Raw genomic sequence first — 55904 nt, 5'->3', positions numbered from 1 at the left:
GAACTTCGTGATCTGCTCCTTCGTCCCCCGCAAGGTCGACTACCACCCGCTGGCCATCCCGGTGCCGTACAACCACCACAACACCGACTCCGACGAGGTGCTCTTCTACACCGGCGGCAACTACGAGGCGCGGCGCGGCTCCGGCATCGAGCAGGGCTCGATATCGCTGCACCCGGCCGGCTTCACCCACGGCCCCCAACCCGGGGCGGCGGAACGGGCCATCGGCGCGGAACGCTTCGACGAACTGGCCGTCATGGTCGACACCTTCCGCCCCCTGGACCTCGCCGAGCCGGCGCTGACCTGTGAGGACAGTGGGTACGCCTGGACCTGGGCCGGTCGTACCGCCACCGCCGCCGACTGACCGCCTCTCCCACCGACTGACCACTCAGCCACCGCCCGGCGACCGACCGGCGCCGGGATCGACTGTTGTCACAGCTGCCGGTTAGGGTCGACCGGTGGACGAGCAGGAGTTCTACCGACGGCACAGCCCACTGACCGACCCCGGCGAGCACCGGGCACGGTTGCGCGGGCTGCCGACCGACGTCGCGGCACTGGGCGCCATCGTGCGGGGCGCGGTCCTGCACCGTGACGAGACGTCCTGGCTGCACGGCTTCGAGCTGCCGGCGCAGCGTCGCGACGAGGCGAACACCCGGTGGACCCGGGCGATCCTCGACCACCTCGGCGACCTGCGGGAACGCCCGGCGCCGCAACGCTTCGCCGGCACCTGCCGGGACTTCTCGATCCTGCTCTGCGCCCTGCTGCGCGAGTCCGGCACGCCGGCCCGGTTGCGGGCCGGCTTTGCCGGCTACTTCACCACCGACTTCTTCGACGACCACTGGGTGGTGGAGTACTGGTCCGACCGGCACGGCTGGCGGCTGGCCGACGCCCAGCTCGCCGGCGGGGCCGCCGAGGCGTACCGGGCCGACGTGGACCCGCTCGACGTGCCGCGCGACGCGTTCCTGGTCGGTGGGGCGGCCTGGCGGGACTGCCGCCGTGGCGACCGGGACCCGGCGCGGTTCGGTGTCTTCTCGGCCGGGCTGACCGGCATGTGGGAGGTGCAGGGCAACGTCCTCCGCGACCTGGCCGCGTTGGCGAAGGTCGAGACGCTGCCCTGGGACAACTGGGGCCTGATCGAGCCGCACTTCGACACACTCGGCGACGGCGACCGCGAACTGCTCGACGGGGCGGCGGCGGTCAGCGCGGCCGGCGGACCGGCCGACGCCGCCGCCGCGCTGCTCGACTCCGACGACCGGCTCCGCCCACCCACGGCTCTCGTCGCGCCACACTGACGCGGTCGCGAACACCGCAAGAAACACCCGGTGTCACTCGTTCTCCGGTCTGGTGCCGAAGATCAGCACCAACTCGGCGGCGGCCGCGCTGACGATCGCCAACACCAGCAGCCAAGGGCTGCCGACCAGCGCGTAGAGCAGGATGAGGACCGGACCGGCGACGGCGGTGTAGACGGTGAGGGCCAGCGACCGGTCGCCCCGGATCAGCTCCGGCAGCCGGCCGCGGCTCAGGTTCGGCACCCGGCGGGCCAGCCGCCACAGCAGGACGGCGCCGACCACCGAGGCGATGCCGGCCCAGACCCGGGCCGGGGTCGGGTTCAGCCCGGCCATGCAGGTGACCAGGATGGTCACCACGAAGGTGTAGCCGAGGGCGTACATCAGGACCCGGCGCAGGCCGAAGCCGATGGTACTGCCACCGTCGACCCGACCCGGAGCCAGCGCGGTCGCGTCGACCAGGTGTTCCAGCGCCTCCGAGTAGCGCCGCTGCTCCAGCCGGATCACCCCGATGTTGTGCTGCGCCTCGGCCATCTCCGGGTCGAGCCGCAGCGCCTCCCGGTAGGCCCGCTCGGCCAGGTCGTACAACTGCATCCGGACCGCCACCAGGCCGAGCACCAGGTGTGCCTCCGCCTCCTCCGGGGCCAGTTCGACCGCCCGCCAGGCCGCGTTCAGCGCCTGCTGGCCGTTGCGGGCCTCGCCGAGGATCGCGGCGGCGCTGCGCTGGGCGTACGCGTCGTCGGGGCCGAGCGCGAGGATCTCGTCGGCGGTCTCCGCCGCCGCCTTGAACCGGCGCAGGTCGACCAGGGCGTGTCCGCGGAACACCAGCGGATGGAACGTCTGCGGGGCGGCGGCGACCGCCATGTCGGCGGCTTCGAGGGCCTTCTCCGGTTCCTTCGACGCGAGCCGGATCATGGCCAGGGTCAGCAGTGCCGGTACGTGGTCGGGTTCCAGTGCGATCGCGAACCCGACCTCGGCGGCGGCCTCGTCGTACCGGCCGAGTTCGGCGAGGAGTTCGGCGCGCTGGACGTAGCCGTCGGCGGTGGCGGACTGGTCGGAGTCGGCGTCACTGGACACGTGCGGAAGCGTAGCCGGGCCGGTCTCCTCCGAGCTTCCCCGCGGGGCGGGGCGGCGAGCCGAACCTCCGGACGCGACACGCCGAATCTCTTCGCGCGACCCGCCGAAACGCCCTCTCCCCATCGGCGGCAATCAGCGGTACCGTAGACGGGACCAAGCCTGGCGCTCCCCCCGTGGCGTCAGGCTTGGTCCTTTTCCGGCCACATCCGCGTCCGGCCACATCCGCGTCCGGCCACGACCGGCGACCGATGGAGGTCAGCGCAGGATGCCGACCCCGTGGACCGGTGCCATCACCAACGGACCGGTCCCGGTCGGGGTGGTGGTCCACCAGCCGCCGGTGACCGCCCGGCCCCGCGCCCGGTGCCACCTGATCCCGAGCACCAGCAGCCCGACGGCCGCGTCCACCGCCAGCAGCAGCCAGCTCAGCGCGGTGTAGAGGTGCACCTGGAGCTGGGTCACGTTCGGCGCCTGGCCGATCCCGATCAGGTACCACTGGGTCGGGGTGCCGGTGAGCAGCAGGGTCAGCCACACCGCGATCCCGCTCGACGCGTCCCACAGCCCGTGCAGCAGGGTGACCAGCAGGAACCAGCCGAGCAGCGAACCGGTCAGCCGGGGCCGGCCGTGCGGCGCCCGGGCCGCGGTCGCGAAGAGCGCACCGCCGAGCACCGCCGTCCAGAGCCCGTGTCCGACCGGCGCCAGGATGCCGCGCAGCGCCTCGGTCTCGACCACGTTCAGCAGCGACAGACCGTTGGCGGTGAACAACGCGTTGAAGGCGTACCCGGCGCTCTCGAAGGCGGCGAAACCGAAACCGACCGCCGCGCCCAGCACCATCCCGTTCCGGGCGGTGAAGTACGGCAGACGCCGGGCGAGCAGCCAGAGCGCGGCGAGCTTGACCGCCTCCTCGACCAGCCCGACCCCGAGGTAGCCCAGGGTGGACGGCTGCCGGACGAAGGCGGCTTCGAGGACACTGGCCCCGAGCACCCCGAGCACCCCGCCGTAGACGAACGCGCTGAACACCCGCTGCGCGGTCAGTACGGCGTCGGCCCGGCTGAAGGCGTACACCACGAAGGTGACCGGCACCAGGAAGCTGCCGACCAGGATGATCGTCGGCACCAGGTTGGCGTTCCCGGTCAGGAACGTCACCAGCACCGTGGCCAGCCACAGGGCCAGGCCGGTGACGAAGACCCGGAGCCAGCCCGGTCCCGACCGGGTACGACGGGTCCTGGCGGTGGTCTTCCCCGGTGGCACCGCGTCGACAGTCAGTTGCGCCATCTCGCCCTCCTCGAAGCCGTCGGTGCCGTCGACCACGACAGCGCCGTACCGTCCTCGAGAAGCGTGCGCCTCCGGCGGCCCCCGGGTCTTCGCCGCCAGCGGCCATCCGGCATACCTGCCAGCCGGAATTCCGGCCTGCCCGCTACCCTGCCCGGGTCTGGGCGGGCAGGTCGACCAGCAGTGTCGTGCCCTGCCCGGGCGGGCTGCTCACCGACACCGTCCCGCCGGCCGCCGCCACCCGGTCGGCGATGCCGACCAGGCCCGACCCCCGGCCCGGGTCGACGCCGCCGACACCGTCGTCGCGCACCGACAGCCGCAGGCCGCCGTCGCGCAGCTCCGCACCGACCTCGACGACGCTGGCCCGGGCGTGCTTGGCGACGTTGGCCAGCGCCTCGGAGACCACGTAGTACGCGGTCACCTCCACCAGCTCGGGCAGCCGCCCCGGCACGGCCAGGTCCAGTTCCACCGGTACGGCGGACCGCCGGGCCAGCGCCTTCACCGCGGGCGTGATGCCGCCCTCGGAGAGGATCGCCGGGTGGATGCCCCGGGAGATCTCCCGCAGTTCGTCGACCGCACCGGTCAGCCCGTCCGCGATCTGCGCCAGCCGGCTCCTCGGCTCCGGCGGCTCGTCCGGCAGTTCCGCCTCGACGGCACGCAACTCCAGCACGAGGGAGACCAGCCGCTGCTGCGTACCGTCGTGCAGGTTCCGTTCGATGCGGCGCCGGGCCTGGTCGGCCGCGGCGACGATCCGGGCCCGGGACGCGGCGAGCTCGTCCCGGCTCGTCTCCAGCGCACCCGCCATGCCGTTGAAGGCCCGCTCCAGGACCCCGACCTCGCCCACCCCGCGTTCCGGCAGGCGTACCCCGAGGTCGCCGCCGGCGAGCCGGCCGGCCATCTCCGCCACCCGCCGCACCGGCCGGGCCACCACCCGGTTCAGGTGTCCGGCGTACCCGGCCACCAGCAGCAGGGAGGCGACCAGACCGGCGACGGTGGCACCGATCGCCCGGTTGAGCGCGTTGTCGGAGTCGTGCTGCCGGGCCACCACCTGGTGCTGTTCCGCTCGCACCAGCTGGTCGAAGTCGCCGCGCAGCCGGCCGATCCACCAGTCGCCGTCCACCTCGGCCTCCCGGACGGTGGCCGGATCGCGTGGCGGCGCCTCGACCAGCGGTACGGAGTGCTCGTTGACGTACGCGTCGATGCCGCTGCCGAGAGCACGCGCCCAGGCCAGTTGGCCGGGGTCGTCGGCGACCAGTCGCTCCAGCTCCGCCGCCTGCGCCGGATAGCCGGACCGGGCGGCGTGCCACGGCGCCAGCGACTCCTGCCGGCCGGTCAGGGCGTAGCCCCGCTGTCCGGTCTCCAGGTCCACCAGCAGCCGCTCCAGGCGGTTGGCCGCCACCAGCACCTCTTCCGCCCGTCGCGCCTGCCGCTCCGCCGCCCGTACGTCGACGACCGAGCTGAGCAGGACACCGAAGGTGGCACCGAGGACCACGGCGAGCAGGCCACTGGCGGTCAGCAGCCGACGGGTCAGCCCGTAACGCAACTCAGCCTCCAGCCGGGGTCGACCTCGGACCGGGTTCGATCCGGGACCGAACGATAATGGTTTCATGACCAGGCAGCGGGACGGGTCCGCGCACCCGGAGGCCGAGCCGGCTGGCGCCCGACCGCGGGTGGTGCTGGCCGACGACGACGTGCTGCTCCGGGAGGGCGTGGCCAGCCTGCTCGACCGTTCCGGTCTGGCCGTGGTGGGCCAGGCCGGTGACGCCGACGGGTTGATCGCGCTGGTCCGGACCGAACTCCCCGACCTGGTGCTGGTCGACATCCGGATGCCTCCGGCGCACTCCACCGAGGGGCTGGAGGCGGCGAAGCGGATCCGCCGCGAGTTCCCGGAGATCGCCATCCTGGTGCTGTCCGCGCACGTCGAGGTCGAGCACGCGATGGATCTGCTGGCCAGCGGCCGGGGTATCGGCTACCTGCTGAAGAGCCGGGTCACCGACGTGGCGGACTTCGTCGACACCCTGGGCCGGATCGCCCGGGGCGGATCGGTGGTCGACCCGGCGCTGGTCCAGGATCTCGTCTCGGCCCGTCGGCGCAACGACCCGCTCGCCGCGCTCAGCGAGCGCGAGCGGGAGGTGTTGGCGCTGATGGCGGAGGGTCGGTCCAACGCCGGAATCGCCCGCCGGCTCTGGGTTACCGAGGGCACCGTCGAGAAGCACGTGCGACACATCATGGCGAAGCTGGGTCTGGCCGAGACGGACGAGGACCACCGTCGGGTCCTCGCGGTGATCACCTTCCTGGACGCCCACTGACCTGGACCGACGGCCCCGCACCCCACTGATCTGCTGGTCAGCCGTCGGTCCGCCGATGCGCGTCGAGCAGGTCCCGGACCGCCCGGCCCGACAACGCGGTCTTGGCCAGGAAACCGATCGCCGGGCTCGCCTCGACCAGGTCGACGTAGTCCTCGGCGGCATGCGCCGACACCATGATGATCTCCGCCTCCGGACGCAGTTGCCGGGCCACCTCGAAGCCGCTCTCGCCACCCAGGTCGATGTCGAGCAGCACCACGTCCGGCCGCAGCCGGCTGTCCTGCCGTACCGCGTCGGCGCCGGTCGAGGCGACGCCGACCACGGTGACCGCCTGCCGTTCCAGCAGCCCACGGGCGGCGTCCAGGAAACGCGTGTTGTCGTCGACGATCAGGCACCGCAGCGTCACGATCCCAGCCTGGCAGTTCCGACCACGGCTGCCATTCCCGCTAGCCGGAATGTTCACCCCGCCAGCGACCGATCCGGCCAGCGGCCGGCCGCCGGCCGGGTGTCCGGTGGATCAGGGTGTCCGGTGGATCAGGGCGACCGCGATGCCCGCCAGCCCCTCGGCCCGGCCGGTCAGGCCGAGCCCGTCGGTGGTCGTACCGGAGACGGTGACCGGAGCACCGACCGCCGCGCCGAGCGCCGCCTGCGCCTCGGCCCGCCGGGGACCGATCTTCGGGCGTACGCCGACCACCTGGATCGAGACGTTGCCGATCTCGAAACCGGCGGCGCGGACCCGACGGGCCGTCTCGGCCAGCAGGGTGACCCCGGCGGCACCGGCCCACTCCGGCTCGGCGACCCCGAAGTTGCTGCCCAGGTCGCCGAGGCCGGCGGCGGAGAGCAGCGCGTCACAGGCCGCGTGCGCGGCCACGTCGCCGTCGGAGTGCCCGGCCAGCCCGTCGACACCGGGCCAGTGCAGGCCCGCCACCCAGCAGTCCCGCCCCGCCTCGAAGGCGTGCACGTCGGTTCCGATGCCGACCAGAGGAACGATCATGTGCGTCAAGGGTAGTGATCAGGCCGGCCCGACCACCGACGGACGCGTCGGCGGCTGGTCGCCGTTCCGCGACTGCTCGGTGCTCAGCAGGTGCTCGGCCAGGGCCAGGTCGAACGGACGGGTGATCTTCAGGGCGTACTCGGAACCGGGTACGCAGCGGACCCGTACGCCCTGCTTCTCGACCAGGCCCGCGTCGTCGGTCAGCGGATCGACGGCGGCGGCGTGCGCGGCGGCGAGCACCGACCGCCGGAAGCCCTGCGGCGTCTGTACGGCCCGCAGCGCGGCCCGGTCGACGGTGCCGAGCACCACCTCGTCGACCGAGACCTCCTTGATCGTGTCGACCACCGGCAGCACCGGGATCACCGCGTCCTCGCCGGCCCGGACCGCCGCCGCCACCGACTCCACCAGGGTGGCCGGGGTCAGCGCGCGGGCCGCGTCGTGCACCAGGATGATCTCCGGGCCGGCCGGGACGACGGCCAGCGCGGCGGCGACCGACTCCTGCCGGGTCGCCCCGCCCGGGACGACGGTGACCACCGCCACCGGGGCGAGCAGTTCCCGCACCGCCTCGACGTCACCGGAGGGTGCCGCGACGACGATGGTGTGTACCGGTCCGGCAGCGGCGATCCGGCGTACCGCATGGGTCAGCAGGGGCTCGCCGCCGAGCCGGCGCAGGGCCTTGGGACCACCGGGGCCGAGTCGTACCCCGGCACCGGCCGCAGGAACGAGGACCGCGACGTCACCGCGCGGATTGAGCTGCGCGGTCACGTCGCGGTCCTCGGACTTTCTCGGGTACGTCACCGGCACGGGCGAATCGTACCGACGTGGGACCTATGCCTCGGTGAGCACCTTGTCGAGGAGGGTTTCCGCCTCGTCCTTGGTGCTCTTTTCGGCGAGTGCCACCTCACCGACCAGAATGTCGCGGGCCTTGGCGAGCATGCGCTTCTCGCCCGCCGACAGGCCCCGCTCCCGCTCACGCCGCCAGAGGTCACGAACAACCTCGGCCACCTTGAGCGGATTGCCGGAAGCCAGCTTCTCCAGGTTTGCCTTGTAACGCCGCGACCAGTTGGTCGGTTCCTCGGTGTGCGGAGCACGGAGGACATCGAAGACCTTGCCCAGGCCCTCTTCGCCAACCACCTCGCGTACGCCCACGATCTCGGCATTCTCGGCGGGCACCCGGACCGTCAGATCACCCTGAGCGACCCTGAGGACGAGGTACTGCTTGGGCTCGCCCTTGATGATCCGAGTCTCGATTGCCTCGATGAGTGCGGCCCCGTGGTGGGGGTAAACAACGGTCTCGCCGACACTGAAAACCATAGGTTCGAAACCCCTTTCGCTGTGTCTAGGGTAACACGCTCAGGCACCGATGTCCCACCGCAGTCCTGACCGTTAGAGCAGCTCAGAGGCCCTGTGAGAGGTCTTTCTTCGGCTTGACAGCGCAGCGATCCGTAGATTTCAACACGCTCTGTGACGTGCAGATCACCGGACGACAAGACGGATCGGGAAAAATCGGATCTAGGGCGTTGCGGTCCAACCAGCATATCTCCTCGACGCCCGCCCGGTCGCCCACTGGCGATACGCCCCCTGGTGGGGGACCCTGGTACCACACCGAACAGTGCGACAGCTGACCGGCCAGGGGGCGCGCTATGAGCACGTCTGCGGACGGGGACGGGCGGCCGGACAACGGCGGCTTCGACGACCTTCCCGAGCTTCCCGAGCTGCCCGACGACTGGGGCCCGGTGGTGATCCCCGACGACCCCGCCGAACTGGCCGCAGAGGCCGCCCGGGTACGCCGCGAACTGCGCCGGGAAGCCCGCCACGCCACCTGGCGGCGACGTCTCGGACTGACCTCCGCCACGGGGCCGGGCCCGCTGCGGCTCTCCCTACTGATCATGACGGTTGCCATCCTGGCGACCCTGACCAGCCTCTTCGCCCTCGCCTGGCCCGGTCAGCCGCGCCCCACCCCGAGCACCCGGACGACCCCGAACCAACCATCCGGGCGGACCCTGCCCGCCCTCGACCTGTTGGGCGAGGACGGTCAGGTCGTCCCGTTGCGCAGCCTGCTGCCCGCGATGGTCGTCCTCGCCGACAACTGCTCCTGCGTCCAGGAGCTCGACGCGGCCGTCCGCGCCGCGCCGCCCGGGGTCACCGTGGTCGCGGTACGCACCCGGCGCACCGAACCGGAACCGGGCAGCCCACCACCGGCCGGTGCCGGACGACTCCGACTGCTGACCGACCCCACCGCGGAGTTGCGTAGCTCGCTGCAACTGTCCAGCCGACCGGAGACCGCGACCGCGCTGCTGGTCAGCCGGTCCGGCGAGATCATCCGCACCGTACCGGCGCTGCTCCCGGTCGCGGACTACCAGGCCGACCTCGACCGACTACCCGCCGCCGACTGAGCCGGCGGTCGCCGGCCGGCCACCGCCGGGTGCGTTCAGGGCAGGGCGACGACCTGCACGGCAACCTCGACCGGTCGACGGTCCAGCCGGCGCAGCACCACGCCGATCCGGACGCCGGCGGCGACCACCCGGAGCGTGCCGAACGGCGCCGGGCAGCTCACCGTCCGGGCCAGGTGCCGGGCCGTGGCCGCCTGCAGCCGCAGGCTCAGTTCGCCCGACCCGCCGCAGACGTACTGCACGAGGTAGCGGCCACCCGGGCGGCTCGGTGCGGACCAGTAGACGAACCTGCGGTCGGTCAGCACCGTCGCCTCGCGCCAGACCGTACCGGGGAAGGTCGGCAGCAACTGCCCGACCAGGGTCGGTCTGCCGCCGACCTCGGCCCCGCCGCCGGTGCCGGTGCCGGTGGCCCGGGGCCGGTCGTCGGCCACCACCGGCACGACCCGCGCGGGTGTGGACCGCGACGACCACCAGGCACCGACCCCGACGGCCAGCACCACCGACAACGTCAGCGCCACCCTCCGCACCGGGGCCTCCCTCCGGCCACCCAGTTGGTGTCCCGCCCGCCCGGTCGCTAGGACCCGGCCGCCCGGTGCCGCTCGACCGGCCGGCCCGTACCGGGCCACCGGTCCAGCAGCGCCGCGTAGAGCGTCAGCCCCGGTCCGAAGGCGAGCATCACCACGGTACGCGGCGGCAGCGCGGAACGCCGGAGTCGATCCAGGATCAGCAACGACGTCGGGGACGAACAGTTGCCATGATCGTGCAGCACCCCCCGGGACGCGGAGAGCGCCTCCGACGGCAGACCCAGCTCCTCCTCCACCACGTTCAGGATCCGGGGCCCGCCCGGATGCACCGCCCAGCCGTCCACCTCGGAGACCTGTCGGCCGTGCCGGGCCAGCAGCCCGGTCACCAGCTCGGTCACATGCGACGCCAGCACCTGCGGAACCTTCGGCGACAGCCCCATCCGGAAGCCGGTGTCGGTCAGCTCCCAGGTCATGTGGTCCGCCGTCGAGGTGTCGGTCACCGCGGTCACCTCGCGGACGACGTACCCCGGACGGTCACCGGGGGCGACCACGGCGGCGACCGCGGCGTCCGAGAAGAGCGCGTGCGAGACGATCTGCTGGGTGTCCATCCGGGACGAGGCCGGCTGCAGGTGCAGGCTGGTCAGCTCCGCGCAGAGCAGCAACGCCGGCCGACCCCGGGCCGCCACGAAGTCGTTCGCGGCACCGAGGCCGGGCAGCGCGGCGTAACAGCCCATGTGCCCGACGAACATCCGCTGCGTCTCCGGCGCCATCCCCATGTCCCGGGCGAGCAGGATGTCCAGTCCCGGGGTGGCGTAGCCGGTACACGAGCAGACCACGAAGAGTCCGATGTCCCCGGCCCCGATTCCCGCGTCGGCCAACGCCCGGGTGACCGCCTCCTTGCCCAACGGCAGCGCCTCGATCTGGTAGCGGCGCATCCGCCGCTCGGTCGGCCACTCCGAGACGTCCTCCAGCAACGGACTCACCGCGGCCTGCCGCCGGTCCACCCCGGAGTTCGCGAAGATCCGCTGGGCGAGCGCCCGGGTCGGCCCGGAGAAGTGCCGCGCGAAGAAGCCCTCCCACAACTCGTCCTGACCGGACCCGGGCGGCAGCGACACGCCAAGTCCGACGATCACCCCGGATCCGTCCCCACTGCTCCCGCTCACCATGGCCGCCCTCCGATCGCGACTGCGCGCCAGCCCGCGTTCCGCACGCTCACCGAGCCCAACCTTCAAGCGCGACCGTGGGACTCGGGGGCCGCGCGCGTCGTCGGAGTACCCAACGACCACCCACCGTGCACCGGCGCGGCCGAACCGGCCCGCACCGGCCGGATCACCACCGGGGGGTCGAACCGTCGCGGTCCGGATCACCACCGAGCGCCGCGACACCCAGCCAGTCCGCGCAGACGTCCGAGGTCGCCGGATGCAGCGACCCGCAGCGGGCGTCCCGGTACAGCCGCTCCAACGGATGACCACGCCGGGTCGCCGAGGTGCCGGCCGCCTCCACCATCGACGCCGCCACCTCCGCCGCGGTCGTCCCGGCGAGCAACTTCGCCCGCCACACCCAGCGGTTCGTCTCCACGTCCCCCGGCGCCTCGTCGACCCGGCGGGCCGCCTCCGCCACCGCCAACTCCGCGGCGGCGGTCGCCGCGTCGGCCCGACCCACCCGGGCCCGGACCGCCGGCAGCCCGTCCAGCCCCCGACCGGTCAGATGCTCGACCGCGGCGTCGATCGCCGAGCGGGCCACCCCGACGTAGACCGCGGCGTAGCTGGCCACCAGCCAGTGCGGCATCAGTTGCGCGACCACCAGGGCCAGCCCCTCGACCCCGCCGAGCAGCCGGTCGGCCGGCACCACCACGTCCAGGTGCAGGTCGTGCGAGGCGGTCGCCCGCATACCGAGGGAGTCCCAGGTCGGTTCCACCTGCAACCCGTCCGGGGTGGCCGGCACCAGGAACTGGGAGACCACCGACTGGTCGGCGGCGCTGCGGGCCGCCACCAGGTACGCGTCCGCGTGACCCGCACCCGAACAGAAGGTCTTCACCCCCTTGATGTGGTAACCGCCGTCCACCGCCTCGTACGTGGTGGTCAGCTTCGACAACCGGGAACCGACCCCGCGTTCGCTCATCGCCACCGCGTACCAGGCCCCGGCCGCCGCCTCGGCGAGCAGCCGGTCCCGGGCGACCAGTGCCTCGTCCGGTACGCCGAGCGCCCCGGCCAGTTCCTCGGTGAGCGCACCGAGGGCACCGGTCACCGAGGCGTGCATGTTGAAGACCAGCGCCGTCGCCCCGTTGCCCCGGGCCAACGCGGTGGCGACCGCCGCGTACCCGGCGAAGCTGGTCCCGAGACCGCCCAGCCGCGGCGGGACCATCAGGCCGAGCAGTCCGCCCGCCCGCAGGTCGGCGAAGTCCTCGACCGGAAAACTGCCGTCCCGGTCGTGCCCGGCCGCCCGCGCGGCCATCCTCGGCGCCAGCCGGCGTGCCTCCGCCAGCGCGTCCGTCGTCATCCGTGCCCCTCTCCGCCCTGCTCCCGGCTGGTCCCCCAGCCCTGGTAGAGCACCGCCGCCGACCAGGTCGGCACGATCCGGGGTGCGTCCCGGCCGTCGACCGACCGCCCCGACCGGCGCAGCGCCCGGCGAGCCAGCCAGCGGACGGTGCCCCAGACCGCCGGCCGGACACCCCGGACCCGCAACGTGATGCCGTGCCGACCGCACTCCCGGACCAACGCCCGGGCGTCGACGAAGAGACGTGGATCGTGGATCCCCCGGGGCACCCCGGGCAGGCCCTCGGCCAGCCGGACCGCCACCAGGCGGCTCAGCGCGGTCGCGTTGAGCGTGTCGAGCACCAGCAGACCGCCGGGGCGCAGCAGCCGGGCGGCCTCGGCCACCACCCCCGGCCAGTCCGGCACGTGCTCCAGCACCTCACCGGCGGCCACCACGTCGGCGCACCGGTCCGCCAGCGGTACGGCGCCGACGTCGGCGTTGACCGGACGTACCCCGTGCGCGGCGGCCTGGACGAGCGCGGACCGGGTCAGGTCCACCCCGACATGCCGGTAACCCTTCGCGGCCACCCGGGGAGCCAGCAGACCGGCACCGCAGCCGAGGTCGACCAGCACCGCGCCGGGGCGGGTGGCCGGTGGGACCAGCGCCGCCCGGGCCTCGGCCAGCCAGTGCAGCATCGCGAACGCACCGTCCGGGTCCCACCACTCGTCGGCCAGGTCGTCGTACTGACGTGGATCGTTGCGCGGCAACACCCGGCGGGGTCGTACCCGGGTGGCGCCGTCCTGGTCAGGGGCGTCGGGCGGCCCGGGCACCGCCATCGCCCCGGCCCGCTCGTCGCGCATACGTCGAGCCTGGCACGACCGGTTGGTAACCACCAGACTTCCCATATGGTGCACGTGGTGTTAGGGCTGGTCCGGGCAAGCCACCCGGAGCCGGCGGTCGCGGTGACCACGGTCTCCGCCCTGCTCGCCTGGGGAGTCGGTCACCCGCCCGCCGGGGTCGCGGCGGTGGCCCTCACCGTGCTCGCCAGCCAGCTCGCCATCGGCTGGGTCAACGACCTGCTCGACGCCGACCGGGACACCGCCGTCGGCCGCCGGGACAAGCCGGTCGCCGCCGGTCAGGTCGGCCGTCGTACGGTCGGGGTGGCCGGGGTGCTGGCCGCCGTCGCCACCCCGCTGCCGGCACTCACGCTCAACCCGACCGCCGCGTTCTGGGCCACCGTCGCGCTGGTCTCCGCGCTGCTCTACAACTGGCCGCTGAAGTCGACCCCGGCCTCCGTGCTGCCGTACGCGGTCTCGTTCGGGGCGTTGCCGGCGTTTGTCGTACTCGGGTTGCCCGGCACGCCGACGCCGCCGGCCTGGCTGGTCGCGGCGGGTGCGCTGCTCGGCGCCGGCGCCCACTTCGCGAACGTGCTGCCGGACCTGGCCGACGACGCCCGGACCGGGGTCCGGGGTCTGCCGCACCGGCTCGGGCCGGCCGGCACCCGGACGGCGGCGGTCCTGCTGCTGCTGGCCGCGACCGCGACGCTGGTGCTCGGGCCGCCCGGACCGCCGTCCTGGGCCGGGCTGGGGGCCATCGCGGTCGCCGCCGTGGTCCCGCCCGCGGTGTCGTACGCCAGTCGGGCCAGCGCCGGCAGTCGGCCGGCCACCGCGGCCCCGGCGGTCGGGGGCGGCACCGGCGTCGTCGGCGACGCCGGCACTGTCCGGCCGGACCGGCCGGACCGGCCGGACCGGCCGGTCGCGGTCTTCCGGGCCGTCATGCTGGTCGCGCTGATCGACGTCGTCCTGCTGGTGGCGAGCGGTCGGGTGGTCTGAGCCCGACGGTTCGCCGGCCGGACCCGCCGGTCGGAGGTGGGTCGGGTTACCGGGTCGGCGTACGGGAGCCGATCACCGCCCACTACCCTGGAGGCTGTCCGGCCCGGGTACCACGACCGGGACCCGGGCGCACTCGGCCGGGTAGTTGAGACCAGGTAGTCAAGACCAGGCAGCCACGACCTCGGCCGGGAGCCACGACCACCACCGGAGCCCGGCACCATCCGCCGGGAATCGCGACACCGCGACCGGGATCGCCACGAGGAGGACCAGGTGACGGGCTCGATCAGGGGGGCTTGGCGCGCCACGGCGGTGCTGGCCGGTACGGCCGCCGCCACCACCCTGCTGCTGTCCGGGTGCGGCGCTGGCCAGATCGCGGAGACGGCCGCCCGGGTGCCGACCAGCGTCGGCAACAACGCCCAGTCGGCGGACAACCAGTTCAAGGTCCGGAACCTGTCGATCGACTACCTGAGCACCACCGGCTACCCGGCCGGCGCCGACGCGCCGCTGACGGTCACCCTGTTCAACGACTCCGACAAGCCGGTCACGGTCCGGGTCAGCAGCGAGGGCGCCCGGACCGTGGTGCTCGCCGGCGCCGCCTCGGGCAGCCCGACCACGCCCCCGCCGGCCAACCCGACCCCGACCGCCGCCGAGAGCCCGAACCCGGGTGGTTCGCCGTCCGGCGATGCCGGCAGCCCCTCGCCGGGCGGGTCGGCCAGCCCGACCGCCACGACGACCCCGACCGCGGCGCCGGAGACGCCCGCCGAGATCCAGATCCCGGCCCGCAGTTTTGTCCTCCTGAACAAGCCCACCGGTCGCTGGCTCCAGCTCAACGGGCTGGCCGCCGCGCTGCCGCCGGGTGCGTCGCTGCCGCTGGTCTTCGACTTCGGCGGGACCCCGGTCCAGACCCAGGCTCCGGTCGCGGTACCGCTGCAGCCGGCGCCGGTCGCCACCCCGGTCATCGAGGAGGGTGGCGGCGGCCACGAGTGACCGCTCCCGCTCCACCCGCGCCCTGCACCGGTCCACCCGGGGCAGGGCGCGTCGCGTCGTACGGGTTGGTTAGCGTGCGGGGGTGACCAGCCGAGCCACGCCACGCCCCGCCGCCGGACGCGGCCGGACGGCGGCCCGCGAACCCCGCCCCGCGTACGAGTGCGACGCCTGCGGCCACCAGCCGCCGAAGTGGGTCGGCCGCTGCCCGGAGTGCGGTGAGTGGGGCTCCGTCGTGGAGTCCACGATCACCGGCCCGACCGTCTCCGGTCGGGTGGTCAGTTCCCGGGCCCCGGCCGAGCCGGCCCGGCCGATCGCCACGATCAGCGCCGCCCCGGCCCGGGCCCGGCCGACCGGCGTCCCGGAACTCGACCGGGTGCTCGGCGGCGGTCTGGTTCCCGGCGCGGTGGTGCTGCTCGCCGGCGAACCCGGGGTCGGCAAGTCGACCCTGCTGCTCGACGTCGCCCAGCAGTGGGCGGCCGGTGCCGGCAGCCCGTCGCTGGTGGTCAGTGGCGAGGAGTCGGTGAGTCAGGTGCGGTTGCGCGCCGAGCGGATGGGCGCCCTGCACGAGCGGCTCTACCTGGCCGCCGAGAACGACCTCGGCGCCGTACTCGGCCACCTGGACGCGGTGAAGCCGGGTCTGCTGGTGCTCGACTCGGTGCAGACCATCAACACCCCGGGGACCGAGGGGGTGCCGGGCGGGGTGACCCAGGTCCGGGCGGTCACCGCCGCCCTGGTCTCGGTCGCCAAGGAGCGCGGCATCGCCACCGTGCTGGTCGGGCACGTGACCAAGGACGGCCAGGTCGCCGGTCCCCGGGTGCTGGAGCACCTGGTCGACGTGGTGCTGCACTTCGAGGGCGACAAGCACTCGTCGCTGCGGATGGTCCGGGGCGTCAAGAACCGGTTCGGTACGGCGGACGAGGTCGGCTGTTTCGAGATGCACGAGGGCGGGATCAGCAGCCTCGCCGACCCGTCCGGCCTGTTTCTGACCCGTTCGACCGACCCGGTGCCGGGCACCTGCGTGACGGTGGCGATGGAGGGCCGGCGGGCGCTGGTGACCGAGGTTCAGGCGCTGATCGGCGCCACCGTGGCCGGCTCGCCCCGGCGGACCGTCTCCGGGCTGGACAGTGCCCGGCTGGCGATGGTGCTCGCGGTGCTGCAGCGGCGGACCGAGCGGCTGACCCTGCACGACCGGGAGGTCTTCGCGGCGACCGTCGGTGGGATCCGGGTGGTCGAGCCGGCCGCCGATCTCGCGGTCGCGCTGGCGGTCGCCTCCGGCGGGCTCAACCTGGCCATCGCCCCGGATCTGGTGGCGATCGGCGAGGTGGGGCTGACCGGTGAGGTGCGCCGGGTCGCGGCGGTGCCCCGGCGGCTGGCCGAGGCGGCCCGGCTCGGTTTCCGGTACGCGCTGGTCCCGGTCGGTTGTGGGCCGGGTACGAGCGGGGTGACTCCGGAGAACATGCGGGTGATGGAGGTCACCGACGTACGATCGGCGCTGCGTAGCGTGGCGCAGGCATCGGCTGAGTAACCATACAGTCACCGCAAGTCGAAGTTTGCTCGCCGTACCATGCATACGCCCCGCACGATCCCGACCGGCCCGCGAAGGATGCCCAGACAAAGCACACGATCCCCCGACAGACTGGGCACCGTACGGCCGACGTCGCGAGAGCGCCGAGGCGCATCGATGGGAGGAACCCGGCACAGTGGCACGTCACAGTAACCGCGACAGCACCCAACGCAGGGCGGTCCGTAGAATGTCCGGGTGCCGATCGACCGCGACGCGAACCGAACCGCCAGCGCGGCTCCCCCTGTCCGCAGCACCGCCGGCTCGACGGCGCGCGCCGTCAGCGCCGGTCTGGGCATGAACAGCGCCGGACCGACCGGAGACCCGCTGCGCGCCAACCTCGCGCTGATGGCTCCGGGTACGGCGCTCCGAGACGGCCTGGAGCGCATCCTCCGGGGCCGCACCGGTGCCCTCATCGTCCTCGGCTACGACAAGGTCGTCGAAGGCCTCTGCACCGGCGGCTTTCCGCTGGACGTCGAATTCTCCGCCACCCGGGTCCGTGAACTGTGCAAGATGGACGGCGCGGTGGTGCTCTCCTCCGACGGCACCCGGATCGTCCGGGCCGCGGTGCACCTGATGCCCGACCCGACGATTCCGACCGAGGAGTCCGGCACCCGGCACCGCACCGCCGAACGGGTGGCCCGGCAGACCGGCTTCCCGGTGATCTCGGTCAGCCAGTCGATGCGGATCATCAGCCTCTACGTCAACGGTCAGCGACACGTCCTCGACGACTCGGCGGCGATCCTGTCCCGGGCCAACCAGGCGCTGGCCACCCTCGAGCGCTACAAGTTGCGCCTCGACGAGGTCTCCGGCACCCTCTCCGCCCTGGAGATCGAGGACCTGGTCACGGTCCGGGACGCGGTGGCAGTGGTGCAGCGGCTGGAGATGGTCCGTCGGATCGCCGACGAGATCGCCGGCTACGTGGTGGAACTCGGCACCGACGGTCGGCTCCTCGCCCTGCAGCTCGACGAGCTGATGGCCGGCGTGGACGCCGACCGGACCCTGGTGATCCGGGACTACCTGCCGAGCGGCCGCAAGGCCCGCACCCTGGACGAGGCACTGGTCGAGCTGGACCTGCTCACCGCGACCGAGCTGATCGACCTGGTCGCGGTCGCCAAGGCGATCGGCTATCCGGGCGCCTCCGACGCCCTCGACGCGGCGGTCAGCCCTCGTGGTTTCCGGCTGCTGGCCAAGGTTCCCCGGCTGCCCGGTCTGGTCGTCGACCGGCTGGTCGACCACTTCGGCAGTCTGCAGCGGCTGCTCGGGGCCACGGTCGAGGATCTGCAGGCGGTCGACGGGGTCGGCGACGCCCGGGCGCGTGGGGTGCGTGAGGGCCTGTCCCGGCTCGCCGAGGCGTCCATCCTGGAGCGGTACGTCTGATTCGTCGCCGGGCTTTCCAGTGGCCGCGGCTTGACGGCCGGGGCGTGAGGTGGTGGCCGGGGCGTGAGGTGGGTGGCCGGGGCGTGAGGTGGGTGGCCGGGGCGTGAGGTGGGTGGCCGGGGCGTGAGGTGGGTGGCCGGGGCGGCCCGTCCCGCTCTGGGCGGTCAGGCTTGATCCCGACGCGGGTCGGGCCGCCCCGGCCGTAACCAGCTCGCGGCCGTCCGCACCCTGGCCGCCCCGGCCGTAACCAGCTCGCGGCCGTCCGCACCGTAACCGCCCCGGCCGTAACCAGGTCGCGGCCGTCCGCACCCTGGCCGCCCTGGCCGTACCGGGTGCCGGCCGTCGGGATCCGTTCGGTTCGCGGCTGGCTGACGGTGGCGGTTCGTGGCTCAGTTGGTGATCGTGAGCTTCACCGGGTCGCTGCGCTTGTCGCCGAGCCGCCCGAAGAGCTGGTACGTCCCGGCCGGTGCGGGATCGCCCGAGGCGCTGCCGTTGTCGCAGCCGGAACTCCTCCGGCCGTTCCACGGCAGACCGAACTCCTCTTCGTGGTAGGGCGGGAACGACTTGACCCTGTTGCCGCGCACCTCGCTGCAGACGTCGGAGGACCAGATGGTGGTCGCCCCCGCCTTGATGTAGATCTCCTGCACGTCCGCGCCGACGTCCCGGTTGCAGGTCCGGTCGGAGACGTTCTTGATCCTGATCCGGAGCTGGATCGTCTGGCCCCGCTGCATCGAGGTCTGCGAGGCCACCGGAATCACCGACATCTCGTCGTCGGCGCACTCGTTCTCGACCGGTGGCGCCGGAGGGGGCAGCGGCCCACTGCCGGGCGGCCCGCCCGCCTCCTCGACCTGCGGATCCGTGCCGTCGGGTGGGGCACCCGAAGGATCCACCGTCGGCGCCCCGGACTCCGGAGCACCTGATTCAGGGGTACCGGTCTCCGGGGTGAGGATCGTCGGCCCGGCCGAAGGTGTGGCGTTCCCCGACGGATCCGTGCCTGCCTCCTTTGTATCGTCAGGTCCGTTGCACGAGTAGATCAGCACGATCAGGGAGAGCAGCACGGCACCGAGCACGACGGCACGCCGCCGCCAATACACGGCGGGCGGCAGGGGGCCAACCGTCAGACGCATAATGTCCTCACCGTAACGGTAGCCGCGCCGAGGACATCCACGACGCGCCGACGACGGGCCGGCGCCTGGAGAACAGCACGCCGAGGACGTACCGGCGCCCGGGGAACCCGGCGCGTCCGGCCCGGCGGCGGGCGGGTGTCCGGTACCCGTCCCCTCGGCTGCCCGGGCCGGTCACTGATAGACCTTGCGCTGGTAGACGGCGTGGGCGCCGGCCACCCGGTCGAGGAAGAGCAGGCCCGCACAGTGGTCGATCTCGTGTTGCAGGGCGCGCGCCTCGAAGCCGTCCGTGCTCAACCGCACCTCGACGCCGGTCCCCGGCAGCACGCCACGCACCAGCAGCCGGCTGGCGCGTTTCACGTCCCCGGTCAGGTCCGGCACCGACATGCAGCCCTCCCGCCCCGGCCGCCACCGGCTGGCCTCGACGACCTCCGCGTTGCACAACACGAAGGTGCCGTGTGAGGTGACCGTCTTGGGGTGCCCGGTCACGTCGACCGCGAAAACCCGGGCGCCGACGCCGACCTGCGGCGCGGCCAGGCCGACACAGCCCGGCGACACCCGCATCGTGGCGATCAGGTCGGCGGCGAGGCGTACGACGTCGTCGGCGCGCGGGTCCACCGCCTCGCCGGCCCGGCTCAGCACGCCGGCCGGGGCGGTGACCACCGGTAGTACCCGACCCGGGTCGCCGAGGACCTCCGGGGTCCAGTCACCCAGGCCGGACCCCTCCACCGCCATTCCGGCATTCTCCGCCATCAGAACAGGTCCGACTCGGCTCGCCGCAGGCTGACCTCCACACCCAGCCCGGCGGCCACCTCGACCAGACGGTCGGACAGACCGTCGGCGGCCCCCGGCGGCAGCTCCACCTCGGCCAGCAGGACGTAGAGCGGACCGGTGAGCCGGGTCGTCAGATCGGTGACGTTGCCGCCGGCCTCGGCCAACACCCGGGTCAGCGCGGCGACGATGCCGAGCCGGTCGGCGCCGTGCACGGCCATCAGGTACGGCTCACCGACCGGCGTCCGCGCCGTCTCCACCCCGACCTGGCGTACCGTCGCCACCAGCTGTCCGTCCGCGACGACCGGGGTCAACGCATCCTCGGCCTGCTCCTTGGCTGGGCCGACACAGATCAGGGTCATCGCGAAGTGACCCCGCAGCCGGGTCATGGTGGAGTCCGTGAGGTTGGCACCGACCCGGGCGAGCGCCTCCGCGACGTCGGCCACGATGCCGGGACGGTCCGGACCGATGACGGTGATCGCGAGCTCGTTCATCCGGGCAGTCTGCCCGATCCGGGTACGCTCCGGGCCCCAGCCCGACACGTCGCCCAAGTTGCGGGACACCGTCCCGCCGTGGCTCTCCCCGCCTGCGGCGCCGGTGGTGGTGGTGCCACCCGCGTGCGGCGGACCGACGGCATGACAGGATCGACGGCGCCATGTCCGAGACCCCACTCGCCACCGCGGTTGTCCGGTGGTACGACAAGAACGCCCGTGACCTGCCCTGGCGAGAGCCCGGCGTCGGGGCGTGGGCGATCCTGGTCAGCGAGGTCATGCTCCAGCAGACGCCGGTGGTACGGGTGCTGCCCGCCTGGCGGGCCTGGCTCACCCGGTGGCCCGAGCCGGCCGTGCTGGCCGCCGACACCCCGGCCGAGGCGATCCGGATGTGGGGACGGCTCGGTTACCCCCGTCGTGCCCTGCGGCTGCACGAGTGCGCGGTGGCGCTGGTGGAACGACACGGCGGGGCGGTACCGACCGAGTTGGAGCAGCTGCTGGCCCTGCCCGGGGTGGGCAGCTACACGGCCAGGGCGGTCGCCACCTTCGCGTACGGCCGACGGCACCCGGTGGTCGACACGAACGTTCGCCGGGTGGTGGCCCGGGCGGTGGCCGGTGAGCCGGACGCGGGTCTGGCCACCCGACCGGCCGATCTGGTGGCGACCGAGGCGCTGCTGCCGGCCGAGCCCGCCGTGGCGGCCCGGGCCAGCGCCGCCTTCATGGAACTGGGCGCGGTGGTCTGCACCGCCCGGTCACCCCGCTGTGTCGACTGTCCGCTCGTCGACCGGTGCGCCTGGCGGGCCTCCGGGCAGGCCGCGCCGGCCGGGCCGACCCGGCGGCCGCAGCGGTACGCCGGCACCGACCGGCAGGTCCGGGGGCGGCTCCTGGCGGTGTTGCGCGAGTCCACCGGTCCGGTACGCCGGGAGCGGCTGGACCTGGTGTGGGCGGACGACGTACAGCGGGCCCGGGCGTTGGCCGGCCTGGTCGAGGACGGCCTGGTGCAGGCGCTCGCCGCCGACCGGTACGCGCTCGCCGGTGAGCCCGGGAATGCCGTACCGCAGCTGTGACGGCCCGGTTGGAGGAGGGCCTTCGTTGGCGGCGTGGGCATGCGGAGGGGCCCGGGTGGCGTCGCCACCCGGGCCCCTCCGCGTGGTGCTGCTGTTACTCGTCCGCTCCGGCGGCGGCGGTGTCGCCGAGGCTGGCCGGCACCGCATCCGGCACCGCGACCGGCTTGTCCGCACCGCGGAACACCAGCTTCGACTTGTCGATGTCCTCCGGGTCGCCCTCGCAGTCCACGACCACGATCTGGCCCGGGGTCAACTCGTTGAACAGGATCCGCTCCGACAGGTTGTCCTCGATGTCGCGCTGGATGGTCCGGCGCAGCGGCCGGGCGCCCAGCACGGGGTCGAAGCCCTTCTTCGCCAGGTACTTCTTGGCGTTGTCGGTCAGCTCGAGGCCCATGTCCTTGTTCCGGAGCTGGGTCTCGATCCGCTGGATCATGATGTCCACGATCGACAGGATCTCGGTCTGGTTGAGCTGGTGGAACACGATCGTGTCGTCGATCCGGTTGAGGAACTCCGGCCGGAAGTGCTGTTTCAGCTCGTCGTTGACCTTCTGCTTCATCCGCTCGTAGTTGGACTCGTTGTCCTCCGAGGCCTGGAAGCCCATGGACACCGCCTTGGCCACGTCCCTGGTGCCCAGGTTGGTGGTCAGGATGATGACCGTGTTCTTGAAGTCGACGATCCGACCCTGGCCGTCCGTGAGCCGCCCGTCCTCCAGAATCTGGAGCAGGGTGTTGAAGACGTCCGGGTGGGCCTTCTCGATCTCGTCGAACAGGACCACGGAGAACGGCCGACGCCGCACCTTCTCGGTCAGCTGCCCGCCCTCGTCGTAGCCGACGTAGCCGGGAGGCGCACCGACGAGCCGGGACACCGTGTACCGGTCGTGGAACTCCGACATGTCGAGCTGGATGAGTGCGTCCTCGCTGCCGAACAGGAACTCCGCCAGCGCCTTGGAGAGCTCGGTCTTACCGACGCCGGACGGGCCGGCGAAGATGAACGAGCCGGACGGCCGCTTCGGGTCCTTCAGGCCGGCCCGGGTACGCCGGATCGCCTTCGACACCGCCTTGACCGCGTCCTCCTGGCCGACGACCCGCTTGTGCAGCTCGTCTTCCATCCGCAGCAACCGGGAGGTCTCCTCCTCGGTCAGCTTGTAGACCGGGATGCCGGTCCAGTTGGCGAGGACCTCGGCGATCTGCTCGTCGTCAACCTCGCTGACGACGTCCAGGTCACCGGCCTTCCACTCCTTCTCCCGCTGCGCCTTCTGGCCCAGCAGCTGCTTCTCCTTGTCGCGCAGCTGCGCGGCCCGCTCGAAGTCCTGCGCGTCGATCGCGGACTCCTTGTCGCGGCGGACCTGGGCGATCCGCTCGTCGAAGTCACGCAGGTCCGGCGGCGCGGTCATCCGGCGGATCCGCATCCGGGCACCGGCCTCGTCGATCAGGTCGATCGCCTTGTCCGGCAGGAAGCGGTCCGAGATGTACCGGTCGGCCAGCGTCGCCGCCGCCACCAGCGCGGCGTCGGTGATGCTCACCCGGTGGTGCGCCTCGTACCGGTCACGCAGGCCCTTGAGGATCTCGATGGTGTGGGCCAGCGACGGCTCACCCACCTGGATCGGCTGGAACCGGCGCTCGAGCGCGGCGTCCTTCTCCAGGTGCTTGCGGTACTCGTCGAGGGTGGTCGCGCCGATGGTCTGCAGCTCGCCACGGGCCAGCATCGGCTTGAGGATGCTCGCCGCGTCGATCGCGCCCTCGGCGGCACCCGCGCCGACCAGGGTGTGGATCTCGTCGATGAACAGGATGATGTCGCCCCGGGTACGGATCTCCTTGAGCACCTTCTTCAGGCGCTCCTCGAAGTCACCGCGGTAACGCGAGCCGGCCACCAGAGCACCGAGGTCAAGCGTGTAGAGCTGCTTGTCCTTGAGCGTCTCCGGCACCTCGCCCTTGATGATCTTCTGGGAGAGGCCCTCGACGACGGCGGTCTTGCCGACGCCGGGCTCGCCGATCAGGACCGGGTTGTTCTTGGTCCGGCGGGAGAGCACCTGCATCACCCGCTCGATCTCCTTCTCGCGCCCGATGACCGGGTCGAGCTTGCCCTCGCGGGCGGCCTGGGTCAGGTTACGACCGAACTGGTCGAGCACCAGGCTGGTCGACGGAGCGGCCTCGCCCGGCGCGGTGCCGGCGGCCGCCGGCTCCTTGCCCTGGTAGCCGGAGAGCAGCTGGATGACCTGCTGGCGGACCCGGTTGAGGTCGGCGCCGAGCTTCACCAGCACCTGGGCGGCGACGCCCTCACCCTCGCGGATCAGGCCGAGCAGGATGTGCTCCGTCCCGATGTAGTTGTGGCCGAGCTGGAGTGCCTCCCGCAGGGAGAGCTCCAGCACCTTCTTGGCCCGCGGGGTGAACGGGATGTGCCCGCTCGGCGCCTGCTGGCCCTGGCCGATGATCTCCTCGACCTGCTGGCGGACGCCCTCCAGGGAGATGCCCAGGCTCTCCAGGGCCTTGGCGGCGACGCCTTCGCCCTCGTGGATGAGACCCAGCAGGATGTGTTCCGTACCGATGTAGTTGTGGTTGAGCATCCGGGCTTCTTCTTGAGCCAGGACGACAACCCGCCGCGCTCGGTCGGTGAACCGCTCGAACATGCCCTCGTGCTCCTCACGTGCCGTGCGCACTCGATCTTGATGGTCAAGCATCGTGGCGGGGCCACCACCCGGACGTCCGGGGCGGACATCCGTGCTCCCTTACTCTATCGCCGCGAGCCGACTCTCCTGAGGTCGTGTGTTGCTGGAATGAGCCACATACGCGACGTTTTTCCCAACCGCCCGCGCTCAGCGATGCTTCCCAGACCATCCGCTGTACGCGCAGAGCGAAATTCAAGCCCTCTGACGGGACGTCGCGACCCCGCGTCGTCCACAGGCTGTGGACAACTTCGTCCACTGGATGTGGACAACGCCTGGCGGGTCAGGATGTTCCCGGCCGGCCGACGGAATCTCGGCAGCGGGCTCCGGCCGGCGCACCCCGGCCCGACAGCCCGGCGCGGCGGCGGCATCCCGTCGGCGAACCGGACCGACCGGGAGTCGGAGGCCGGCAAGTGCAGAACACGCAAAAACGACAATGCGGGGCAGATGGACAGATGTCCACCCACCCCGCACCGGGGGGACGACAGGGCCTAGCGGCCCGCCTTCGCGTGGTACTCGTCGACGATCTCCTGAGGGATACGCCCCCGGTCGGAGATCTCCTTGCCTTCCTTCTTCGCCCAGGCCCGGATCGCCTTGTTCTGCTCGCGATCGGCGGTGGCCCCACCGCGCCCACGGGCAGCCCGGCCACCGACGACCACACCGCCACGGCCGACCTTGGTCCCGTTGGCGACGTACGGGGCGAATAGCTCCCGCAATTTGCCGGCGTTCTTGTCCGACAGGTCGATCTCGTACTGCACGCCGTCGAGCGAGAACTTGACGGTCTCGTCCGCGTCTCCGCCGTCCAGGTCATCGACCAGCTTGTGAATGATCTGCTTGGCCACGTGTCGCTATCCTTTCGAGCAGGTTCCCCGCAAACAAGAGCACAATAGCTCCCGAGATGCTTGCTCCGTCAATAGGACGGCGAAACTACGCGACAAGCCGTGACCTAACTGGGCGACAAGACGCGACCGATCTCGGCGCCCAGCCTCGGACGACGACTACTACTCCGGCCGGACCATCGGGAAGAGGATGGTTTCCCGAATTCCCAGGCCGGTGAGGGCCATCAGCAGCCGATCGATTCCCATTCCCATGCCCCCGGTCGGCGGCATTCCGTACTCCAGGGCCCGCAGGAAGTCCTCGTCGAGCCGCATCGCCTCGTCGTCGCCCTTCGCCCCCTGCTGCGCCTGGGCCACCAGTCGTTGCCGCTGCACGACCGGATCGACCAGCTCCGAGTAACCGGTGGCCAGCTCGAATCCCAGCACGTAGAGGTCCCATTTCTCGGTGAGCCCCGGCTCGGACCGGTGCGCCCGCACCAGCGGACTCGTCTCCTCCGGGTAGTCCCGTACGAAGGTGGGGCGGCGCAGTCCCGGCACCACCAGTTCCTCGAAAAGCTCCTCGGCGAGCTTGCCCGGACCCCACTTGGGATCGACCGCCAGCCCCACCTTTTCCGCGTAGCGCAACAGGTCCGCCATCGGCGTACGGACGGTCACCTCCTCGCCCAGCGCCTCGGAGAGCGACCCGAAGAGGGTCACCGACCGCCACTGCCCACCCAGATCGAACTCGGTGCCGTCGGCATGCGTCACCAGATGCGATCCGGCGACCGCCAGCGCGGCACGTTGTACCAGGTCACGGGTCAGTTCGGCGACGGTGTCGTAGGTGCCGTACGCCTCGTACGCCTCGAGCATGGCGAACTCGGGAGAGTGCGAGGAGTCGACGCCCTCATTCCGGAAGTTACGGTTGATCTCGAAGACCCGGTCGATGCCACCGACCACGGCCCGCTTCAGATAAAGCTCCGGGGCGATTCGCAGATACAGATCAGTGTCCAATGCATTGCTGTGTGTCACGAATGGCCGGGCGGTGGCCCCACCGGGCAGCGTCTGCAGCATCGGGGTTTCGACTTCCACGAAACTCCGGCCATGCAGCGAATCACGCAGGCTACGCAGCGTCGTGGCCCGGGTCCGTACCATCTGGCGGGCCTGCGGACGGACGATCAGATCAACGTAACGCTGGCGGACCCGGGCCTCCTCGCTCAACGGCTTGTGCGCCACCGGGAGTGGCCGCAGTGCCTTCGCGGTCAGCGTCCAGGAATCGGCCAGCACGGAAAGCTCACCACGCCGGCTGGTAATCACCTCGCCGGTCACCCCGACATGGTCGCCGAGGTCGACCAGCCGCTTCCACTCTTCGAGCCGTTCCGGGCCGACGCGGTCCAGCGAGAGCATCGCCTGCAATTCGGTCCCGTCGCCGTCCCGCAGGGTGGCGAAGCAGAGCTTTCCGGTATTCCGTACGAAGATCACCCGGCCGGCGACCGCGGCCGCGTCACCGGTGGCGGTGTCGGTCGGCAGATCGGCGTAGCGGGCCCGGATCTCGGCCAGCGTGGCGGTACGCGGATATCCCAGTGGATACGGTTCGATGCCGTCGGCGAGCAGGCGCTCCCGCTTCTCCCGGCGGACCCGCATCTGCTCGGGAAGGTCGTCGACGGCGTCGGCCGGGTTCGGAATCTGCTCGCTCACGGATGCTTCCTCGGGAATTGTCGGCGGAGTTCGGCCCCGAGCGTACTCAAGGGCCGACCCGGCGGGCAGCGGGATAACCTCGCCACCATGGTTGATCACACCCGCGCCCGCTCCTTCGGGCCGGCCGCCGAGGCCTACGACCGGTACCGGCCGACGTACCCCGCACCGGCGGTGACCTGGGCGGTCGGCCACCCCGCCCCGGCCCGGGTGGTCGACCTGGGCGCCGGCACCGGCAAACTGACCCGGGTGCTGTGCGAACTCGGATACGACGTGGTTCCGGTCGAACCCGACGCGCAGATGCGGGCCCGGCTCGCCGCCGCCACCCCGGGCCTGACCCCGCTGGCCGGCTCCGCCGAGCAGGTGCCACTGCCGGACGGCTCGGTCGACGCCGTGGTCGCCGGACAGGCGTACCACTGGTTCGACCCACCGCGGGCGCACGCGGAGGGAGCGCGGCTGCTCCGCCCCGAGGGCTGGTACGCGGCGATCTCCAACGAACGGGACGAGTCGGTGCCGTGGGTGGCCGCGCTGACCGCGATCACCATCGAACTGCTCGGCGGCCGGGGCGCCCGGGACGACGGGCCCGGCATGACCGACGGCCACCATCCGGACCTCGGCCCGGTGGAGAGGACCGAGTTCCGGCACTCAATAACCCTCACCCCGGAGACCCTGATCGGGATGATCAGCACCCGCTCGCGCTACATCACCGCCTCGGAGGAGCGGAAACGGGAGGTCGACGCGGCGATCCGGGACCTCACCACGACCCACCCGGACCTGGCCGGCCGGGAGAGCTTCCCGCTGACGTACCGGACGGTGGTGCACCGCTGCCGGCGGCGCTGAGCGCCGGCCGGGACGGTGGCCGCGCAGCGACGCGGAGTGTGGGCCGGACGGTGACCGCCAACGGCCCGGAGAGCCGGCAGCGCGGAGAGCCGCCGGCTCCGGCGGTCAGCGGTTGCGGTCGTAGACCATCCGGAGCCCGATCAGGGTGATCATCGGCTCGTGGTGGGTGATCGTCCGGCACTCGCCGATCACCAGCGGCGCCAGCCCGCCGGTGGCGATCACCGCCCGGGCGCCGCCCAGCTCCTCGGCCATCCGTTCGACGATCCGGTCCACCTGGCCGGCGAAGCCGAAGTACATCCCGGCCTGCAGACACTCGACGGTGTTCTTGCCGATCACCGAACGGGGCACCGCCGGCTCGACCTTGCGCAGCTGCGCGGCCCGGGCGGCGAGCGCGTCGAACGAGATCTCGATCCCCGGTGCGAACGCCCCGCCGAGGAACTCACCCCGCCCACTGATCACGTCGAAGTTCGTCGTGGTACCGAAGTCGACCACGATCGAGGGCCCACCGTAGAGGGTGAACGCGGCCAGGGTGTTCACCACCCGGTCCGCGCCCACCTCCTTCGGGTTGTCGATCGCCAACTGCACGCCGGTCTTCACGCCCGGCTCGACGATCACGTTCGGCAGGTCGGCGTAGTACCGGGCCAGCATCGTCCGCAGCGAGCGCAGCGCCGCCGGTACGGTCGAGCAGGCCGCCACCCCGGTGATCTCGACCGCGTCCCCGGCGAGCAGGCCGCGGAACTTCAGCCCCAGCTCGTCGGCGGTGGACCGGGCGTCGGTCTTGATCCGCCAGGAGTGGACCAGCTTCTCGCCCTCGAAGGTCGCCAGCACCGTGTTGGTGTTACCGATGTCGATACACAGCAGCATGTGTCAGTCCCGAAACCCCGAGGTCGTGCCGGCGGCGATTGCCGTCCGGCCGGAAGGTCCGGCCCTACCGACCGGCGCCGTCGCGCGGCCGGAGGTCCATCGCGATGTCCAAGATAGGTGAGGAGTGGGTCAACGCCCCAACCGACAGGTAGTCGACGCCGGTGGCGGCGTACTCGGCAAGGTTGTCCAGGGTCAGCCGGCCGGTCGCCTCCAGTTCGGCCCGGTCCCCCACCGCCCCGACGACCTCGGCGAGCAGCGCCGGGGGCATGTTGTCGCAGAGCAGGAAGTCCGCACCCGCGTCCACCGCCTCCACCGCCTCGGCCACCGTGGTCACCTCGACCTGGATCGGCACCTCGGGAAAGGTCGCCCGCACCCGCCGGTACGCCGGGGCGATGCCGCCGGCCGCCAGCTTGTGGTTGTCCTTGATCATGGCGACGTCGTACAGGCCCATCCGCTTGTTCGCGCCGCCGCCGGCCCGGACCGCGTACTTCTCCAGAGCGCGCAGGCCGGGGGTGGTCTTCCGGGTGTCCAGTACGGTCGCCTTCGCCCCGCCCAGCGCGTCCACACAGGTCCGGGTGTGGGTGGCCACCCCGGACATCCGGCACAGCAGGTTCAACGCGGTCCGCTCGGCGGTCAGCAGCGACCGGGTCGGCCCGGTCACCGTCGCCAGTACGTCACCCCGGCGGACCGGGTCACCGTCCGAGGCGACCGGCAGCGTCCGGACCGTACCGGCACCGGCGAGGTCGAAGACCGCCGCCGCGACGGCCAGCCCGGCCACCACCCCGTCCGCCCGGGCCACCAGATCCGCCGTGTCGACCTGCTCCTCGGGGATGGTGGCCACACTGGTCACGTCCCGGTGCTGCGGCCCGAGGTCCTCGTCCAGCGCGCCCCGGACGATCCGTTCCACCTCCGCCGAGTCCAGTCCGGCTGCCCGCAACGCCTGCACCGTCGAGAGTTCCAGCACCACGCCTCCCTGCTCGCTGTCGCCACACCACGGCCGGCACCGCCGCCGCCCGTCCCGCTGTCGCTTGCCCGGCGCCGGTCAGCCCGTCGCCGCCCACCGCTGCTCGAGCCCGCCCGAGGCGCCGATCGCCCCGACCAGGTGCCCGAGCCACTCGTGCCGGGTCCCCGGGTGGTCCTCCCGCCAGTGGCAGCCCCGGGTCTCTTCCCGGGCGTACGCCGCACCCACCAGCGCCGCCGCGACGGTGACCAGGTTCGTCGTCTCCCAGCTCGCGGTTTGGGGTGCCGCCCGGGTAGCACCGAACCCGACCAGTTCGGCGGCGGTCGCCCGCAGCGAGTCGGCGGAACGCAGCACTCCGGCGCCCCGGGTCATCGCCCGGGCCAGGCCGGACCGGACCGTCGGGTCGACGGTCCAGCCGTCGCCGCCCCGCCACGCGCCGGTGGGCGCCGGTTCCGCCTGCTCCGGCAGGTCCCGGGTGATGTCCTCGGCGATCCGCCGGGCGAAGACCAGCCCCTCCAGCAGCGAGTTGCTGGCCAGCCGGTTCGCGCCGTGCACACCGGTGCAGGCCACCTCGCCGCAGGCGTACAGGCCGGGGATGCTGGTTCGGCCGTGCAGGTCGGTACGGACGCCGCCGGAGGCGTAGTGCGCGGCCGGCGCGACCGGGATCGGCTCGACCGCCGGGTCGATCCCGGCGGCCAGGCAGGACGCGACGATGGTCGGAAACCGCCGGTTGAGGAACTCCCCGCCGAGATGCCGGGCGTCGAGGAAGACGTGGTCGTCACCGGTGGCGAGCAGTACCCGGATGATGCCCTTCGCCACCACGTCCCGGGGTGCCAGCTCGGCCAGTTCGTGCTGACCGACCATGAACCGCTTGCCGTCGGCGTCGACCAGGTGGGCGCCCTCGCCGCGCAGCGCCTCGGAGACCAGCGGCTGTTGGGCGGCGCCCCCGGGGGCGTCCGGCCCGGCCGGGCGGACCAGCGCGGTCGGGTGGAACTGCACGAACTCCAGGTCGGTCACGGCCGCGCCGGCCCGCAGCGCGAGCGCGACCCCGTCCCCGGTGGAGACCACCGGGTTGGTGGTGGTGGCGAAGACCTGGCCCATGCCACCGGTGGCCAGCACCACCGCCCGGGCCAGGATCGCGCCGACCCCGTCCTCGCTGCCCTCGCCGAGCACGTGCAGGGTGACGCCGCAGGCCCGGCCCAGCCGGTCCGGCCCGGAACCGGGTGCGCGGAGCAGGTCGAGGACAAGCGCGTGTTCGACCAGCCGGATCCACGGGTCGCGGCCGACCGCCGCGTGCAGGGCCCGCTGTACCTCGGCGCCGGTGGCGTCGCCGCCGGCGTGCACGATCCGGTTGGCGTGGTGCCCGCCCTCCCGGGTCAGCATCAGCGAGCCGTCCGGGTTGCGGTCGAACTCGGCCCCCACCCGGATCAGTTCCCGTAGCCGGGTCGGTCCCTCCTCGACCAGGACCCGGACCGCGGCCGGATCGCAGAGTCCGACGCCGGCGACCTCGGTGTCGGCGGCGTGCGCCGCCGGGGTGTCCAGCGGATCGAGTACGGCCGCGATGCCGCCCTGGGCCCACCGGGTCGACCCGTCGTCGATGTTGACCTTGGTAACCACGGTGACGTGCAGTCCCGCCGCACGCAGGTGCAGCGCGGCGGTGAGCCCGGCCATGCCCGACCCGATCACCACCACGTCCGTGGTCTCCACCCAGCCGGGCGCCGGCGCGGTCAGCAGCCGGGGCAACTCCGGTAGATCGACGGTCGGCAGGCGCATCCCCCCAGTCAACCCGAAAAGTATTCGTCGGGCGGGCCGGGGGGCGGAGAAAGTGGCCTGCGACGCTATCCGGTCTGAACCGGCAGCCCGCGGGGTCCGGCGTCCTTCATCGACCGGGTGAACCGGGCGTCCGACTTCCACAGGTAGCAGCGCACGCCCCGGTCCCCGGCCGCCCAGTCGTCCTCCCCGCTGGGCAGCGCGATGACCCCGGTACGAAACTCCACGCTGCTCCGGGTCACCCCGGCGAAGCGGGCGATGACCCCGTAGCAGCCGCCGTAGAAGGCTCCCCAGTCTCGTTCCGCCTGCGGATAGCGCTGCCGGCTCGGCGCCCGCCACACCCCGGCGAACTCGGTGTTGTGCCGGGCGTCGCAGGCGGTCGGGTTCATCCGGTCGATCGCGTCGTTGCGGTCGAGTGTGGTCGCGTAGCAGCCGAGGTGCAGCTTGCCTGGGGTTTTCAGGGCATCCTTCAGACTGCCGGTCCGGGAGGTGGTCAGCCCCTCCTCCTCGACCTCGATCACCTCGACCACGTCGCAACGGAACCACCGGGCGCCGCCGTTCCAGGCCCGTTCCGAGGGGATCGAGACGCCGAGCCAGAGCCGGGCGACCCGCCAGTCCGCGCCGAGGTAGCCGCGTGCCCGGGTGTCGCACTCGGCGTACGCCGCGCGGCGCTCGGCGGACTCCCGGGCCGGCGGCGCCTGGCCCGTCGCCGCCGCGCCGGTGAAGGTGCCGACGTGCACGGTCTCCACCTGGTGGCTGCTGGCACAGTCGATGGGAAGGTACGACGACAGGTAACTGACCTCGGAGAAGTCCGCCCCGTGGCAGGTACCGGCCGCCGGGGTGAACACCTTCGGTTCACCGAGTGCCGCCCAGTCGTTGGTGAGATCGCCGTCCGCACCACCCGGTGCGGCGCAGCCGCCGAGAGCGAGCGCGACGGCCCCGGTCAACGCCAGGGTGGTCATCCAACGCCGCATGCGTCCCTCCCCAAGGGCGACTCTCCGTCTGCACCATACGGTAAACAGACGTGTCACCCGTTCGGGGAAATCACCGTGTCGCGAGCAGGTCCCCCCGAACCGGATCGCCGACCATGCCCGGGACCGCTTCGGCCGGGTCGGCACCCAACTCGATGATCCGGTTCGCCGCGTCCACGTGCACGATCCGGGGCTGGTACGTCCGCGCCGTGGCGTCGTCCAGCTGCGCGTACGAGATGAGGATGACCAGGTCACCGGGGTGCACCAGGTGCGCGGCGGCCCCGTTGATGCCGATCACCCCGCTGCCCCGCTCGCCCGGGATCACGTACGTCTCCAGCCGTGCCCCGTTGGTGATGTCCACGATCGCCACCTGCTCACCGGGGAGCAGGTCGGCGGCGTCGAGCAGATCCTGGTCGATGGTGACCGAGCCGACGTAGTGCAGGTCGGCCTGGGTCACGGTGGCCCGGTGGATCTTCGACTTGAGCATGGTGCGGAACATCGGGTTATCCCTCCGGGGTGACCGGTGCCAACTCCACCGGCATGTTGTCGATCAGTCGGGTGCCGCCGACCCAGGCGGCGACCAGCATCCGGGCCGGCCCGGAGGCCGGGGCCGGACCCAGGTCCGGGTCGGTCAGCACCAGGTAGTCCAGCTTGGCGACGGGTGCCCCGGGGCCGGTCGCGCCGCCCGGAGTGTCCGCGCCGAAGGCCCGGAAGGCGGCGGCGAGCGTGCCGGCGGCGCCCCGCCCGGCCGCGGCGCCGTCCGCGCCGGCCCGCAGCGCGGCCGACAGGCTCAGCGCGGCGGCCCGCTCCTCGGCGGACAGGTACCGGTTCCGGCTGGACAGGGCCAGCCCGTCCGGCTCCCGTACGGTCGGCACGCCGACGATCTCCACGTCCAGCTCCAGGTCGCGGACCATCCGCCGGATCATGGTGAGCTGCTGGTAGTCCTTCTCGCCGAAGAGCGCGACGTCCGGCCGCAGCAGGTTGAGCAGCTTGAGCACCACGGTCAGTACGCCGTTGAAGAAGCCGGGGCGGCTGGCTCCCTCCAACTCCGCACCGAGGCCGCCGGAGTCGACCCGGACCGTCGGCTCGCCGCCGGGGTACATCTCCTCCCGGGTCGGGGCGAAGACGTAGTCCACCCCGGCCGCCTCGCAGATCGCCAGGTCCGCCTCGAAGGTGCGGGGGTACCGGTCGAAGTCCTCGTTCGGCCCGAACTGGAGTGGGTTGACGAAGATCGTCGCGAGCACGAACCGGGCCCGGTCCCGGGCGGCGCGAAGCAGCGCCTCGTGCCCGGGGTGCAGGGCGCCCATGGTCATCACCACGGCCAGCGAACCCGGCAGCGGGCCCAGCGTCGCGGCGAGTTCCGCCCTGGTCCGCAACACCTTGGTCATCCGGTCCTCCCCTCCATCGCGGCCCGCCGGCCCCCGGCCGACAGCGTCCCGCCCCGGGTCGGCGTCGCCGCGCCCCGGTCCCGGGTCGACGGTCCCGCCTCCCGGGTCGCCGGCGTCCCGTCCCGGTCGGCCAGCACACCGAGCAGTGACTCGGCGTCGACCGGCCGGAGCCGGCCGGCGGCGATCGCCCGGTCGGCGGTGCGCCGGGCCAGGGCAAGATAGCTGGGCACCGAGTCCGGTGCGGTGCCGGCCAGCCGGTCCAGGTGCCGGGCGACGGTTCCGGCGTCACCCCGGGACACCGGCCCGGTCAGCGCCGCGTCGCCGTACCGCAGGGCGTTGTCGAGCGCGGCCCGGAGCAGCGGCCCGAGCACCCGCGCCGGATCCGTGACCCCGGCGTCCCGCAGCCGGTCGGCCGCCTCGTTGACCAGGGTGACCAGGTGGTTGGCCCCGTGCGCGAGCGCCGCGTGGTAGAGCGGCCGGTCCGATTCGGCGATCCACTCCGGTACGCCACCCAGGTCGGCGACGAGCCGGACGGCGTACCGGCGCAGCGGCGTCGGCGCGGTCACCCCGTACGAGATGCCGGGGAGTCGGGCCAGGTCGTCGGCGGTGCCGGTGAAGGTCATCGCCGGGTGCAGGCCCAGCGGCAGGGCACCGACGGCGAGGACCGGATCGAGTACGGCGAGCCCGTGCGCGCCGGAGGTGTGCGCGACCACCTGTCCGGGCCGCAGGGCGCCGCTGTCGGCCAGCCCGGCCGCGACGGTGCCGAGCGAGTCGTCCGGTACGGCGACCAGCAGCAGGTCGGTGGCGGCCCGGGCCACCTCGTCGGCGGAGCGGACGTCGGTGCCCGGAAGCAGCCGGCTGATCCGTTCCCGGCTGGCGGCCGAGGCGCCGGTGACAGCGACCACCCGGTGGCCGGCCCGGGCCAACGCGGCGCCGAGCACCGCACCGACGCGGCCGGCGCCGACTATCCCCACGGTGAGCGGGTCCGAAACGATCCCCTGGCACGGCCGGTCCTCGACGGCCGGCGGGACGACGTCCCGGGCAGCCGGAGCGGCGACTTCGGTGGCCGGCGGCGGAGGCGTCCCACGGGACGCGGCCGGGCGCGGGCGCGGCGATGCGCTCATGGCAATGATCCAGTCCTCGATGCGTGGTACCGGTCGATGGCAAGTATGCGCCGTCCCGCCCGAGCCCGACCAAGGGGTTGTGAAAACCTTCACCGCCGCCGATCCGGGATGAACCGCCCGTTTAGCCTGTCCCGGTGGCCATCGGATGGGCAGCGGCGATGTCGACCGCGCTGTACGGCGATGACGGCTTTTTTGTCACCGGGGCCGGGCCGGCCGCGCACTTCCGGACCAGCGCGCACGTCGTACCGGTGCTCGGCACCGCCGTGGTCCGGCTGCTGGAGCGCCTCGACCGGGCCCTCGGTCACCCCGACCCACTGGACGTGGTCGACGTCGGTGCCGGACGCGGCGAGTTGCTGACCAGCCTGATCCGGCTCGTCCCGCCCGGCCTCGCCGCGCGGCTACGCCTGACCGCGGTCGAACTCGCGCCACGGCCCGGGGAGCTACCCGAAACGATCGGCTGGCGCGCCGACCTGCCGACCGGGGTGGTCGGACTGCTGCTCGGCACCGAGTGGCTCGACAACGTACCGCTGGAGGTCGCGCAGGCCGGGCCGGCCGGCTGGCGCCGGGTGCTGGTCGATCCCGCCACCGGCGCCGAGTCGGTTGGCGACGCGGTCGACGCCGCCGAACGGGAGTGGCTCGACCGCTGGTGGCCGACGCCCGTCGGCATCGACGGGCCGGGCGTCCGGGCCGAGATCGGGCTGCCTCGGGACGCCGCCTGGGCGACCGCCGTCGCCGTGGTGGACCGGGGACTGGCCCTGGCCGTCGACTACGGCCACCTCCGGCAGACCCGTCCGGTGGACGGCACGCTCACCGGATTCCGGGCCGGACGGCAGGTGCCGCCGGTGCCGGACGGCAGTTGTGACCTGACCGCCCACGTCTCGATCGACTCGGTGGCGGCCGCCGGGTCGACTGCGGCCGGATCGCCGTACACCCTGGTCAGCCAGCGTGACGCGGTGCGCGCGCTCGGTGTCGACGGCCGACGGCCGCCGTTGGCTCTGGCCTCGACCGACCCCGCCGGGTACGTCCACGCGCTCGCCCGGGCCTCCGCCGCGGCCGAACTCGGCGACCCGGCCGGACTCGGCGGCCACTGGTGGCTGCTCCAGCCGGTCGGCCTCGATCCGTCCACCCCACTGCTGCCGCCCGGACGGTAGGCCGCCCGCTGTCTGCCGGGTCACGGTCCCGGCCGATCCGGGCACAACCGGGCGGCCGGCCGGGTTGGACAAGCCGGGACCGGCAATGGAGGCAGGCGTACGGAGCGGAGGTCGATCATGGGTTTCGAGTTCGGTACCGACGGACCCACCGCGATCCTGGTCGGCGTGGACGGTTCGGAGACGTCCCTGCGGGCGGCCGCGTACGCCGCCGGGCTGGCCCGACGGCAACAGACCAGACTGGTGGCGGTGTACGTCCGCAGCCAACCGAGCGCGCTCGTCGCCATCGCCGACCGGGCCGGTACGGCAAGCCTGGAGGTGGCCGGCGCCCAGGACGAGGTCGAGGCGGAACTGCGCGAGACGGTGCGGACGCAGACCCGACGCTGGGGTGTCGACGCCGACCTGGTGGTCCGGGCCGGTGACCCGCTGAGCGTCCTCTCCGAGGTGGCCGAGGAGGTTCGGGCCGACGCGGTGATCGTGGGCTCGTCCGCCGGCATCGGTCACCGGATCGCCGGGTCCCTCGCGGTGCGGCTGGTCCGCGCCCGCCGCTGGCCGGTGACCGTGGTGCCGTGACCACCCCGTGGCCGACCGGCCGTGGCCGTGGTGACCTGACGTCGCGGGGCGGACCGGCGGACCGGCGGTCATGGCACGATGGCGGGCATGACAGCCGACACCGGGGCGCTGCGGGAGCTGACCGTCGGCACCGGCACCGGGCTCGACACCGCCGACATGGTGCTGAACATCGGGCCGCAGCATCCGTCGACGCACGGCGTACTCCGACTCAAGCTGGTCCTCGACGGCGAGCGGGTGGTCTCCTGCGAGCCGATCGTCGGCTACATGCACCGGGGCGCCGAGAAGCTCTTCGAGGTACGCGACTACCGGCAGATCATCGTGCTGGCCAACCGGCACGACTGGCTGTCGGCGTTCTCCAACGAACTCGGGGTGGTCCTCGCCGTCGAACGGATGATGGGGATCGAGGTCCCCGAGCGGGCGGTCTGGCTGCGTACCGCCCTCGCCGAACTCAACCGGGTACTCAACCACCTGATGTTCCTCGGCTCCTACCCGCTGGAGATCGGCGCCATCACGCCGATGTTCTACGCGTTCCGCGAGCGCGAGACGCTGCAGGCGGTCATGGAGGAGGTCTCGGGCGGCCGGATCCACTACATGTTCAATCGGGTCGGCGGGCTCAAGGAGGAGGTACCGGCCGGCTGGACCCGCCGGGCCCGCGAGGCGATCGGCGAGGTCCGACGTCGGCTGCCCGACCTGGACAACCTGATCCGCCGCAACGAGATCTTCCTGGCCCGTACGGTCGGCGTCGGGGTGCTCTCCGCCGCCGACGCCGCCGCCTTCGGGGCCTCCGGGCCGGTCGCCCGCGCCTCCGGCCTCGACCTCGACCTGCGCCGCGACGAGCCGTACCTGGCGTACGGGTCGCTGGACGTGCCGGTGGTCACCAAGAGCACGGGAGACTGTCACGCCCGGTTCGAGGTCCTGCTCGACCAGGTGTACGTCTCCCTCGACCTCGCCGACCGCTGCCTGGACCAGGTCGACCGGATCAGCGGCCCGGTGAACGTACGGCTGCCGAAGGTGGTCAAGGCACCGGAGGGACACACGTACGCCTGGACCGAGAATCCGCTCGGCATCAACGGCTACTACCTGGTGTCCCGGGGTGAGAAGACGCCCTGGCGGTTGAAGCTGCGCACCGCCTCGTACGCCAACGTGCAGGCGCTCGCCACGCTGTTGCCCGGCTGTCTGGTGCCGGACCTGATCGCGATCCTCGGTTCGATGTTCTTCGTGGTCGGCGACATCGACAAGTAGGTCACGCCGAGGTCCGGCCGGTCAGCGGGTGGGTCGGGAACGTCAGCGGTAGCCGTAGTCGGCGCCGTAGCCCTGGTCCGCGCCGTGGCGGGTGCCACCGGCCCGGGGTGCCTCGTCCGCCGGCGGGTAGCCGTACTCCTCGTCGTCGCGGTGTCGACGCCCCCGCTGGGCCGGCTCGGGCTCCGGGGAGCGCCGGGACGCCGGACCCCACTGGGCGCCGGCCGGCGCCCAGGCGTCGGCCTGGTCGATGCCGCCGGCCGGCAACGCGGCAGCCCGGCCACCCCGTCGGTCGGCGCCGGCCGCCCGGTCCGACAGCTCTGGTTCGTCCCACGAGTCCCGGGCCCGGCCGCCGCGTCGCCGGTCGTCCTCGTCGTCCCGGTAGCCGGGGTCACCCCGGTAGCCCGCCCCGGCCGACCGACCGCCGTCGGCGTCGGGCCAGCGGCGGCCCGAGCCGCGTTCATCGTCGTAGCGCGGATCCGACCGGCGTACCTCGGCCCACCGGTCCTCGACCCGCATCTCCATGCCGGAGTCGTCGCTGCGTACCGAGGCCCGCCGCTCGCCCATCCGGAGTTCCTGGCCGTGCTCGTCCTCACGGACCGAGGACCACTGGTCGCCCGCCCGCAGTTCCGACCAGTACGAGTCGTCGGCGGGATCGCCGGTCTCCAGATCCGGATCGGGTTCCGCCGACCGGCCCCGCCAGGGCATCTCGCCGAACCGGATGTCGCCGAGCCGCACCCCGGCGAAGCGTCGACCACCCGGCTCGCCGTCGTCCGGCTCGCCGCCCCGGCGTCCGCGCGCCCGTCCGGAGGTCTCCTCCTCGTCGTCGGACCAGTCGTCGGGCCGCCCGTGGCCCCGCTCGTCTGCCCGCCCGTGACCTCTCGGGTCGTCCCGGCCGTCCCGACCCCCGTAGGTGTTGCCACCGCCCTGATAGGAACCGCCCTGGTAGGCACCGCCCTGGTAGCCGCCGCCCTGATAGCTGCCGTAACCGCTGTCGCCCTGCGGGCCGCCGTAACCGCCACCGCCGCCCTGCGGGCCGCCGCCGTACGCGTTACCGCCGTGTGGGGTGCCGTAGCTGCCGCCCGACGCGCTGCCGTACGTGCCACCGCCCCGGGGAGCGCCGTAGGTACTGCCGCCCTGCGGAGCGCCGTACGTGTTGCCGCCCTGCGGAGCGCCGTACGTGCTGCCGGCCTGCGGAGCGCCGTACGTGCTGCCGGCCTGCGGGGCGCCGTACGTGTTGCCGTAGACGTTGCCGCCCCGGACGTCGTCCTCGGCGGCACCGACGATGGTGTGCCGGGTGGTGACCTGGACGGTCTCGGTGTGTTGCACCACGCCCGGACCGAGCAGCGGGAAACTTCCGGTCGCCGCGCTGTGCTGCGGGCCGCCGCCCGGCGCCCGATGCCCGCCGGACGGGACGGACGAGGCGTACGGGGCCGATGGGGCACCGTACTGTCCCGGTGGCATCCCGGGTCCCTCGTCGGCCCGGTCGTACCGGCCCCGGCCCGGTCCGGCCCGTCGCTCGTCGGAGTAGCCGTCGTCGTCGTAGCCGGTGTGCCGGTCACCCGGGTACCGGCCGGACCGCTCCGACCGGCGACGTTCCGGGCCCGCCTCACCGTGCCCCGGCCCGGCCGGGGTCCAGTCCTCCGCACCGCGTGACACGGCGGGACCCTCCGGCCCCTGACCCACCGGCGCCCAGTCCTCCGCGCCGCGCGACGCCGCGTGGACGTCCGGCCCCCGACCCGCCGGCGCCCAGTCGTCCGCACCCCGTGATCCGGCCGGGACCTCCGGCCCCTGACCCAGCGGCGCGGCCTCGCCGGTGCCGCGCGCCCTCGGCGCGCCGTCCCGCGCCGTCCGAGCCGGGGCGCCGCCGACCGACGCGGCCCCGACCGACCCGGCGGCCGGCGCGGTGGCCGCACCAACGGTCGGTGCCGGTACGGCGGCTGCGGCCGCGACCCCGGACCGGCCGGACTCCTGCCCGGCCCGGACCGAGTCGAGTTGGCCACGTAGCGCCTCGACGTCGCCCTGTACCGCGTCCAGCCGCTCGCCGAGCGTCTTGTGGGTGGTCCGGGCGGCGGTCGCGATCTCGGTGCGCAGCTCGCCCCGGAGGTCGTCGATCTCCTCCAGGAGACTCTCCTCCAGGTCCAGCCGGACGCCCTCGGCGTCGCGGCGCAGCGTGATGGAGAGTCCGATCAGGACAACCGCGAGGACGGCGAGCACGGCCGCGATCCGTAGCGGGCCGCTGCTCTGTCCGACCAGGAGTAACAGGGCCGCCAACGGGGCCAGTCCGACCCCTGCCCAGAAGAGCATGGTCAGCAGCGGTCTACGGCGGGACTCCTCAGCGGCCTCGCGGGCTGGCATGGCAGTGAAGCCTACCGACAGTTGCCGACGAGTGGGAGGGCGGTGCGCCCGCCCGAACATGGCCCGGCACCGGCCCGACGCCACCCTGGGTGACGTCCGACCGGTGCCGGTAGAGGGTTTCCGCCCGGATCGGCGGAGGACCAGCCAGGTCAGCCAGCGGCGAGTTCACCGTCCGAGGAGAGGACCAGGCCGACACTCGCCTCGCCGCGCTTCACCGCGGACTTGGTCTGCGGACCACCGGCGTCGAACGAGCTGAACCTGCCGGCCTGGAAGTTGTAGACCCGGACCAGCCCGGCCTGGCAGGTCTGCCGCTGCGGGCACTCCGGCGGGCCGGCGAGCACGGTCGCCGTACCGGAGCACTTGGCGGCCAGTTCGCTGAGGGTCCGTACGCCGTACTTGTCGGCGAACTCCTTGGTGACCGCGAAGGCGTTCTGGTCCTGCGCGGCGGACGGCTTGCCGAACGTGATGCCCGCCTTGTCGCCGAGGGTCTTCAGGCCGCTCACCGTCTGGTTGAGGTCGGGCGAGGCGACCGGCGGCGGGGTGGCCCCACCGGGCTGCTGGTTCAGCTTGTTGTTCAGGAACTCGGCCATGCTGGCGGCGTACTCCGGAACCACCTGGATCTGGCCCTTCTCCAGCGCGGGTTCGTAGAGTTCGCGGTTGCCGATCTGCTGGACCCGGGGCTGGTAGCCGGCGGCGGTGAGCGCGATCCGGTACAGCTCGGCCAGGGTGGCGTTCTCGCTGAAGTTGGCCGCGCCGATGACGATCTCGCCGCTGCCGCCACCGGTGATCCCGGCGGTCAGGTTGTTGGCGGCGGCGAACTCCTCGGCGGCCACCTTCGAGGTCTTCCGGTCCGCGTCGACGGCCTTGTTCAGGCCGATGAGCTTGGGGGTGTCGAGGCTGTCCGAGACCTTGTCCAGAGCCGCGACCAGCGGCGGCTGGGCGACCTTGCTGTTGATCGCCGGAATGACGTTGTCGGTGTTCTGGAGCTTCTTGTCGTCGTCGAGGACCACCAGCTGGTTGCCGGTCACCGGCGCGCAGCCGGCGCCCTCGGCACCGGCCGGCGGGGCCTGGGTGCCGGAGGAACCAGCGCCGCCGCAGCCCGCCAGCACCCCGGCCGCGGCGACCACGCCGACGGCACCGATGAGCAAACGTGTAGGTACGCGCATGAAACGCCCGCCTCCTGTGTCCCGGCGCGGCCCGGGTCGGGCCGGCCGCGTGTCCGACGGGCGAGGCACGTTGCCGGCCGCCCGCGTCCTCCACGAAACATCTTCCCGTTCGGGGCGACAATCCGTCGGGATCTTTGTCACTGGATCGTCACGGAAAGTTCGACAACCCGCGCAGAGGTGCACACAAGGCGTGACGGAACCCCGCCCAGAGGTCAGGAGCCGGTGATCGCCGCGGCGGCCCGCCGGTCCGCCCGCCGGGACATCCCGCGCCCCGCCCGGCGCAGCGGCCGAGGGGTCACCAGCCGCTCCAGCCCGGCGAGCAGCAGCTCGACCAGCAGGGCGAGCAGGGCCACCAGCAACCCGCCGGCCAGGATCTGGCCACCGCCGACCGAGATGTCGAGCCCGAACCCGGCACTGATGATCTGGCCCAGTCCGCCGCCGTTCACGAAGGAGGCGAGCGCGGCGGTGGCCACCACCTGCACGGCGGCGGTCCGGAAGCCGGCGGCGAGGTACGGCACCGCCAGCGGCAGCTCCACCCGGCGCAGCAGCTGCCCGCCGGAGAGGCCCATCCCGCGGGCCGCGTCGCGTACCTCGGGGTCGATCCCCCGGACCCCGGTGTACGCGGTGGCCAGCAGCGGCGGCACCGCGAAGACCGCCAACGCGAGGATCACCGGCGGCTTGCCGAAGCCGATCACGGTCAGCGGCAGGATGGTGAGCAGGGCGATGGTCGGGATGGCCAGCGTGATGTTGGAGGTCAGCACCACCAGCCCGCCGCCCCGCCGGGTGTGCCCGAGCCAGAGCCCGACCGGCCAGGCGACCAGGCATCCGATCGCGACGGCCGCCGCCGAGATACCGAGGTGCTCGACCAGCCGGTCCAGGATGCCGCCCGGGTTGGTCCAGTTCAGCGGGTCGTTGAGCCAGACCACCGCCTGCTCGATCGGGTTCATCCGAGTGCCCTCCGACGTCGGGCCCACGGGGTGAGCAGTCGACCCAGCCCGGCCAGGAGCAGGTCCAGGACCAGCGCCAGCGCCACGCAGAGCAGGGTGCCGGTCATGATCTGCGCCTTGAAGAAGTTGTTCCGGAAACCACCGAGGATCAGCTGACCGAGGCCGCCGTGCCCGACCAGTACGCCGACGGTCACCAGCGCGACCGTGGAGACGGTGGCCAGGCGTACCCCGGTGATGATGCCGGGCAGCGCCAGCGGCAGGTCGATCCGGGTGAGCTGGGCGAACCGCCCGTACCCCATGCCCCGGGCGGCGTCGCGTACCTCCGCCGGCACCTGGTTGAGCCCGGCGAGGGTGTTCCGGATGATCAGCAACAGCGCGTAGACGACCAGCCCGACCAGCACCGTCGCGGTGCCGATCCCCAGGTACGGCGCGACGAAGGAGAACAGCGCCAGCGACGGCACGGTGTAGAGCACTCCGGAGAGTGCGAGAATCGGCCCGGTGAGACGCCGGTACCAGTACGCCAGCACGGCGAGCGGGATCGCCACCACGGCGGCGATCAGCACCGCCTGGGCGGTGAGCGCCGCGTGCTCGCGCAGGGCGGCGAGGATCGTCTCGGTGTTGCCCTGCACATAATCCCAGGAGAACCAGGGGTTGCCCGGGTCGTCCTGGGCGATCATGCGGAAGGACATACGTGGACGTTACCCCGGAGACCCGGACCGCCGGTTCCCCCGGCGCTGCCGGCGCCGCCGCGATCACCCTCGACCGGGTACGCAAGCAGTACCCGGACGGCACCGTCGCGGTCGGGGAGCTGAGTCTGGAGATCGCCGCCGGCGAACTCGTCGTGCTGATCGGCCCGTCGGGCTGCGGCAAGTCCACGGTGCTGCGCATGGTCAACCGGCTGATCGAGCCGACCGGCGGGCGGATCCTGCTCGGCGACGAGGACATCACCCGCGCCGACCCGGTGCGGTTGCGCCGTCGGATCGGGTACGTGATCCAGAACGTCGGGCTCTTCCCGCACCAGACGATCCTGACCAACGTCGGCACCGTACCCCGGTTGCTCGGCTGGTCCAGGTCCCGGATCCGGGACCGGGCCGCCGAACTGCTCGACCTGGTCGGCCTCGACCCGGCCACCTTCGGCGGGCGTTACCCGCACGAACTCTCCGGCGGGCAGCGGCAGCGGGTCGGGGTGGCCCGGGCGTTGGCCGCCGACCCGGTGGTGCTGCTGATGGACGAGCCGTTCTCCGCCGTCGACCCGATCGCCCGGGGCCGGCTGCAGGAGGAGTTCCTGCGACTGCAGGCCGAGGTACGCAAGACGATCGTGCTGGTCACCCACGACCTGGACGAGGCGGTCCGGCTCGGTGACCGGATCGTGGTGCTCTCCCAGGGGGGCCGGCTCGAACAGTACGCCGCCCCGGCGACCCTGCTCGGCGAGCCGGCCTCCCCGTTCGTCCGGGAGTTCGTCGGCGCCGACCGGGCCATCCGGCGGCTCGCGGTCACCCCGGTCACCGCCGACCTGCTGGATCCGCCGCCCCCGGAGGGCGCCGGGACCGGGCTGCCGACCGTGGCCCTCGGCTCGTCGCTCTACGACGCGCTCGCCGTACTGCTCACCACGAACTCGGACGACGCGCGGGTGACGGACGGGGACGGGCGGCCGGTGGGGCTGCTGACCCGGCACCGGATCCTCAGCATCGACTACCCGGCCGACCCGGTCGCCGGCTGACCGGCCGGCGCCCTGTCCACCGCGGCGGCGGTCCGGTGGCCGGCCGTTCGCCGGATCAGGCGCGGCCGCGCCAGCCGCCGAGGGTGGCCAGGCCGATGACCCAGCCGACGAAGAAGCCGTACGCGGCACCGTTGCCGGCCGCCTGGAAGGCGCCGAGCAGCGAGGGGTTGCTGCCGATCAGGGTGGCCAGCAACGCGGCGGTCGCCCCGGCGAAGACGTACGACGACCAGCCGGCGAAGAGTTGGCTGAGGGTGCCGCGTGCCCGGGCCAGTTGGGAGCCGGGGATCAGGTAGAGGAAAACGGCGGTGAAGACCACCAGCAGGATCGCCTTCAGGTCGGCGGCGATGATGTTCTGCAGGGTGTCGTCGGAGTCGAACCGCCAGGCCGGCCAGGCGAGCAGTCGGAGGAACCAGCCACCGGCCGTCTCCGGGTCGGTGTGGTCCCGGGCCCAGTCGGCGTACCAGGGGCTGCCGAAGGCCAGGACCAGGATGAGTGCGGCCAGTGTGCCGGCACCCGTGGTCGTCTTGTATCTGTTGGTGAGCGCCATGGATGCGTTATTGCCCAACGGATTCCGGCGCCGAAACGCGGTGCCCCATTGGTGCCTTCGGCACCTCGGCGAAGGTCCCGACACCTCGGGTGAAATCCGACCCGCACATAATTGACATTAATGGCGCAACTTGGTGTTGTTTGTCTCGTTCGCCGTCATGGACGCGGCTCACCTCTCTCCGTCCGATCCGGACCCGGCGAGGTGGGGAGTGACGGGTGGAGCCCGTACGACGGAGGATGGCCCGAGCAGCGGCCGCGACCCTGGCCGCCATGTCGGCCGTACTCTGGCCCGCGTCACCGGCGACGGCGGGGCCGGGCGACGCCGAGGTCCGGGGCGTGTCGTTCGCCTTCTGGTCCCGGTACGGCCCCCCGGTCCTCGAGACGTCCGCCAGGGTCAGCTGGGTACGCCTGTCGATGTTCGGGGTCGAGGTGGTGAGCGTCGCCGAGGCGACCGGCACGACGCGGCGTGGCCGGGACGAGCCGCCACGCGCCACGGCCACCAGTAGTGGTGCCGAGTTGTTCGGCGAGCCCGTGGACCTCGACGACGACCGCCCGAGGGGAGGACCGGTCACGGTACCCGGGTGTGGACCGGCCGGCACCGGTACGACTCAGTGTTTCTGCAGGTAGTCGATGAAGGCGGCGCGGAGCAGCGGAGCGGTCTCCTCGTACCCGTGTCCGGTGAACTCCCGCCAGAGCGCGACCGCCTCGTCCACCGTCGGTCCGGCGGCGTTCGGCGAACCGTCCAGGATCGTCGCCTCGTCCGCGTTCGGCAGGTGCCGGATCACCGACCAGAAGAAGCCGAGGTCACGCCGTTCCCGGGCCAGCGCGAAGGCCCGCTCCCGCAACTCCTCCGTGGAGAGCGCGTCCAGCTCGGCGAAGCTCGGCGGGGTACGTCCGGAACCTGATTCGCTCATGACACCGAGCCTAATCGCCGTACGGGCCGGTCGTGGCTGTCGACCGCACCCGGAAGGGTGGGGCCGGGTGACCCACGACGGGATCAAGCCTGACCGCCCAGAGCGGGGCACCCGGCCCCACCCCCGAACCGGACCGCCCACCCGGAGCCCGGACGGAGCCCGGACGGAGCCCGGACGGAGCCCGGACGGAGCCCGGACGGAGCCCGGACGGAGCCCGGACGGACGAGGCTCAGCGGTCCGGGACACCCCAGCGGTTGCCGCCCCACCGGTCCTCGCCACCGTCGACCGGCTGGCGTGGCAGGGGCGAGGTCCACGGCTCGGGCGGCGGTGCGCTCCGCGAGCCGCCCCAGTCCGCGACAGCCGTGGCGTCCGGCTCCGGCTCCCACTCCTGCCGGGCCTCGACCACGCCCCGGGGGCGCCCGTACGCCTCGACGAGCCGGGTCACCACCAGCCCGACGGCCACCAGTACGGCGGCCAGCGCGGCCGGGGCGATGTCCAGGTTCCGCTCGTCGGCGTACGTGACGAACAGGGTGAGCGCGACGGAGGCGAGCAGCGCCCCGGCGATCCCGCCCCGGCGACCGAAGGCGCTGGTGCCGCCGAGCAGCGCGGCGCCGAAGGCCAGCCCGGTCCACTCGATGCCGGTGGTCGGCGCGACCGGCCCGGTGCCGACCGCGGCGAGCAGCACTCCGGCCAGCACCGCGAGGATCATCGACACGACGGTGCCGAGGGTGACGATGACTCCGGCGGTGCCGCCGCGACGCAGCGCCGGGTCGGCCACCGGACGGAACCGGCCGACGAGTCGACGGACCGCCGTGACGCTGCCGACCGATCCGGCGATCACGGCGACCGCGGCGAAGCCGCCGAACAGGTAGACCGCGTGCCGCGTCGGATCGTAGTCACCCTGCACGTCCACCGGGGCGGTCCGCTGCTGGATGTAGACGACAACCGCCAGGGCGGCGCCGAGGCTCGCCGCCCAGCCGGGGACGTGGAATCCCGCCACCAGCAGGGCGACCACCAGACCGCCGACCAGCGCGATCAGCACCGCCGGGATCAGCACCGTGGTCACCCCACGGTCGGAGTTCTCCGCGAAGTGCAGGGCGGCGGCGACCGCGACCGGGCCGAGCGCCAGGTTGGGGGCGCCGATCCGCAGCGTCAGCCCGGCGGCGAGGGTGATCAGGCCGATCGCCGTACCGAGGACCAGCAGGCTCTCCAGCCCGGCACCGCGCAGCAGCTCCGGGAAGTCCCGGTAACACAGGAATCCGAGCACGCCGGCCGCCGCCAGCAGGACCACTTCCCAGAGCAGGTGCACGGCCAGCCGGTCCCGGCCGGGTTCGCCGTGTTCCGGGTCGTCGAAGACGTTCTCCAGACCGGCCGACGGCCCACCCCGCCGCCGGGGTGGTTCGGCCGGCTCCGGGTCGACCGGACCGGACGGGCCGGACGGGCCGGACGGGCCGGACGGGACCACCGGCTCGGCTCCGCCCATGAAACGGCCGTGCACCGCCCCCGAGCCGGACCGGGGGGACGGGTCGTCGCGGTATCCGGGGTCGGCACCGCCGTACCGGGGGTCGTCCCAGGTCCCGGCCGGATCCACGGCACCGCTGTCGCGTCGCCGATAGCTCGAATCGTCGTACGCCATGTCGCGCGCGCCTCCTGGTCTCGTCCGCCCCGGGCAGGCCCGGACCCCGGGCGGCCTCCGGGACCGGAGCGGTCGAACGGCGGGCCCGGTCCGGCGACGGACGGCCCGGTCGGCACCGTACCCGCGTCCGGCCTCACGCGTAACCCCTGAGCTGCCGACGTCCGAGCCGGAGGGCGCACCGGCGACGTCGACGCGTGTGTTCGAGGAATCGGCGGTGCGGCGGCTCAGCGCCGGTCGTACCGCTCCCGGTCGCTCTGCTCCTCCTCGGCGTCCCGGTCGTCGGGGCGGTCCGGGACCCGGCAGGCCCGTTCCAGCCAGAGCGCCGCGCCGACCAGGGCGAGCGACGCGGCGAGGCCGGCGCTGGCCGCCGGTACGTCGTTCGTCGCGGCCCGGGTCCCCTCGATCAGCAGCCAGACGTCCAGACCGGCGTAGAAGCCGGCGAAGATCGACCCGGCCAGTGCCGACGCCTTCGCCAGTACGACGAACCGGGCCACCGCGAGCGGGTCGACCGGATCCCGGCCGGGCTTGCGCTCGATCCGGGCCCGGGTGTTGACCGCGGCGTACGCCTCCAGCACGGCGAGACCGAGCAGGGTGGCGATCGGCAGCCAGGGCAACGGCGGCAGTTGCCCGTAGAGGAAGCTGACCAGCAGCCAGGCCAGGGCTGCCGAGGCCAGGCCGGCCACCACGAGGCTGGCCGGCCGGGTCGGGCCCATCCGGCCCCGGTCAGGTTCCGGGCCACCCGGCGAGGGCCGTCGGTCGGTCACCTCGCCACCTCCGTCACTCGCCGCCACCGGCCGTTCAAGCCGACCCGCCCCCTACGCTCGTCCGTCCTCCGACTCTAACCGCAGATCCGGTCTGGGGCGCAGGTCCAGCACCTCGGTGGCGAGCGGTTCGGCGGTGAGCAGGTCGGTCAGCCAGCCGTGGCCGGGCAGCCGCCCGTACGGCTGGACGTCGATCCACGGCCGCAGCACGAACGCCCGCTGGTGGGCCCGGGGATGCGGCAGGACCAGTTCGGGGTCGTCGCTGAGCACCGGCTCACCGTCGTCGGTCCAGACACCGATCACGTCCACGTCGAGGGTGCGCGGGCCGAAGCGGCGCTGCGGGTCTCGGACCCGGCCGGCGGTCCGCTCGGCGGTCCGGGCCCGGGCCAGCCAGTCGTACGGGCCGATCCCGTCCCCGCCGACCAGCAGTACGGCGTTGAGGTACGCCGGCTGGTCCTGGTCGCCCCAGGGTGGGGTCTCGTACACCCCGGACGCCACCAGGAGTACGTCGTGCAGCACGTCGACGGCGGTCCGCAGGTGACCGAGCCGGTCGCCGAGGTTACTGCCGATCGAGAGCAGGGCCCGGGTCACCGCGTCCGCCGCCGGGTCAGGGTGACCGCCACGTCGGCGAACTCGTGCGGGATCGGTGCCTGGGGTTTGTGCACGGTGACGGTCGCCGCGTCCACCCGGTGGTCGGCGAGGCAGGCGGCGGCGAGTCGTTCGGCGAGCGTCTCGATCAAGTTCACCGGTTCTCCGGTGACGATCGCGACCAGCCGGTCGGCGAGTTCTCCGTAGTGCACGGTGTCGGCCACGTCGTCGGAGCGGCCGGCGGCGGCGAGGTCGAGTTCCAGCACCACGTCGACGACGAAGTCCTGCCCCTGGACGCGTTCGAAGTCGTAGACCCCGTGCCGGCCGTGGGCGCGCAGTCCGGTGAGGACGATCCGGTCGCTCACCGTGCCGCTCCCGCCCGCGCTCCGGCGGTGGGGACGAGCCGGGGGCGGCCGGTGGCCTGCCAGACGGCGAGCGCGTCGACGGTCTCCCGGACGTCGTGCACCCGTACCCCCCAGGCGCCGGCGGCGACGGCGAGCACACTGGTGGCGACGGTGGCCGCGGTCCGTTGCCCGGTCGGCCGGGGGGTGCCGTCCGGGTCGGCGAGCAGCGCACCCAGGTACGACTTGCGGCTGGCCGCGAAGAGCAGCGGGTAGCCGAGGGTGAGCAGTTCGGCGAGGCGGGCGCTGAGCTGCCAGTTGTCGGCGGCGTGCTTGGCGAAACCGAGCCCCGGGTCGATGACGATCTTCTCGGCGGCGACGCCGGCGGCCAACGCCTCGGCCACCCGCTCGGCCAGTTCGGCCCGTACGTCGGTGACCACGTCGGTGTAGTGGGCCAGGTCCTGCATCTGTTTCGCGTGTCCGCGCCAGTGCATCAGGATCCACGGGCAGCCGGCCTCGGCGACGACCTTCGCCATCGCCGGGTCGGCGAGGCCGCCGGAGACGTCGTTGACCACGGTCGCCCCGGCGTCGAGCGCGGCGGCGGCGACGCCGGCCCGGTAGGTGTCGATGCTCATCGGTACGCCCCGGGCGGCGAGTTCCCGGATGACCGGCAGGACCCGCCGGGCCTCGGTCTCGGCGTCGACCCGTTCGGCACCGGGCCGGGTGGACTCGCCGCCGACGTCGATCAGGTGGGCGCCGTCGGCGTGCATCCGGACGCCGTGCCGGATCGCGGCGTCGAGGTCGGCGTACCGGCCCCCGTCGGAGAACGAGTCGGGGGTGACGTTGAGGACGCCCATCACCACCGGCCCGGGGGTACGGAGAAGCTGGTGGATCGAGGTTGATCCGGCGCCGGGCGCGGCCCGGCCCTGCGCTGACTCGGTCACGGGTAGACGTTACCGACCGCCGTCCTGGGCTGACGGTCGGCCTGGTCCGGATCCTGCCTGGCAAAACGGATGCTCGGGCGGATTGGTGGCACTCCACGCCGCTTGTTCTGAACAGACCCGGGCCGTACGCTCGCATCAGCCAGATGCCGAAGCCTAAGAGACGGGCCGAAACAGGACAAAGACGCTCACAAACCATCACCCTTCGCGGTGGTTGCGAGACGCAGGGTCGATCAACACCCCACGACCGACCCGGTTGACGGGCACGACAGTTGTGCGGAGGCGACCGCCACCGCACCGGGGAGGATTTCGATGTTCGCCACGGAGCTGGTGGAGACGGCGTTGCCGGCTGCCACGCACGCGCTCCACACCATCGCCGTCGTCGCGGCCGAGGAGCCGGGGCCTGACGGCATCAACACCGACGGCGTGGTCAACTTCTTCGCCACCAACATCGCGCCGATCCTGCTCGCCGTCCTCGGCGTGATCTTCATCGGTCGGGCCAGCCGGGGCGAGATCTCGAAGGTGTTGACCAGCTCGGCGATCGCGATCCTCGGCCTGGCGTTCATCGCCGGCGCGGCGACGCTGTTCTTCGTCGGCGACTATCTGATCAACCTGATCTTCGAATAGACCGCGGAGCACGAGATGCGGCTGCGCACCGACGACGACATCTATCGGGCCCGCCTGGTCTACCTCGGGCCGCCCGGATACACCCTGCCCGTACACCTTCCCTACGCGCAGTACGGGCTGTTCGTCGTGCTGGTGCCGCTCTACATGTTCATCCACTGGCTGTTCACCTTCAAGGTCGAGCTGATCCCCGCCTGGGAGATCGCGCTCGCCATCGTCACCACCTCGTTCATCTTCCGGCACGTCGATCCGGACCGGCCCGCGCGGATGGTCATCCGTACGGCGTTGACCGACTGGCGACGTACCCGCGAGCCGGCGAAGGAGCAGCGCGACCCACGACTGGTCGCGAGTCGCATCAGGATCCGGGAGCAGTTGACATGAGTGGAGTGAGTCCCCTCATTCGCCCCACTCATGGCGACGATGAGCGGAGCGAGGAGATGGCATGAGCGAGCGAAGCGTGCGCGGCGGGGCGACGGTATGACGCGGCCCTCTCCGCCGGGATCGTCGTACCCGGTCGGCCGGTCGGCCAACAACTACGGTCACGGTACGCACCAGTCCGACTACGACACCTCGGAACTGGCGGACGAGACCGAGTACGACCCGGCCCTGCTCAGCAACACCGGGCACGGTGCCGTCGCGGTCTTCCAGGCCCCCCAGCCGCCGGCCCGGAACCGGCCGTCCCGCCCGACCAACCAGCCGGCCGGCCGGCCCGCGCCGGTCGAGCACCCCGACATCGACTCGCCGTTCCTCGACCTCTTCGGCGCCGGACCGGTCCCGGCACCGGCACCGCCGGGCGGGGCCGTACCGCCGCCGCCACCGCCGCCGCCGATCCCGCTGCCGCAGTCGGTCCCGGCACCGCAGTCGGTCCCGCCGCCGCCGGCGGCGGTCGGGCCACCAGCCGGCACGAACGCCGCCCCGCCGACGCCCACCCGGCCACCGCGGACCACCCCGCCGGCGCCGCGCCGTCCCGACGGCTGGGACACGGCCGCACCGCCGACACCCCCCGGACCGGTCAGCGCACCTCGGACCACCCCGCCCGCCCCCGCCCCGCACCAGCGCGGGCCCCAGCCGTCGAGCGGCCCGCCGACGGCCCCGGAGCCGGTCGACACCGCGGCCGCCGTCCAGGTCGGAGCGGAACCGGACCGGCCGGAGACCGACCACCGGACGCGGGATGCCGCACCGGACCGACGCCGAACCAGGACACCCAGGTCAACCCGGGAGTCCTCCGCCCCGCTGGTGAAACCGCAGCGGATCCGGGCCCCGAAGGTACGGTTCGGCGACCGCGACCCCGCCGTCGAACTGGCGATCACCGAGATCGCCGGCCACCTCACCTTCACCCCGAACACCGTCACCGCCTGGTACTGGCTGCCCGAGGTCCGCTGGGCGTTCCGGCCGGACGCCGAACGGGAGGCGCTGCTGCGCGCCATCTCCGAGCAGTACGCCGGCCTCGCCGGGTTCCGGCTGCACCTGCGCCGGACCACCCGCCCGTTCCCCGCCGACGAGTGGGCCCGGACGATCGACACCCACACCGCGGCACCGTTGGCCACCGTCCCCGGTGCGCCGAGCTGGTCGGACCACCTGGTCGCCGCCCAACGTCACCTGCTCTCGGTCAACCACGCGGAGGGGCAGACGTATCTCGGGGTCACCTTCGCCCGCCGGTCGCTGGGCAACAACTTCGCCGAACGGCTGCTGAGCGCCTTCGGCCGCGGCGTCGCCGACGGCGAACGCCGCAAGCTCGGCCGGACCGTCGAACAGTTCGACGAGGTGCTCGGCGCCTTCGGCATGCGCGGTCGGCAGGTCACCGCCGACGAGATGGAGTGGCTGCTCTACCGCTCGGTCGCGCTCTGCATGGCCCCGCCCGGCACCCTCTCCCCGGTCACCAACGGCCGGTGGGAACGCGGCGACCTGCTGGCCCTGACCGAACAGATCGAGCGCTACCGGACCCCGTACGGCTCGACGGTCAAGCTGGTCAACCGGATGACCGGCGAGGAGCGGCACGTCGCCGTCCTCACCGTCGGCCGGATGGAACCGCTGGAGATCCCCGAACGGCACGAGCCCTGGCTGCACTTCCACGAGCGGCTGCCGTGGCCGATGGAGATCTCCACCCGGGTCGACATCCTCGGCTCCGGCGACTCGTTCCGGAACCTGGAGCACCGGCTGCGGATGATCCGCTCCCAGCAGCTCGACTACGCCGAGCACGGCATCGACGCCCCGCCGGAGCTGGAGCGGCTGGCCAAGCGGGCCCTGGTGATCGGCGACGAGATGACCACCGGCCTGCCGGTCGACTCGGCCCGGGCGCACGGCTGGCACCGGGTCGCGGTTGGTGGGCGTACCCGGGAGGAGTGTCTGGAACGGGCCCGCCGGCTGATCCAGCTCTACTCCCGGGAGCTGCGGATCTCGCTGCAGCACCCGAAGAACCAGGACTGGATGGCCCGGGAGTTCATCCCCGGCGAGCCGATCGCGAACACCGGTTACGTCCGCCGGATGCCGGTCAACCTGCTCGCCGCCGCGCTGCCGCAGGCCGCCTCCACGGTCGGTGACCGGCGCGGTGACCTGATCGGCCGGACCGCCGGCACCTGCCGTCGGCCGGTCTTCCTCGACATGCACTTCCCGATGGAGGTCCGGGAACGGTCCGGGCTCGCGGTCTTTGTCGCCGAACCGGGTGGTGGCAAGTCGACCCTGCTCGGCGCGCTCGGCTACCTGGCCGCCCGACGCGGCGTGCAGGTGACCCTGCTCGACCCGTCCGGCCCGCTGGCCCGGCTCTGCCAGATGCCGGAGCTGCGGCCGTACTCGCGGGTGTTGAACCTGACCGGTTCGGAGCAGGGCACGCTGGCCCCGTACGCGTTGATCCCGACCCCGCTGCGCACCGAGTTCCCGGAGGGCTCCGCCGGCGACCGGGAGTTCCAGATCGCGGTCTCCAACGCCCGGGCCGAACGCCGGATGCTGGTCCAGGACATCTGCATGATGCTGGTCCCGCCGCAGGTGGCCCGGGAGGCCTCCACCGCCACCCTGCTGCGGCACGCGGTCCGCCAGGTGCCGGCCGAGGAGACGTCCACACTGGACGACGTGGTGGCCTGCCTGACCGGGCTGGAGGACGAGGGTCGGGAGCTGGCGAACCTGCTGCTGGACACCGCGGAGATGCCGCTCGCGCTGCTCTTCTTCGGCCGGCCGCCGGAGCACATGCTCGGCGCCGACGCCACCCTCACCGTGATCACCATGGCCGGGCTGCGGCTGCCCGACCTCAAGATCGAACGCGAGTACTGGTCCGCCGAGGAGGCGCTCGCGCTGCCGATGCTGCACACCGCGCACCGGCTGGCGGTCCGGCGCTGCTACGGCGGCTCGATGTCGCAGCGCAAACTGGTCGGCCTCGACGAGGCGCACTTCATGGAGGGCTGGCGCTCCGGCCGGTCGTTCCTGGTCCGGCTCGCCCGCGACTCCCGCAAGTGGAACCTCGCCGCCCTGGTCTCCTCGCAGAACCCGAAGGACATCCTCGGCCTGGACGTGCAGAACCTCGTCTCCACGGTCTTCGTCGGCCGGATCGCCGAGGACGAGGAGATCGCCTCCGAGGCGCTGCGGCTGCTCCGGGTCCCGGTCAACGACGGCTACGAGGCGACCCTGGCCTCACTTTCCGCCGTCGACACCACCTCCGCCGACCGGCTCGGCTTCCGCGAGTTCGTGATGCGCGACGTCGACGGCCGGGTGCAGAAGGTCCGGGTCGACGTCTCGTACGTCCCGGGCCTGCTCGACCACCTCGACACCACCCCGGTCGCGGTCAAGGCGGCGGCGTCGAACCTCCCCTCCCCCGTCGTGGACCTGGAGGACTGATGCCCAGGACCGGTGCCCGGGTCGCCGCCCTGCTCCTCACCATCGGCGTACTGGCCGTCGCCACCCTGGCCTGGCCGGTGCTCGGGGCCGCCAGCCCCGCCTCCGCCGCCCCGATACCGACCCGCGACCCCAGCGGGCTCTGCACCACCGCCGAGTGGGAGGCTGACTTCCGCAGCTGCGTCGACCGGCTCGCCGACGTCAGCGAGGCGACCGCGAGCTGCCTGAACGCACCGGTGCCGAGCGAGCCGAGTTCCGGGCTGGGCGGCTTCTTCTCCCCCACCCGGCCGGAGGCGAGCGAGAAGCCGGGACAGAAGGGCCTCTACACCGAGTACGGCCTCGCCGGTTACAGCTTCGAGACGTACGACGACAGCGGCGGCTGCGCCTCGGACGTGATCGACCCGGGCAGCAAGGTGGTCAACAAACTCGCCGACTTCGAGATCCGGTTCGCCGGCGGGATCATCGGCGCCTCCAACGCGGTGCGGGACCGGGCCTGGGACCCGCGCAGCATGTGGGAGTGGGCGAACCCGCTGGTTGAGCAGGCCACCCGGGCGGTCTACGACCGGGTGTTCAGCGTCTTCGGCATCCTCACCCTCTGCGTGGTCGGCCTCTACCTGCTCTGGCGGTCCCGGCAGTCCGACATGAGCAACGCGATCACCACCGCCGGCTGGGCGGTGCTGGTGATGGTCGCGGTGACCGCGATCGCCGCCTGGCCGGTCCGCTCGGCCAACATCGCCGACCAGACCCTGGTCACCACGCTGACCGTGGTGCACAGCGCGGTCGGTCCGCGCCCCACCGCGATCCCGCCCGAGCAGTGCGCCGGCCCCGAGGCCGCCTCCTGCGCCGACAACCGGCCGCCGGCCATCCGGGCCAGCGACACGGTGACCGAGACGATGCTCTACCGCAACTGGCTGCGCGGCGCGCTTGGCTCCTCGGACAGCGAGACGGCCCGTAAGTACGGTCGGGCGCTCTACGACGCCAAGTCGCTGAGCTGGGACGAGGCCGAACGGATCCGGGCCAACCCGGGCACCCGGGACGCCACCGTGACCGCGAAGCAGGACCAGTGGCGTAAGGTCGCCGAGCAGATCCGGACCGAGGATCCGGAGGCGTACGAGCACCTGCGCGGCGCGCGGGACGCCGACCGGGTCGGCGCCGGCGTGATCGCCATCCTCGCCGCGCTCCTCTTCGCGCTCTTCGACCTGACCGCCTCACTGCTGGTGCTGCTCGGCTTCCTGCTGTTCCGGTGGGCGGTGATCGCCGCGCCGATCCTCGGCACCGTCGGGCTGATGCGGCCGGCCAGCGCCGGACTGCGCCGGCTCGGCAACGCGGTGGTGGCGGCGGTCTTCAACATCGCCATCTTCGGCACCGGGGCCGCCATCTACCTCTTCGCCGTCGACCTGATCATGCGTACCTCGACCCTGCCGGGCTGGCTGCAACTGGTGCTGGTCTGGCTCTGCGGTGTGGTCGGCTGGCTGCTGCTGCGGCCGTACCGGCGGATCACCCAGCTCGGCGGCAAGGACAGCGCCCAGGTGATCGCCGCACCCGGCTCCTGGCACAGGCGGTTCTTCCGGGACGTCCGGGGCGGCTCCGAAGACCCCGACATTGTGATCAAGAGGGGCGGCGACACGCACAACCACTTCGGCAGCCGGACCCGCCCCGAGGCCCGGCACGAGGATCCGGCGCACGGTGTCGAGTCGCGGTCGAAACGGTCCGAGTCGAGCCCCGTACCGGAGGAGACCACCCCGGTGGCGGAGCCGGAGCGCGAGTCCGGGGCGTCGCCGACCCGGAGCCGGCCGGCGCGCCGGCGGGCCGCCGAGTGGACCGAACCGGACGTGCCGGCGGAGAACCCGTCGTACGTGATCTACCGCCCGGCCTCGGCGCCGGAGCCGAAGCCGGCGCCGGCGCGGCAGCCCCGGATCCGGTCCGAGGCGAGGTGACCGGCGGATGCGGCGGCTCGTC

The 55904-nt window shown here is 72.9% G+C and carries 55 protein-coding genes (2 of these 55 running past the window's edge); 20 read left to right on the top strand and 35 right to left on the bottom strand.

Annotated elements, in window-relative coordinates; all coding sequences use genetic code 11:
* Both ABGB21_RS12505 and ABGB21_RS12500 read left to right on the top strand, forming a co-directional pair.
* Window positions 1–361, top strand: the end of a protein-coding gene (locus ABGB21_RS12505) for a homogentisate 1,2-dioxygenase (protein ID WP_347677792.1). The gene continues 821 nt to the left of window position 1, outside the view; 361 of the gene's 1182 nt are visible here — the last part of the coding sequence; its start codon lies off the left edge, out of view; its stop codon occupies window positions 359–361.
* A 94-nt stretch (window positions 362–455) separates the two neighbouring features.
* Window positions 456–1289, top strand: a complete 834-nt coding sequence (locus ABGB21_RS12500) for a transglutaminase-like domain-containing protein (RefSeq protein WP_347651545.1) — start codon at window positions 456–458, stop codon at window positions 1287–1289.
* Between the two features lie 33 nt (window positions 1290–1322).
* On the opposite strand, the gene ABGB21_RS12495 is transcribed toward ABGB21_RS12500, so the two are convergent.
* The 3 genes from ABGB21_RS12495 to ABGB21_RS12485 form a co-directional block, all read right to left on the bottom strand.
* Window positions 1323–2360: a tetratricopeptide repeat protein gene (locus tag ABGB21_RS12495; protein ID WP_347677790.1), complete on the bottom strand. Its 1038-nt coding sequence runs from the start codon at window positions 2358–2360 to the stop codon at window positions 1323–1325.
* 255 nt (window positions 2361–2615) lie between these two features.
* A complete protein-coding gene (locus ABGB21_RS12490; RefSeq protein ID WP_347651543.1) occupies window positions 2616–3668 on the bottom strand; it encodes a PrsW family glutamic-type intramembrane protease in 1053 nt (350 codons plus the stop codon).
* 106 nt (window positions 3669–3774) lie between these two features.
* On the bottom strand, window positions 3775–5172 hold the full coding sequence (locus ABGB21_RS12485) for a CHASE3 domain-containing protein (RefSeq protein WP_347677788.1): 1398 nt from the start codon (window positions 5170–5172) through the stop codon (window positions 3775–3777).
* A 64-nt stretch (window positions 5173–5236) separates the two neighbouring features.
* Between ABGB21_RS12485 and ABGB21_RS12480 the strand changes: the two genes are divergently transcribed.
* Entirely contained in the window at window positions 5237–5938 is a 702-nt protein-coding gene (locus ABGB21_RS12480; protein WP_347651541.1) for a response regulator transcription factor, read from the top strand.
* Between the two features lie 37 nt (window positions 5939–5975).
* Here ABGB21_RS12480 and ABGB21_RS12475 read toward each other — a convergent pair whose 3' ends face one another.
* From ABGB21_RS12475 to ABGB21_RS12460, 4 genes are all read right to left on the bottom strand, one after another.
* Complete coding sequence (locus tag ABGB21_RS12475) at window positions 5976–6341, bottom strand: response regulator transcription factor (RefSeq protein ID WP_347651540.1); 366 nt, start codon at window positions 6339–6341, stop codon at window positions 5976–5978.
* A 111-nt stretch (window positions 6342–6452) separates the two neighbouring features.
* On the bottom strand, window positions 6453–6929 hold the full coding sequence (gene ispF / locus ABGB21_RS12470; RefSeq protein ID WP_347651539.1) for a 2-C-methyl-D-erythritol 2,4-cyclodiphosphate synthase: 477 nt from the start codon (window positions 6927–6929) through the stop codon (window positions 6453–6455).
* 18 nt (window positions 6930–6947) lie between these two features.
* Window positions 6948–7694, bottom strand: coding sequence for a 2-C-methyl-D-erythritol 4-phosphate cytidylyltransferase (ispD, locus tag ABGB21_RS12465; RefSeq protein WP_347651689.1), 747 nt, complete (start codon window positions 7692–7694; stop codon window positions 6948–6950).
* Between the two features lie 63 nt (window positions 7695–7757).
* The gene (locus ABGB21_RS12460; protein WP_347651538.1) at window positions 7758–8243 is read right to left on the bottom strand and encodes a CarD family transcriptional regulator; all 486 of its coding nucleotides are present in this window, start codon (window positions 8241–8243) and stop codon (window positions 7758–7760) included.
* A gap of 329 nt (window positions 8244–8572) precedes the next feature.
* On the opposite strand from ABGB21_RS12460, the gene ABGB21_RS12455 reads away from it, so the two are divergent.
* A complete protein-coding gene (locus ABGB21_RS12455; RefSeq protein WP_347651537.1) occupies window positions 8573–9325 on the top strand; it encodes a hypothetical protein in 753 nt (250 codons plus the stop codon).
* A gap of 35 nt (window positions 9326–9360) precedes the next feature.
* Here the strand turns inward: ABGB21_RS12455 and ABGB21_RS12450 are convergent, their stop codons facing one another.
* From ABGB21_RS12450 to ABGB21_RS12435, 4 genes are all read right to left on the bottom strand, one after another.
* The gene (locus ABGB21_RS12450) at window positions 9361–9849 is read right to left on the bottom strand and encodes a hypothetical protein (protein ID WP_347677786.1); all 489 of its coding nucleotides are present in this window, start codon (window positions 9847–9849) and stop codon (window positions 9361–9363) included.
* A 47-nt stretch (window positions 9850–9896) separates the two neighbouring features.
* Window positions 9897–11012 carry a type III polyketide synthase gene (locus ABGB21_RS12445; protein ID WP_347651535.1) on the bottom strand — a complete coding sequence of 372 codons (1116 nt, stop codon included), beginning with the start codon at window positions 11010–11012 and terminating at the stop codon, window positions 9897–9899.
* A 163-nt stretch (window positions 11013–11175) separates the two neighbouring features.
* Window positions 11176–12345, bottom strand: coding sequence for an acyl-CoA dehydrogenase family protein (locus tag ABGB21_RS12440; protein ID WP_347651534.1), 1170 nt, complete (start codon window positions 12343–12345; stop codon window positions 11176–11178).
* Window positions 12342–13181 (bottom strand): methyltransferase domain-containing protein, encoded by an 840-nt coding sequence (locus ABGB21_RS12435; RefSeq protein ID WP_347651533.1) that lies wholly within the window; start codon window positions 13179–13181, stop codon window positions 12342–12344. Before ABGB21_RS12435 ends, ABGB21_RS12440 begins: the two co-directional genes overlap by 4 nt.
* Window positions 13182–13226: 45 nt before the next feature.
* Between ABGB21_RS12435 and ABGB21_RS12430 the strand changes: the two genes are divergently transcribed.
* The 4 genes from ABGB21_RS12430 to disA all read left to right on the top strand — a co-directional run bounded on the left by ABGB21_RS12430 (window position 13227) and on the right by disA (window position 18081).
* Window positions 13227–14153, top strand: coding sequence for a UbiA family prenyltransferase (locus ABGB21_RS12430; RefSeq protein ID WP_347677784.1), 927 nt, complete (start codon window positions 13227–13229; stop codon window positions 14151–14153).
* Window positions 14154–14423: 270 nt separating this feature from the next.
* A complete protein-coding gene (locus ABGB21_RS12425; protein WP_347677782.1) occupies window positions 14424–15140 on the top strand; it encodes a hypothetical protein in 717 nt (238 codons plus the stop codon).
* Between the two features lie 82 nt (window positions 15141–15222).
* Window positions 15223–16665 carry a DNA repair protein RadA gene (gene radA / locus ABGB21_RS12420; protein WP_347651530.1) on the top strand — a complete coding sequence of 481 codons (1443 nt, stop codon included), beginning with the start codon at window positions 15223–15225 and terminating at the stop codon, window positions 16663–16665.
* A gap of 234 nt (window positions 16666–16899) precedes the next feature.
* Window positions 16900–18081: a DNA integrity scanning diadenylate cyclase DisA gene (disA, locus tag ABGB21_RS12415; RefSeq protein ID WP_347651529.1), complete on the top strand. Its 1182-nt coding sequence runs from the start codon at window positions 16900–16902 to the stop codon at window positions 18079–18081.
* A gap of 389 nt (window positions 18082–18470) precedes the next feature.
* Here the strand turns inward: disA and ABGB21_RS12410 are convergent, their stop codons facing one another.
* The 3 genes from ABGB21_RS12410 to ABGB21_RS12400 all read right to left on the bottom strand — a co-directional run bounded on the left by ABGB21_RS12410 (window position 18471) and on the right by ABGB21_RS12400 (window position 20470).
* Window positions 18471–19208, bottom strand: coding sequence for a hypothetical protein (locus ABGB21_RS12410; RefSeq protein ID WP_347651528.1), 738 nt, complete (start codon window positions 19206–19208; stop codon window positions 18471–18473).
* 171 nt (window positions 19209–19379) lie between these two features.
* Window positions 19380–19940 (bottom strand): peptide deformylase, encoded by a 561-nt coding sequence (locus tag ABGB21_RS12405; protein ID WP_347677780.1) that lies wholly within the window; start codon window positions 19938–19940, stop codon window positions 19380–19382.
* 17 nt (window positions 19941–19957) lie between these two features.
* Entirely contained in the window at window positions 19958–20470 is a 513-nt protein-coding gene (locus ABGB21_RS12400) for an ACT domain-containing protein (protein WP_347677778.1), read from the bottom strand.
* A 161-nt stretch (window positions 20471–20631) separates the two neighbouring features.
* Between ABGB21_RS12400 and ABGB21_RS12395 the strand changes: the two genes are divergently transcribed.
* Entirely contained in the window at window positions 20632–21534 is a 903-nt protein-coding gene (locus ABGB21_RS12395; protein ID WP_347677776.1) for an A/G-specific adenine glycosylase, read from the top strand.
* Between the two features lie 94 nt (window positions 21535–21628).
* Here the strand turns inward: ABGB21_RS12395 and ABGB21_RS12390 are convergent, their stop codons facing one another.
* The 3 genes from ABGB21_RS12390 to lysS form a co-directional block, all read right to left on the bottom strand.
* Window positions 21629–24160, bottom strand: a complete 2532-nt coding sequence (locus ABGB21_RS12390) for an ATP-dependent Clp protease ATP-binding subunit (protein WP_347651687.1) — start codon at window positions 24158–24160, stop codon at window positions 21629–21631.
* Window positions 24161–24687: 527 nt separating this feature from the next.
* Window positions 24688–25038, bottom strand: coding sequence for an Lsr2 family protein (locus ABGB21_RS12385; protein WP_347651525.1), 351 nt, complete (start codon window positions 25036–25038; stop codon window positions 24688–24690).
* A 159-nt stretch (window positions 25039–25197) separates the two neighbouring features.
* A complete protein-coding gene (lysS, locus tag ABGB21_RS12380) occupies window positions 25198–26706 on the bottom strand; it encodes a lysine--tRNA ligase (protein WP_347651524.1) in 1509 nt (502 codons plus the stop codon).
* 87 nt (window positions 26707–26793) lie between these two features.
* Here lysS and ABGB21_RS12375 point away from each other — a divergent pair, with 87 nt between their 5' ends.
* Entirely contained in the window at window positions 26794–27543 is a 750-nt protein-coding gene (locus tag ABGB21_RS12375; protein ID WP_347677774.1) for a class I SAM-dependent methyltransferase, read from the top strand.
* Between the two features lie 105 nt (window positions 27544–27648).
* Here ABGB21_RS12375 and ABGB21_RS12370 read toward each other — a convergent pair whose 3' ends face one another.
* The 7 genes from ABGB21_RS12370 to ABGB21_RS12340 form a co-directional block, all read right to left on the bottom strand.
* Window positions 27649–28407: a type III pantothenate kinase gene (locus ABGB21_RS12370; RefSeq protein WP_347651522.1), complete on the bottom strand. Its 759-nt coding sequence runs from the start codon at window positions 28405–28407 to the stop codon at window positions 27649–27651.
* 64 nt (window positions 28408–28471) lie between these two features.
* The gene (nadC, locus tag ABGB21_RS12365; protein ID WP_347677924.1) at window positions 28472–29368 is read right to left on the bottom strand and encodes a carboxylating nicotinate-nucleotide diphosphorylase; all 897 of its coding nucleotides are present in this window, start codon (window positions 29366–29368) and stop codon (window positions 28472–28474) included.
* A gap of 81 nt (window positions 29369–29449) precedes the next feature.
* Window positions 29450–31141 carry an L-aspartate oxidase gene (locus tag ABGB21_RS12360; protein WP_347677772.1) on the bottom strand — a complete coding sequence of 564 codons (1692 nt, stop codon included), beginning with the start codon at window positions 31139–31141 and terminating at the stop codon, window positions 29450–29452.
* Window positions 31142–31206: 65 nt separating this feature from the next.
* Window positions 31207–32112, bottom strand: a complete 906-nt coding sequence (locus tag ABGB21_RS12355) for a septum formation family protein (RefSeq protein ID WP_347651520.1) — start codon at window positions 32110–32112, stop codon at window positions 31207–31209.
* Window positions 32113–32182: 70 nt separating this feature from the next.
* On the bottom strand, window positions 32183–32608 hold the full coding sequence (gene panD / locus ABGB21_RS12350; RefSeq protein WP_347651519.1) for an aspartate 1-decarboxylase: 426 nt from the start codon (window positions 32606–32608) through the stop codon (window positions 32183–32185).
* A 4-nt stretch (window positions 32609–32612) separates the two neighbouring features.
* A complete protein-coding gene (panC, locus tag ABGB21_RS12345) occupies window positions 32613–33497 on the bottom strand; it encodes a pantoate--beta-alanine ligase (RefSeq protein WP_347651518.1) in 885 nt (294 codons plus the stop codon).
* Window positions 33494–34621 (bottom strand): DUF2520 domain-containing protein, encoded by a 1128-nt coding sequence (locus ABGB21_RS12340; RefSeq protein ID WP_347677770.1) that lies wholly within the window; start codon window positions 34619–34621, stop codon window positions 33494–33496. The genes panC and ABGB21_RS12340 overlap by 4 nt, the downstream gene beginning before the upstream one ends.
* 134 nt (window positions 34622–34755) lie before the next feature.
* On the opposite strand from ABGB21_RS12340, the gene ABGB21_RS12335 reads away from it, so the two are divergent.
* From ABGB21_RS12335 to ABGB21_RS12325, 3 genes are all read left to right on the top strand, one after another.
* On the top strand, window positions 34756–35772 hold the full coding sequence (locus tag ABGB21_RS12335; protein ID WP_347677768.1) for an SAM-dependent methyltransferase: 1017 nt from the start codon (window positions 34756–34758) through the stop codon (window positions 35770–35772).
* A gap of 117 nt (window positions 35773–35889) precedes the next feature.
* Window positions 35890–36342, top strand: a complete 453-nt coding sequence (locus tag ABGB21_RS12330; protein WP_347651515.1) for a universal stress protein — start codon at window positions 35890–35892, stop codon at window positions 36340–36342.
* A 78-nt stretch (window positions 36343–36420) separates the two neighbouring features.
* Window positions 36421–37584: an NADH-quinone oxidoreductase subunit D gene (locus tag ABGB21_RS12325; RefSeq protein ID WP_347677766.1), complete on the top strand. Its 1164-nt coding sequence runs from the start codon at window positions 36421–36423 to the stop codon at window positions 37582–37584.
* Window positions 37585–37626: 42 nt separating this feature from the next.
* On the opposite strand, the gene ABGB21_RS12320 is transcribed toward ABGB21_RS12325, so the two are convergent.
* The 4 genes from ABGB21_RS12320 to ABGB21_RS12305 all read right to left on the bottom strand — a co-directional run bounded on the left by ABGB21_RS12320 (window position 37627) and on the right by ABGB21_RS12305 (window position 42741).
* On the bottom strand, window positions 37627–39939 hold the full coding sequence (locus ABGB21_RS12320; protein ID WP_347677764.1) for a hypothetical protein: 2313 nt from the start codon (window positions 39937–39939) through the stop codon (window positions 37627–37629).
* A gap of 149 nt (window positions 39940–40088) precedes the next feature.
* The gene (locus tag ABGB21_RS12315) at window positions 40089–41105 is read right to left on the bottom strand and encodes a glycine betaine ABC transporter substrate-binding protein (protein ID WP_347651512.1); all 1017 of its coding nucleotides are present in this window, start codon (window positions 41103–41105) and stop codon (window positions 40089–40091) included.
* Window positions 41106–41317: 212 nt separating this feature from the next.
* Window positions 41318–42052 carry an ABC transporter permease gene (locus ABGB21_RS12310; protein ID WP_347651511.1) on the bottom strand — a complete coding sequence of 245 codons (735 nt, stop codon included), beginning with the start codon at window positions 42050–42052 and terminating at the stop codon, window positions 41318–41320.
* Window positions 42049–42741, bottom strand: a complete 693-nt coding sequence (locus ABGB21_RS12305; protein ID WP_347651510.1) for an ABC transporter permease — start codon at window positions 42739–42741, stop codon at window positions 42049–42051. The genes ABGB21_RS12310 and ABGB21_RS12305 overlap by 4 nt, the downstream gene beginning before the upstream one ends.
* 2 nt (window positions 42742–42743) lie before the next feature.
* On the opposite strand from ABGB21_RS12305, the gene ABGB21_RS12300 reads away from it, so the two are divergent.
* The gene (locus ABGB21_RS12300; protein ID WP_347651509.1) at window positions 42744–43772 is read left to right on the top strand and encodes an ATP-binding cassette domain-containing protein; all 1029 of its coding nucleotides are present in this window, start codon (window positions 42744–42746) and stop codon (window positions 43770–43772) included.
* A gap of 55 nt (window positions 43773–43827) precedes the next feature.
* Here the strand turns inward: ABGB21_RS12300 and ABGB21_RS12295 are convergent, their stop codons facing one another.
* Window positions 43828–44319 carry a hypothetical protein gene (locus tag ABGB21_RS12295; RefSeq protein WP_347651508.1) on the bottom strand — a complete coding sequence of 164 codons (492 nt, stop codon included), beginning with the start codon at window positions 44317–44319 and terminating at the stop codon, window positions 43828–43830.
* A gap of 236 nt (window positions 44320–44555) precedes the next feature.
* On the opposite strand from ABGB21_RS12295, the gene ABGB21_RS12290 reads away from it, so the two are divergent.
* A complete protein-coding gene (locus ABGB21_RS12290; RefSeq protein WP_347677762.1) occupies window positions 44556–44945 on the top strand; it encodes a hypothetical protein in 390 nt (129 codons plus the stop codon).
* On the opposite strand, the gene ABGB21_RS12285 is transcribed toward ABGB21_RS12290, so the two are convergent.
* The 6 genes from ABGB21_RS12285 to folP form a co-directional block, all read right to left on the bottom strand.
* A complete protein-coding gene (locus tag ABGB21_RS12285; RefSeq protein ID WP_347651506.1) occupies window positions 44927–45232 on the bottom strand; it encodes a hypothetical protein in 306 nt (101 codons plus the stop codon). The two genes, ABGB21_RS12290 and ABGB21_RS12285, sit on opposite strands and share 19 nt — an antisense overlap.
* Before the next feature lie 229 nt (window positions 45233–45461).
* A complete protein-coding gene (locus ABGB21_RS12280) occupies window positions 45462–46868 on the bottom strand; it encodes an ABC transporter permease (protein WP_347651505.1) in 1407 nt (468 codons plus the stop codon).
* A 224-nt stretch (window positions 46869–47092) separates the two neighbouring features.
* Window positions 47093–47581, bottom strand: a complete 489-nt coding sequence (locus ABGB21_RS12275) for a DUF3180 domain-containing protein (protein ID WP_347651685.1) — start codon at window positions 47579–47581, stop codon at window positions 47093–47095.
* A 102-nt stretch (window positions 47582–47683) separates the two neighbouring features.
* Window positions 47684–48220 (bottom strand): 2-amino-4-hydroxy-6-hydroxymethyldihydropteridine diphosphokinase, encoded by a 537-nt coding sequence (gene folK, locus ABGB21_RS12270; protein WP_347651504.1) that lies wholly within the window; start codon window positions 48218–48220, stop codon window positions 47684–47686.
* On the bottom strand, window positions 48217–48582 hold the full coding sequence (gene folB / locus ABGB21_RS12265; RefSeq protein WP_347651503.1) for a dihydroneopterin aldolase: 366 nt from the start codon (window positions 48580–48582) through the stop codon (window positions 48217–48219). The genes folK and folB overlap by 4 nt, the downstream gene beginning before the upstream one ends.
* Window positions 48579–49415: a dihydropteroate synthase gene (gene folP / locus ABGB21_RS12260; protein WP_347651684.1), complete on the bottom strand. Its 837-nt coding sequence runs from the start codon at window positions 49413–49415 to the stop codon at window positions 48579–48581. Before folP ends, folB begins: the two co-directional genes overlap by 4 nt.
* 396 nt (window positions 49416–49811) lie before the next feature.
* Between folP and ABGB21_RS12255 the strand changes: the two genes are divergently transcribed.
* The 5 genes from ABGB21_RS12255 to ABGB21_RS12235 form a co-directional block, all read left to right on the top strand.
* Window positions 49812–50126, top strand: coding sequence for a hypothetical protein (locus tag ABGB21_RS12255; RefSeq protein WP_347651502.1), 315 nt, complete (start codon window positions 49812–49814; stop codon window positions 50124–50126).
* Between the two features lie 15 nt (window positions 50127–50141).
* A complete protein-coding gene (locus tag ABGB21_RS12250) occupies window positions 50142–50504 on the top strand; it encodes a hypothetical protein (protein WP_347651501.1) in 363 nt (120 codons plus the stop codon).
* 96 nt (window positions 50505–50600) lie between these two features.
* The gene (locus ABGB21_RS12245; RefSeq protein ID WP_347677760.1) at window positions 50601–53948 is read left to right on the top strand and encodes an ATP-binding protein; all 3348 of its coding nucleotides are present in this window, start codon (window positions 50601–50603) and stop codon (window positions 53946–53948) included.
* Window positions 53948–55882, top strand: coding sequence for an MFS transporter (locus ABGB21_RS12240; protein WP_347677758.1), 1935 nt, complete (start codon window positions 53948–53950; stop codon window positions 55880–55882). The genes ABGB21_RS12245 and ABGB21_RS12240 overlap by 1 nt, the downstream gene beginning before the upstream one ends.
* Before the next feature lie 7 nt (window positions 55883–55889).
* Window positions 55890–55904, top strand: the beginning of a protein-coding gene (locus ABGB21_RS12235) for a hypothetical protein (RefSeq protein WP_347651498.1). Its footprint extends 531 nt past the window's final position; 15 of the gene's 546 nt are visible here — the first part of the coding sequence; its start codon is at window positions 55890–55892; the stop codon falls past the right edge of the window.

Source organism: Plantactinospora sp. B24E8, assembly GCF_039871735.1.
Lineage (GTDB): Bacteria > Actinomycetota > Actinomycetes > Mycobacteriales > Micromonosporaceae > Plantactinospora.
This window is presented reverse-complemented; position numbering and strand designations above follow the sequence as displayed.

What these genes read in the sequence shown, in the direction of transcription:
- ABGB21_RS12295 (WP_347651508.1), bottom strand. Translation starts at nt 44,319, where the DNA reads ATGGCGCTCACCAACAGATACAAGACGACCACGGGTGCCGGCACACTG.
- ABGB21_RS12375 (WP_347677774.1), top strand. Translation starts at nt 26,794, where the DNA reads ATGGTTGATCACACCCGCGCCCGCTCCTTCGGGCCGGCCGCCGAGGCC.
- ABGB21_RS12435 (WP_347651533.1), bottom strand. Translation starts at nt 13,181, where the DNA reads ATGCGCGACGAGCGGGCCGGGGCGATGGCGGTGCCCGGGCCGCCCGAC.
- ABGB21_RS12285 (WP_347651506.1), bottom strand. Translation starts at nt 45,232, where the DNA reads ATGAGCGAATCAGGTTCCGGACGTACCCCGCCGAGCTTCGCCGAGCTG.
- ABGB21_RS12255 (WP_347651502.1), top strand. Translation starts at nt 49,812, where the DNA reads ATGTTCGCCACGGAGCTGGTGGAGACGGCGTTGCCGGCTGCCACGCAC.
- ABGB21_RS12370 (WP_347651522.1), bottom strand. Translation starts at nt 28,407, where the DNA reads ATGCTGCTGTGTATCGACATCGGTAACACCAACACGGTGCTGGCGACC.
- ABGB21_RS12320 (WP_347677764.1), bottom strand. Translation starts at nt 39,939, where the DNA reads ATGCCAGCCCGCGAGGCCGCTGAGGAGTCCCGCCGTAGACCGCTGCTG.
- ABGB21_RS12455 (WP_347651537.1), top strand. Translation starts at nt 8,573, where the DNA reads ATGAGCACGTCTGCGGACGGGGACGGGCGGCCGGACAACGGCGGCTTC.
- ABGB21_RS12405 (WP_347677780.1), bottom strand. Translation starts at nt 19,940, where the DNA reads ATGGCGGTGGAGGGGTCCGGCCTGGGTGACTGGACCCCGGAGGTCCTC.
- ABGB21_RS12330 (WP_347651515.1), top strand. Translation starts at nt 35,890, where the DNA reads ATGGGTTTCGAGTTCGGTACCGACGGACCCACCGCGATCCTGGTCGGC.
- ABGB21_RS12245 (WP_347677760.1), top strand. Translation starts at nt 50,601, where the DNA reads ATGACGCGGCCCTCTCCGCCGGGATCGTCGTACCCGGTCGGCCGGTCG.
- ABGB21_RS12315 (WP_347651512.1), bottom strand. Translation starts at nt 41,105, where the DNA reads ATGCGCGTACCTACACGTTTGCTCATCGGTGCCGTCGGCGTGGTCGCC.
- ABGB21_RS12360 (WP_347677772.1), bottom strand. Translation starts at nt 31,141, where the DNA reads ATGCGCCTGCCGACCGTCGATCTACCGGAGTTGCCCCGGCTGCTGACC.
- ABGB21_RS12275 (WP_347651685.1), bottom strand. Translation starts at nt 47,581, where the DNA reads ATGGGCCCGACCCGGCCGGCCAGCCTCGTGGTGGCCGGCCTGGCCTCG.
- panC (WP_347651518.1), bottom strand. Translation starts at nt 33,497, where the DNA reads ATGACCAAGGTGTTGCGGACCAGGGCGGAACTCGCCGCGACGCTGGGC.
- ABGB21_RS12430 (WP_347677784.1), top strand. Translation starts at nt 13,227, where the DNA reads ATGGTGCACGTGGTGTTAGGGCTGGTCCGGGCAAGCCACCCGGAGCCG.
- ispF (WP_347651539.1), bottom strand. Translation starts at nt 6,929, where the DNA reads ATGATCGTTCCTCTGGTCGGCATCGGAACCGACGTGCACGCCTTCGAG.
- ABGB21_RS12325 (WP_347677766.1), top strand. Translation starts at nt 36,421, where the DNA reads ATGGCGGGCATGACAGCCGACACCGGGGCGCTGCGGGAGCTGACCGTC.
- ABGB21_RS12400 (WP_347677778.1), bottom strand. Translation starts at nt 20,470, where the DNA reads ATGAACGAGCTCGCGATCACCGTCATCGGTCCGGACCGTCCCGGCATC.
- ABGB21_RS12410 (WP_347651528.1), bottom strand. Translation starts at nt 19,208, where the DNA reads ATGCGTCTGACGGTTGGCCCCCTGCCGCCCGCCGTGTATTGGCGGCGG.
- ABGB21_RS12310 (WP_347651511.1), bottom strand. Translation starts at nt 42,052, where the DNA reads ATGAACCCGATCGAGCAGGCGGTGGTCTGGCTCAACGACCCGCTGAAC.
- ABGB21_RS12240 (WP_347677758.1), top strand. Translation starts at nt 53,948, where the DNA reads ATGCCCAGGACCGGTGCCCGGGTCGCCGCCCTGCTCCTCACCATCGGC.
- ABGB21_RS12290 (WP_347677762.1), top strand. Translation starts at nt 44,556, where the DNA reads ATGGCCCGAGCAGCGGCCGCGACCCTGGCCGCCATGTCGGCCGTACTC.
- panD (WP_347651519.1), bottom strand. Translation starts at nt 32,608, where the DNA reads ATGTTCCGCACCATGCTCAAGTCGAAGATCCACCGGGCCACCGTGACC.
- ABGB21_RS12280 (WP_347651505.1), bottom strand. Translation starts at nt 46,868, where the DNA reads ATGGCGTACGACGATTCGAGCTATCGGCGACGCGACAGCGGTGCCGTG.
- ABGB21_RS12355 (WP_347651520.1), bottom strand. Translation starts at nt 32,112, where the DNA reads ATGCGGCGTTGGATGACCACCCTGGCGTTGACCGGGGCCGTCGCGCTC.
- ABGB21_RS12340 (WP_347677770.1), bottom strand. Translation starts at nt 34,621, where the DNA reads ATGAGCGCATCGCCGCGCCCGCGCCCGGCCGCGTCCCGTGGGACGCCT.
- ABGB21_RS12445 (WP_347651535.1), bottom strand. Translation starts at nt 11,012, where the DNA reads ATGGTGAGCGGGAGCAGTGGGGACGGATCCGGGGTGATCGTCGGACTT.
- ABGB21_RS12480 (WP_347651541.1), top strand. Translation starts at nt 5,237, where the DNA reads ATGACCAGGCAGCGGGACGGGTCCGCGCACCCGGAGGCCGAGCCGGCT.
- ABGB21_RS12305 (WP_347651510.1), bottom strand. Translation starts at nt 42,741, where the DNA reads ATGTCCTTCCGCATGATCGCCCAGGACGACCCGGGCAACCCCTGGTTC.
- ABGB21_RS12440 (WP_347651534.1), bottom strand. Translation starts at nt 12,345, where the DNA reads ATGACGACGGACGCGCTGGCGGAGGCACGCCGGCTGGCGCCGAGGATG.
- ABGB21_RS12390 (WP_347651687.1), bottom strand. Translation starts at nt 24,160, where the DNA reads ATGTTCGAGCGGTTCACCGACCGAGCGCGGCGGGTTGTCGTCCTGGCT.
- folP (WP_347651684.1), bottom strand. Translation starts at nt 49,415, where the DNA reads ATGGGCGTCCTCAACGTCACCCCCGACTCGTTCTCCGACGGGGGCCGG.
- ABGB21_RS12460 (WP_347651538.1), bottom strand. Translation starts at nt 8,243, where the DNA reads ATGGTTTTCAGTGTCGGCGAGACCGTTGTTTACCCCCACCACGGGGCC.
- ABGB21_RS12250 (WP_347651501.1), top strand. Translation starts at nt 50,142, where the DNA reads ATGCGGCTGCGCACCGACGACGACATCTATCGGGCCCGCCTGGTCTAC.
- ABGB21_RS12395 (WP_347677776.1), top strand. Translation starts at nt 20,632, where the DNA reads ATGTCCGAGACCCCACTCGCCACCGCGGTTGTCCGGTGGTACGACAAG.